Source organism: Nocardia uniformis NBRC 13702 (assembly GCF_001613345.1).
GTDB classification, from domain to species: Bacteria; Actinomycetota; Actinomycetes; order Mycobacteriales; family Mycobacteriaceae; genus Nocardia; species Nocardia uniformis.
Window position 1 is genome coordinate 57,672 of sequence record NZ_BDCE01000007.1, and the last position, 57,671, is coordinate 115,342.

General features: G+C 65.3%; 42 protein-coding genes and 1 pseudogene (2 of these 43 cut by a window edge). 27 read left to right on the plus strand and 16 right to left on the minus strand.

Annotated elements, in window-relative coordinates:
• From NU1_RS01850 to NU1_RS01860, 3 genes are all read left to right on the plus strand, one after another.
• Positions 1-388, plus strand: partial view of a DMT family transporter gene (locus NU1_RS01850; RefSeq protein WP_067516769.1) — the 3' portion only. The gene continues 569 nt to the left of window position 1, outside the view; the window shows 388 of its 957 coding nt (coding positions 570-957); its start codon lies off the left edge, out of view; the stop codon is at positions 386-388.
• Between the two features lie 353 nt (positions 389-741).
• Positions 742-1,761, plus strand: a complete 1,020-nt coding sequence (locus tag NU1_RS01855; protein ID WP_067516669.1) for a MauE/DoxX family redox-associated membrane protein — start codon at positions 742-744, stop codon at positions 1,759-1,761.
• A gap of 73 nt (positions 1,762-1,834) precedes the next feature.
• Positions 1,835-2,188 (plus strand): BP74-related protein, encoded by a 354-nt coding sequence (locus NU1_RS01860; RefSeq protein ID WP_067516671.1) that lies wholly within the window; start codon positions 1,835-1,837, stop codon positions 2,186-2,188.
• A 71-nt stretch (positions 2,189-2,259) separates the two neighbouring features.
• Here NU1_RS01860 and NU1_RS01865 read toward each other — a convergent pair whose 3' ends face one another.
• Positions 2,260-3,819 carry a Rieske 2Fe-2S domain-containing protein gene (locus NU1_RS01865; protein ID WP_067516673.1) on the minus strand — a complete coding sequence of 520 codons (1,560 nt, stop codon included), beginning with the start codon at positions 3,817-3,819 and terminating at the stop codon, positions 2,260-2,262.
• A 44-nt stretch (positions 3,820-3,863) separates the two neighbouring features.
• On the minus strand, positions 3,864-4,766 hold the full coding sequence (locus NU1_RS41055; protein ID WP_157551938.1) for a hypothetical protein: 903 nt from the start codon (positions 4,764-4,766) through the stop codon (positions 3,864-3,866).
• A gap of 37 nt (positions 4,767-4,803) precedes the next feature.
• Here NU1_RS41055 and NU1_RS01875 point away from each other — a divergent pair, with 37 nt between their 5' ends.
• Entirely contained in the window at positions 4,804-5,547 is a 744-nt protein-coding gene (locus tag NU1_RS01875) for a lysophospholipid acyltransferase family protein (protein WP_067516773.1), read from the plus strand.
• A 438-nt stretch (positions 5,548-5,985) separates the two neighbouring features.
• On the opposite strand, the gene NU1_RS01880 is transcribed toward NU1_RS01875, so the two are convergent.
• The 3 genes from NU1_RS01880 to NU1_RS43720 form a co-directional block, all read right to left on the minus strand.
• Positions 5,986-6,405 (minus strand): DUF2628 domain-containing protein, encoded by a 420-nt coding sequence (locus NU1_RS01880; RefSeq protein WP_067516675.1) that lies wholly within the window; start codon positions 6,403-6,405, stop codon positions 5,986-5,988.
• A gap of 51 nt (positions 6,406-6,456) precedes the next feature.
• Positions 6,457-6,768 carry a hypothetical protein gene (locus tag NU1_RS01885; protein ID WP_067516677.1) on the minus strand — a complete coding sequence of 104 codons (312 nt, stop codon included), beginning with the start codon at positions 6,766-6,768 and terminating at the stop codon, positions 6,457-6,459.
• 431 nt (positions 6,769-7,199) lie between these two features.
• On the minus strand, positions 7,200-7,418 hold the full coding sequence (locus tag NU1_RS43720) for a DDE transposase family protein (protein WP_067516679.1): 219 nt from the start codon (positions 7,416-7,418) through the stop codon (positions 7,200-7,202).
• Between the two features lie 203 nt (positions 7,419-7,621).
• On the opposite strand from NU1_RS43720, the gene NU1_RS42965 reads away from it, so the two are divergent.
• Positions 7,622-9,250 (plus strand): HNH endonuclease signature motif containing protein, encoded by a 1,629-nt coding sequence (locus NU1_RS42965; protein WP_067516681.1) that lies wholly within the window; start codon positions 7,622-7,624, stop codon positions 9,248-9,250.
• Positions 9,251-9,557: 307 nt separating this feature from the next.
• On the opposite strand, the gene NU1_RS01900 is transcribed toward NU1_RS42965, so the two are convergent.
• Genes NU1_RS01900 through NU1_RS01925 form a run of 6 tightly spaced genes read right to left on the minus strand, consistent with a single transcriptional unit; the run spans position 9,558 to position 17,439 of the window.
• Positions 9,558-10,253, minus strand: a complete 696-nt coding sequence (locus tag NU1_RS01900) for a hypothetical protein (protein WP_067516683.1) — start codon at positions 10,251-10,253, stop codon at positions 9,558-9,560.
• On the minus strand, positions 10,250-11,923 hold the full coding sequence (locus NU1_RS01905) for an ABC transporter family substrate-binding protein (protein WP_067516775.1): 1,674 nt from the start codon (positions 11,921-11,923) through the stop codon (positions 10,250-10,252). The genes NU1_RS01900 and NU1_RS01905 overlap by 4 nt, the downstream gene beginning before the upstream one ends.
• Positions 11,924-11,955: 32 nt before the next feature.
• Positions 11,956-13,617 (minus strand): ABC transporter family substrate-binding protein, encoded by a 1,662-nt coding sequence (locus NU1_RS01910; protein WP_067516685.1) that lies wholly within the window; start codon positions 13,615-13,617, stop codon positions 11,956-11,958.
• Positions 13,618-13,625: 8 nt separating this feature from the next.
• The gene (locus NU1_RS01915) at positions 13,626-15,518 is read right to left on the minus strand and encodes an ABC transporter ATP-binding protein (protein ID WP_084520891.1); all 1,893 of its coding nucleotides are present in this window, start codon (positions 15,516-15,518) and stop codon (positions 13,626-13,628) included.
• A complete protein-coding gene (locus tag NU1_RS01920; RefSeq protein WP_067516687.1) occupies positions 15,515-16,465 on the minus strand; it encodes an ABC transporter permease in 951 nt (316 codons plus the stop codon). The genes NU1_RS01915 and NU1_RS01920 overlap by 4 nt, the downstream gene beginning before the upstream one ends.
• Entirely contained in the window at positions 16,462-17,439 is a 978-nt protein-coding gene (locus NU1_RS01925; protein WP_067516689.1) for an ABC transporter permease, read from the minus strand. The genes NU1_RS01920 and NU1_RS01925 overlap by 4 nt, the downstream gene beginning before the upstream one ends.
• Positions 17,440-17,598: 159 nt before the next feature.
• Here NU1_RS01925 and NU1_RS01930 point away from each other — a divergent pair, with 159 nt between their 5' ends.
• Entirely contained in the window at positions 17,599-18,438 is an 840-nt protein-coding gene (locus NU1_RS01930) for a Cof-type HAD-IIB family hydrolase (RefSeq protein WP_067516691.1), read from the plus strand.
• 242 nt (positions 18,439-18,680) lie between these two features.
• On the opposite strand, the gene NU1_RS01935 is transcribed toward NU1_RS01930, so the two are convergent.
• The 3 genes from NU1_RS01935 to NU1_RS01945 all read right to left on the minus strand — a co-directional run bounded on the left by NU1_RS01935 (position 18,681) and on the right by NU1_RS01945 (position 24,682).
• Complete coding sequence (locus tag NU1_RS01935; RefSeq protein ID WP_245719905.1) at positions 18,681-20,213, minus strand: serine hydrolase domain-containing protein; 1,533 nt, start codon at positions 20,211-20,213, stop codon at positions 18,681-18,683.
• Positions 20,214-20,359: 146 nt separating this feature from the next.
• Positions 20,360-21,970, minus strand: coding sequence for an ABC-F family ATP-binding cassette domain-containing protein (locus NU1_RS01940; protein WP_067516693.1), 1,611 nt, complete (start codon positions 21,968-21,970; stop codon positions 20,360-20,362).
• Positions 21,971-22,405: 435 nt separating this feature from the next.
• Positions 22,406-24,682: an N-acetylmuramoyl-L-alanine amidase gene (locus tag NU1_RS01945; RefSeq protein ID WP_245719906.1), complete on the minus strand. Its 2,277-nt coding sequence runs from the start codon at positions 24,680-24,682 to the stop codon at positions 22,406-22,408.
• Between the two features lie 322 nt (positions 24,683-25,004).
• Between NU1_RS01945 and NU1_RS01950 the strand changes: the two genes are divergently transcribed.
• Positions 25,005-26,258: a SpoIID/LytB domain-containing protein gene (locus NU1_RS01950; RefSeq protein ID WP_067516697.1), complete on the plus strand. Its 1,254-nt coding sequence runs from the start codon at positions 25,005-25,007 to the stop codon at positions 26,256-26,258.
• Positions 26,259-26,312: 54 nt separating this feature from the next.
• On the opposite strand, the gene NU1_RS01955 is transcribed toward NU1_RS01950, so the two are convergent.
• Positions 26,313-26,813: a MarR family winged helix-turn-helix transcriptional regulator gene (locus tag NU1_RS01955; protein ID WP_067516699.1), complete on the minus strand. Its 501-nt coding sequence runs from the start codon at positions 26,811-26,813 to the stop codon at positions 26,313-26,315.
• A 104-nt stretch (positions 26,814-26,917) separates the two neighbouring features.
• Here NU1_RS01955 and NU1_RS01960 point away from each other — a divergent pair, with 104 nt between their 5' ends.
• A complete protein-coding gene (locus tag NU1_RS01960) occupies positions 26,918-27,850 on the plus strand; it encodes an EamA family transporter (RefSeq protein ID WP_067516701.1) in 933 nt (310 codons plus the stop codon).
• 158 nt (positions 27,851-28,008) lie between these two features.
• On the plus strand, positions 28,009-28,650 hold the full coding sequence (locus NU1_RS01965; protein WP_067516703.1) for an NAD(P)-dependent oxidoreductase: 642 nt from the start codon (positions 28,009-28,011) through the stop codon (positions 28,648-28,650).
• Positions 28,651-28,717: 67 nt separating this feature from the next.
• On the opposite strand, the gene NU1_RS01970 is transcribed toward NU1_RS01965, so the two are convergent.
• Positions 28,718-29,422, minus strand: a complete 705-nt coding sequence (locus NU1_RS01970) for a S1 family peptidase (protein WP_157551939.1) — start codon at positions 29,420-29,422, stop codon at positions 28,718-28,720.
• Between the two features lie 170 nt (positions 29,423-29,592).
• Between NU1_RS01970 and NU1_RS01975 the strand changes: the two genes are divergently transcribed.
• The 18 genes and pseudogenes from NU1_RS01975 to NU1_RS02060 all read left to right on the plus strand — a co-directional run.
• Complete coding sequence (locus NU1_RS01975; protein ID WP_067516706.1) at positions 29,593-30,351, plus strand: MerR family transcriptional regulator; 759 nt, start codon at positions 29,593-29,595, stop codon at positions 30,349-30,351.
• A 129-nt stretch (positions 30,352-30,480) separates the two neighbouring features.
• A complete protein-coding gene (locus NU1_RS01980) occupies positions 30,481-30,975 on the plus strand; it encodes a hypothetical protein (protein ID WP_067516709.1) in 495 nt (164 codons plus the stop codon).
• A gap of 52 nt (positions 30,976-31,027) precedes the next feature.
• A complete protein-coding gene (gene glf / locus NU1_RS01985; protein ID WP_170264308.1) occupies positions 31,028-32,224 on the plus strand; it encodes a UDP-galactopyranose mutase in 1,197 nt (398 codons plus the stop codon).
• Complete coding sequence (locus NU1_RS01990; protein WP_067516712.1) at positions 32,221-34,197, plus strand: glycosyltransferase; 1,977 nt, start codon at positions 32,221-32,223, stop codon at positions 34,195-34,197. Before glf ends, NU1_RS01990 begins: the two co-directional genes overlap by 4 nt.
• Positions 34,198-34,412: 215 nt before the next feature.
• Positions 34,413-34,901, plus strand: a complete 489-nt coding sequence (locus tag NU1_RS01995) for a phosphatase PAP2 family protein (RefSeq protein ID WP_067516781.1) — start codon at positions 34,413-34,415, stop codon at positions 34,899-34,901.
• A 26-nt stretch (positions 34,902-34,927) separates the two neighbouring features.
• Complete coding sequence (locus NU1_RS02000) at positions 34,928-35,875, plus strand: decaprenyl-phosphate phosphoribosyltransferase (RefSeq protein ID WP_067516714.1); 948 nt, start codon at positions 34,928-34,930, stop codon at positions 35,873-35,875.
• Complete coding sequence (locus NU1_RS02005) at positions 35,853-37,949, plus strand: arabinofuranosyltransferase AftB family protein (protein WP_157551940.1); 2,097 nt, start codon at positions 35,853-35,855, stop codon at positions 37,947-37,949. Before NU1_RS02000 ends, NU1_RS02005 begins: the two co-directional genes overlap by 23 nt.
• A 674-nt stretch (positions 37,950-38,623) precedes the next feature.
• Positions 38,624-39,679 (plus strand): alpha/beta hydrolase, encoded by a 1,056-nt coding sequence (locus NU1_RS02010; RefSeq protein WP_067516716.1) that lies wholly within the window; start codon positions 38,624-38,626, stop codon positions 39,677-39,679.
• 296 nt (positions 39,680-39,975) lie between these two features.
• A complete protein-coding gene (locus NU1_RS02015) occupies positions 39,976-41,016 on the plus strand; it encodes an alpha/beta hydrolase (RefSeq protein ID WP_067516718.1) in 1,041 nt (346 codons plus the stop codon).
• 165 nt (positions 41,017-41,181) lie between these two features.
• A complete protein-coding gene (locus tag NU1_RS02020) occupies positions 41,182-42,159 on the plus strand; it encodes an alpha/beta hydrolase (RefSeq protein ID WP_067516720.1) in 978 nt (325 codons plus the stop codon).
• 372 nt (positions 42,160-42,531) lie between these two features.
• Complete coding sequence (locus NU1_RS02025) at positions 42,532-43,572, plus strand: alpha/beta hydrolase (protein WP_170264310.1); 1,041 nt, start codon at positions 42,532-42,534, stop codon at positions 43,570-43,572.
• 205 nt (positions 43,573-43,777) lie between these two features.
• Positions 43,778-45,613 (plus strand): annotated as a pseudogene (locus NU1_RS02030) (alpha/beta hydrolase-fold protein); the annotation flags it as partial.
• Between the two features lie 684 nt (positions 45,614-46,297).
• On the plus strand, positions 46,298-46,816 hold the full coding sequence (locus NU1_RS02035; RefSeq protein WP_067516723.1) for a DUF732 domain-containing protein: 519 nt from the start codon (positions 46,298-46,300) through the stop codon (positions 46,814-46,816).
• Complete coding sequence (locus NU1_RS02040; protein WP_084520894.1) at positions 46,816-47,790, plus strand: cutinase family protein; 975 nt, start codon at positions 46,816-46,818, stop codon at positions 47,788-47,790. Before NU1_RS02035 ends, NU1_RS02040 begins: the two co-directional genes overlap by 1 nt.
• Positions 47,791-47,989: 199 nt before the next feature.
• A complete protein-coding gene (locus NU1_RS02045) occupies positions 47,990-49,009 on the plus strand; it encodes a TIGR03621 family F420-dependent LLM class oxidoreductase (RefSeq protein ID WP_067516728.1) in 1,020 nt (339 codons plus the stop codon).
• A 226-nt stretch (positions 49,010-49,235) separates the two neighbouring features.
• Entirely contained in the window at positions 49,236-51,155 is a 1,920-nt protein-coding gene (gene fadD32 / locus NU1_RS02050) for a long-chain-fatty-acid--AMP ligase FadD32 (RefSeq protein ID WP_067516730.1), read from the plus strand.
• Between the two features lie 103 nt (positions 51,156-51,258).
• On the plus strand, positions 51,259-56,505 hold the full coding sequence (pks13, locus tag NU1_RS02055) for a polyketide synthase Pks13 (protein WP_084520895.1): 5,247 nt from the start codon (positions 51,259-51,261) through the stop codon (positions 56,503-56,505).
• Positions 56,506-56,556: 51 nt separating this feature from the next.
• A protein-coding gene (locus NU1_RS02060) for an acyl-CoA carboxylase subunit beta (protein WP_067516732.1) crosses the window boundary here: on the plus strand, positions 56,557-57,671 show its 5' portion. The gene runs 430 nt beyond the window's last position; 1,115 of the gene's 1,545 nt are visible here — the first part of the coding sequence; the start codon lies at positions 56,557-56,559; the stop codon falls past the right edge of the window.

A 57,671-nucleotide genomic window follows, 5' to 3' on the forward strand; every position in this document is an offset into this window, starting at 1 on the left:
GCAGGCGGTCAACGGGCGGGTCGGGGCCGTCGGCGGTCCACCGTCGGCCACCCTGGCCAACTTCGCGACCGGCACGGTGGCGCTGCTCTTGATCGAGTCGGTGGTGGTGGCCCGGAGTGGTTGGCCCACAGCGTTTCCCACCGACCCGTGGCTCTACGCCGGTGGCGCTATCGGGGTGGCGTTCATCGGATTGGCCGTACTGGTGGTGCGTTGGATAGGTGTGCTGCTACTCGGCCTCACCTCGGTCGCGGGCCAGCTGCTCATGTCGCTGCTACTGGATGTGACCGTCCCGACCGGGCCCGGGCTGTCCACCACCGCCATCGCGGGCTGCGCACTGACGTTCGTTGCCGTAGCCCTGGCCGCCCGCACCCGCGACCGAATCTCGTAGCCGGGCAACGCTGTAGCCCGTCCGAACCGCCGCGCCGAAACGTACCCGACGGTCAAAGGGGAATCCGTGGCGGCATCGGGCAAGTGGGCTCCGCCACCAGTTCCCCCTCGCCGGAATCCGGAGCTCGAGGTGCGAGTTCGGCCGCCGCCGGTGCCTTTCGCGGCAGGTCCGGCCGCTCGAAGTTGAGGTTCGGGGCGCAGCCCCTGTCGCAGCAGGTCCGGCGCTCGAAGTGGGGTTCAGGGGCGCAGCCCCTGAGAGCTCCCGAGAGTTGGGTCCACCCCACGGGATGAATGTCGAATTGCGGTCTGCTGATTCGGGATTCGGGATTCTCGCCCGTATGCCATCGTTCGGTCATGCTGATCGACTACGGGGTGTGGGTTACGCGGTTGGTGCTCGCGGTGGTGTTCGCACTGTCGGCGTGGGGGAAGTTGGCGGATCGGGCCGGTACTCGGAAGGCGGTGCACGAGTTCGGGGTGCGGATCAGGTGGGCACCCGCGGTGGCGTGGGGGCTGCCGCTGACCGAGGCGGTGGTGGCGGTGGGGGTGTTGCCGTCGGAGTCGGCGTACGGGTCGGCCACGCTGGCGTTGGTACTGCTCATCGTGTTCACGGTGGCCATCATCAGGTTGCTGCGGGCGGGGAAGCGTCCGGCCTGTTCATGCTTCGGGGCGGCCAGTTCGGTGCCGATCGGGTGGGCGACCGTGGTGCGCAACGGGCTGCTCATGGTGCTGGTGGTGGCGGTCGGCGTGGGGGCGATAACTGATTCGGAGGTGCCGGGTTCGTTGCCTACCGACCATGCGGTCGGAATGACCGTGGTGGCGGCGCTTTTGGCGGCGCTGGTGTGGCTGTGGGGTGAGCTGGCGGTACTGCGGCGGCGGGTCGATACACAGGTTTTGTCCACGCTGGGTGCGGAAGGTCTGCCGGTGGGGGCGGTCGCGCCGGAGTTCGAATTACTCGATACCGCGGGTGGGCGAACCAGCCTCGAGGGTTTGATGTCGCCGGGGCGGCAACTGCTCATGGTGTTCGTGCATCCGGGCTGTGAGATGTGTGCGGCGCTGGCGCGGGAGTTGCCGCGGTGGCATGCGCGGGTCGGCGAGGTACTGACCATTGTGGTGGTGGGCAATGGGGATGTATCCGAGCATGAGATGTGGGGTGGGGAACAGGAATTGGGAGAGATTCCGGTATTGGTGCAGCAGGGGAACGAGGCGGCGCTGCGATATCGGGTGCGCGGTACTCCGTCGGGAGTGCTTATCGGAGCGGACGGTCGGATTGCTGCACCGGTGGCGCGGGGCGCGATGGCGGTGCGAGAACTCATGGTGCAGGCAAAGAATACAGGGCGGTCCTCAAAATCTATTGGAGCACAGCCCATTTCGTGATAGCTGTCCGTTATGGGGCCTTACCATCGAGGGGCAGGTTTTCCAACTGATCGCTTGGCTGAGAGGAAATGCCATGGCTTTCTTCGCGTTTACCGATTACTCCGGCAAGGAATTCGTCTTCAAGCTCGACAATGAACAGCGCATCGCCGAGGCGCGCCGGATCCTGTCCGGCGAGGAGACGATGTCGACGCATGTGATGGGGAAGATCCGGAAGCGGCCGGAACCCTACAACCCGGGCTGGAGCTTCGCCCTCGACCCGGAAACCATCACCTTCTTCACCATGGCAATCGAGGTCTGCGACTCCAGTATTCAGTACGCCGAGGACTACCTCGACGAGGCGTGCGGGGCCTTCCTGCCCGGCTGCTTCTGGTGTCCGTGGTCCTCGCGTCTCACGCGTGAACTCCAGGCCTCGGAGGTACAGGGCTGACGCTCTGAAATCACCTGCTCGAGTTCGCCCTTCCGGCCGGTACCGTCACGACACCGGCCGGATCGGAGCGGTCAGCTGCTGGCGGCGGGCTCATCGAGTCGCCGCGACCGCAATTCGTGGCCCTTGGACGTTTTACAGCGCCCGGATTCCAGATCCCAACTCCACCCGTGCAGGTTGCACGTAAGCGTATTACCTTCCACCACGCCGAATTTCGACAGATCAGCCTTCAGGTGCGGGCAGCGACGCTGTACTTCCCAGCCGTCGAGTTCGGTGGAGGCGGAATCGTCGTGCGCCTCGGAGAACCAGCCGTCGGCGTAGGCGATGCGCTCATCGGTCAGGCATTTGAAGAAGGTGTAGAGGAATTCGTTGTAGCCGCCGATCCGCCAGGTGGTGAAGCGGGTGGACAGGAAGATGGTGTTCACCCAGTCGGGTTCGTTATCGCGCAGTACGGTGCGCACCAGCTGCGGGTCGATGCGGAATCCGTAGCGGTGCTTGCCTTCTCCCTCGATGGGCGCGCGCACCGTGCGCTTGAGGAAGTCCAGCACCACGGTCTCGTCGCCCATCACCAGGCTGACCGGGTAGCCGATCCCGTCGCAGATGAGGTCGCTCTGCGCCATGATCGGCTCGAAGAGTTCCCGCAACTGCGGCAGCAGCGGCTCGTCTCCCGTTGCCCAGGAAGCCTTTTCGGCGGCCAGCACGGGAGCCATGCGCTGGGCCATATCCTCGATGTAGGCGGCCTTGTCGCCGTAGATGGCATCGGGTGCGACGGGATGCGACAGCGAGGCGAGTTCCTTGCCGTGGATATCGACCACCGAGCCGGGGATCATCAGCACGCCGCCCGGGTTCCCGTGGATTTCCATCTGCTCCAGGAACACGATCTGGTCCGGGAAGATATTGCCCTCGTCGTCGCGATCGTCATTGAGATAGCGCAGTTCGTCGTCGAGGAAGACCGGCGGTCCGGCCGACGGCACCACCCAGGTGGCCCCGACCTGCTCGATATAGGACCGCGCCCGGTCCATTCCGCGCTGCCGCTTCTGCTTGCCGAAGTTGGACTTGGTGCGCGCCGGAATGTCGTAGACCATCGGGTACCAGATGGCCCCGGAGTACTGCAGCAGGTGAATGTCCACGTGCCCGAACGAATCGTGCAGCACATCCATATCGACGGGCCGGGCGTCGTTCATATTGAAGCAAACGGTCTCGCCGTCGGAGATGACAATGCCGGAGTCGCCGATGGGTCCGTCGGCGGGCGCGCGCAGCGCGATGATCATGACATCCAGCTCGCCGCCGACCCCGGTGATCGTGTGCTTGACCGAATCCTCGGTTTCGAAGAATTTGTGGAAGCCGAGCTTCTCGAGTTCCCGCTTCAGATCCGGCACCGGGTAGTCGGGCAGCAGGACGGTGGCGTCCTTATTGACGTATTCGGCCAGGTGCTTGGCGTCGAAGTGATCGCGGTGCAGATGCGAGACGTAGAGGAAGTCGCAGTTCCCCAGTTCTTTCCAGTCGAGCTGGGTGTTGTCGGGAAACGGGAACCACGATGCGAAGTACGCGGGATTGACCCAGGGATCGCAAAGGATCGTCCCGGCCGCGGTACGGATGTGGAATCCGGCGTGTCCGACGCTGGTGATCTGCACGAGCTTCTGCCTCCCTGACCGTTACCAGCCACCCAGACTACTGGCTAGGCGGAAACGTCGCCGATGCAGTAACCCTCCTCGCCGGACTTCAGGGTGAATGTCCGTTTCTGCTGTCCACCGGCCGCATTGGTGACGGTAGCGGAGACGGTGATGTAGTCGCCGCGTGGCCACTCCGACTCCAGGGACTGGTCTATGAACGCCGTCACGTCGCCGGATGCGTCGGGGTCGACGGCCAGCGGCGCGGTGGTGGCGCTGCCGGTGCCATTCGGATCCCAGCTACCCGGCTCGGCCGCGCAGACCAGCGGATACGTCCCTTCGGCATCGGTCGGGGCGACAGGTTCGCCGACGAGCCGCGAGAGGTAGCGGCGGACGGTGTGCCGGGCATCGGCGTCATTGAACGCCAAGGTGGTTCCGGTGGCGAACACACGCGGGCAGGCGTAGTCGGTGGCGAGTTCGCGGTCATTGGCGATCACGGTGACGGCCGCGGATTTCCACACCGTGCTGGATCCGTTGCCGACGCTCGGCTGATCCAGTGCGGCGAGGATGGGAGCCGGTTCGGCGTACATGGCCCGCACATTCAAAGGGGCCATGGTCCAGCACTTTTGCTCGAGTTCATCGAGGTTGCCGGTGCGCAGGTCGGCGGCCCAGCGGGTAATGGCCTGGGACACAGCGGGAGGTTCGGGCGTGTCGCCACCGGTATTCGCACCGGTCGTCGTGGTGCTGGTCGGTTGGGTTGCGGCGGGTTCGGGCTCGTCGCCGGGGATACCCACGACGGAATCACAGCCACTGATCAGGACCGCCACACTCACCGCCAATCCGCCGAGCACCCCCCTGCGGCCGGATTCACGCAGTGCTGTCCGGGCGATGTCCACTCCTGCGAACCTCTTTCGTGTCCACGCGGCCGCGCTTTTGATGTCGCCGCCGTCGATCGGTGTTGCCTTGGTCACTGGTACCAGCTCGGGCAGCGACTACGCTAGCGGACTTGTGGAACCCGTCTACTTCCCGATCATCGGGCTGGCTCGCACCGTCTTCGCGCTGCAGGGCCTGAAGTTCACCGTCACCGGCGACGACAACATTCCCGCTGCGGGCGGTGCGGTCATCGCCATCAATCACACCGGCTATATGGATTTCACCTATGCCGGTCTACCCGCGCGCACCCATAAGCGCTACATCCGGTTCATGGCGAAGAAGGAGGTGTTCGACAATTCGATCTCCGGACCGATCATGCGATCCCTCAAACACATTCCCGTAGATCGCTCGGCGGGCGCGGACTCCTACCGCGAGGCGGTAGCGCGCCTGAAGAGCGGCGAACTGGTCGGCGTCTACCCCGAAGCCACCATCAGCCGCAGCTTCGAAATCAAGGAATTCAAATCCGGCGCCGCCCGCATGGCCCTGGAAGCCGACGTCCCGATCATCCCGATCGTCATCTGGGGCGCACAGCGCGTCTGGACCAAGGGTTTCCCGAAACGCCTGGGCCGCACCAACACTCCCATCGCCATCAAGGTGGGCGAGCCGATCCAGCCCTACGAACCGGCCTCGGCACTAACCGAGCAGCTGCACTCGACCATGCAGGAAATGCTGCTGGACGTCCAGCGCGATTACCCGCACGAGGTGGGCGCGTACTGGGTGCCCGCGCGATTGGGTGGCAGCGCACCGACACTGGAAGAGGCGAACGCCATGGATATGGCCGAGGCGGCGGAGAAGGCCGCGAAGCGCTCACAGGGGTAGTCGGCACTCGCCGTCCCGGCAGCTCGGTCCCTGTCATCCCGGCGTGAACTTGCCGGGGTCCACCCTGTCGCACCTCAGCCGAGTGGGGTGGATTCCGGCCAACAGGAGGGGTGCCGGGTTCCACCGGCAATCGAGAATGCCCTTGCTCCAGTAGTCGTTTCGCCTACACCTTCGACCGGTCGAATTCGCCGGACTCAATGGCTGAGGATGCGAGTTGCGCCGCTACATCGTCGAACTCCGAGATACTCGCGCGCTGAAGCGCATTGGCCGAAGTCACCGTAACCACTCCCGGACGGCTGATCGCCATGAACTGGTGGAGGCATCGCCCGAGATCCTCCACCAATTTTTGGTGATCATGAGGACCTGGGCGAATTCACCTGAGCGACGGACCGCTGCGGGCCTGCTGCGACCGGCAGGCAAGGTGAGGCTGACAACTCACTACCGGGTCGGTGCCCGTTTCCCCATACCCTCGAAGGGATTCCAGCTCTGGATCCCCCTCGTGCGCTGGAGATAGTAGGCGTAGTTCGCGGTCGACATGTACAGCACGGCCATACCCATTCCGAGGGCCCTGGCCAGCAGATCGGACACATCGAGGGCGGTCGCGACGATGCCGATGACGACCCAGATTCCCAGCAAGGAAAGGTTCTTTTTCCACAGGCCGAGGACGAAGAAGTAGACCGGGCCGAAGAAGAACGCGATGAAGTTCGATGTGATGCGCATCCGCTTGCCGAAAGTCACGGACTTCATCCCCTGCCGGTACTCCGCCGACCCAGGATGGCCATGAGAGTCGAAGAAGTCGAACCGCTCCTGCCACTTCGGCTTCAGCTTGCTGTCGGTGGAGGAGTTCGGTGTGCTCATCAGGTACCTGGCTTTCGTTCAGTCGGGAGTTCGGTTGCGCTGGTGTGCGGATCAGCGGATCTGCTCACGCTCTTCCTTGATGGCCGCGATCACCGAGGCGATGCGAGAGTTCAGCACCGACACGAACCGCTTCGCGTCCGCGGCCAACGCCATAGCGGGCCGGTCGGTGACGACGTAGCGTCCGTAGTCGGTGAGATCGCGCCAGCCGACAGTGTGGCGGTTGATGCCGCGCGGGCCGAAAACCGAACTGCCCTGCGTGATTTGGATCTCTCCGGAGAAAGTCGCCGGAACGCGAAGGAATCGGGCCGATCTGACAGCATTCTCCCCGCGCGTCACATGCGCAGCCACAACCAACAGTGACATCCGCCCGTATCCCCCCATCAGCGTCCGCTGTCCAGCCGATCCACCAGGCGACCCGAATCTCAGATCGCGCCGCCGACCAGACTTCCCGGCACACCGCCGGTAACGATGCCGTAAGCGGCCGTCCGCTGCAAACCGACCAAGAAGGTACTTTCGAGTCTCGGCGGCTTCCTTTCGGCACGTTTCTCGGGCTTGCCTGCTGAGCCTGTGGCCGCAGAATTCGGATCGAGATCGAATCCGAGTCCACCCCAACGGGGTTCATTGATAACACCGGACTGAATGCGCGCTCTGGACGCGGCTAAGGGACTGCCGGAAATTAGTGGGTTGGACCTTGCTGACTGCCTTGGTGTTTCGATCAAGGACGAGTTCGTGAGGGCCGCGTAGCGCTGCTGGTGGTGTGGTCGGGGACGGGGTGTCGGTGCCGGTCTGGTTGATCAGGCGGCCGATAGCGGTGGGGGTGGGGTAGGCGGTGGTTCGGCTGTGTCGAACAGGATGGCCAGGGGTTCGCGGGTGAGTCCGAGTCGGTAGTGGAGCACGGTGAGTAGGACCTGGTCGGCGAAGGCGATGGCGGGTGCTCGACCCGGTTTGGGCTGGGATTGTTGCTGGTGGAGGGCGTGCAAGGTGCTGGTGAGGCAGCGGTAACCCTTCGTCATCCCGAGGTGTATTCGGCCGGGATCCACCCCTCAGCCGAGTGTTGTGTGACCGCTTCGGCGGGTTCCGGTCGGGTACCGGCGGTGTCGAGAGTGCCGGCGCCTCTCTCGGAATCGGTCGCATGATCAGTTGGGGCACGCGAAACTGCTGGTAGAGGGCGTTTTGCTGCTGGCGTGTCGCTTGTTATTCGCGGTAGAATTCGAACATGCATTCGACACCCGCCCCGATTGCCGATCCGGCGATCGATGCTGCGCTGTCGGTGCTCGAAACCGGACTCGATCAGCTGCGGGCGGCCCGCACGGACGCGCTGAGCAATCCGGAGCGGCTGGCGTTGCTGCAGCGCATCGAAACCGTGGTGCGGGCGCTGCCCGGGATCGGATTGCAGGTGGTCGCGCAGCTGCACGAGCAGTGGCGCACAGCTGATTTCGGCTGTGGTGGGCTGGTCGACGTGCTCGCCGATGGATTGCGGGTGAGCCCGATCGAAGCCCGCGCTCGCTGGCGTGCGGCCGATGATCTGGCCCAGCACACCGAGGTGACCGGTCAGTTGCTCGAGCCGCCCATGCCCGCGACCGCCGCCGCGCAACGCGAGGGCGTGATCGGCGCGGCGCACGTGAAGATCATTCGCGATGCGCTGCACCACCTTCCGGGCACCGTGGACGCGGGCACCAGGGCACAGGCCGAGGCCGAACTCGCCCACCACGCTCGCAGTCTGCGCCCCGATCAGCTGCGCAAGGCGGCCGACCGCGTCGAGGCATATCTCAACCCCGACGGCACCTTCACCGATCTCGATCGCGCCCGGCGACGGTCACTCCGTATCGGTAGGCAAGGCCCAGACCTGATGAGTACCTGCACATTGATAGCCGACCCCGAGTTGCGCGTATACCTGGAGGCGCTGCTGGCCAAGGGCGCGAAGCCCGGCGTCGGCAACCCGGAGGATGTTTCGCCGTGTTTCGATGACGATCCCGATGCGGAAGTGGTGCAGCGTGATCGGCGCACACCCGCGCAACGCCAGCACGATGCCTTGAAGGCGGTATTGCGCGACGGGCTCGAGTCAGGCCGATTGGGTCAGCATCGAGGTTTGCCGGTGACGGTGATCGTGTCGACCACCCTCGCCGAACTCGAGGCCGCGGCCCACGAAGCAGGCGCCACGACAGGAGCGAATAGCACGCTTGGCGGGACGGGCAAGGCGTGCGGACCCGGCGGAACCGGCAAGGCGTGCGAGACCTGCAAGACCGGCGAGGATTGCGGGACGGACGGAATCGGCAACGGCTACGGAACCGGCGAGACCTGCGGCACCGACAAGGCCTACGGTTCCGGCGATGCCTGCGCGCCGTACACAGGTGTGGCGCCGGCGGTGACCGGAGGTGGCAGCCTGCTGCCTATGCGGGATCTGCTGCGACTGGCCGCACATGCCCGCCACTACCTGGCGATATTCGATAACGACGACGGCCGCCCGATCTACCTGGGACGGTCCAAACGGCTCGGAACGGCCGATCAACGCATAGTGCTGCACGCCCGCGATATCGGCTGCACCTTCCCCGGCTGCGGTAAACCCGGCTACCTCTGCCAGGCACATCACCGCACCGAGTGGCACGAGGGCGGCCACACCGATGTGGACCAGCTGACCTTGGTGTGCGAACCCCACCACCGCCTAGCGGGCACCACCACCGCCGACTGGTCAGCGATCGCGGCACCACCGGGTCACCGTAGAGCCGGTAGGACGCAATGGGTTCCGCCCGCCCACTACGACCTCCACCGCAAACCCCGGTTGAACCATTTCCACCACCCGGGCGAATACCTCACGCCGAGTGGCCAATCGGATGCGTCCGCATGAAGTATTGCGTGCGCCACCGCTGGTGAGTGAGCTCGGACGTGCGATGTGGCCCTATCGTCGGAGACGACGGTAGGGCCACATCATGCGGAAAGACTCAATAGGCGGTGCGGTCGATACCTTGTCGGTCGATACCTTGTCGGGCTTGATGGGGAAGTGATCGGCTGGGCTGCCTCAGTAGGATTCTTGCTCGATTGATGTTTTGGCTCTGCCACGCGCGTACCAGTTGATCACCGGGACATGGCGGTATCCGCCCAGAGCCCAACTTCAATTCCTGGTGTCATGAAGATCTGCGAGTCGCCGGTGCGGTTCAGCTCGGGTCGGAGCCGCGGATGGCGGTGAGCCAGGTGGCGGTGGTGGCGGCCACGACGGTGGCGGCGGTGAAAGCCACCGGGCCGCCGCCTGCCACGTAGACCCAGAACAGGCCCGCGAAGGGGGCCGCGACGGCGGGCTGAGCGTCCAAGAGGAGGCGGCGTCGCCAGCGGGCGGCGGTGGTGGCGAGTGCGACGCCGTCGGGATCGGGTCGCGACGGATTGTCGATCAGACGTCCCACCGGCTCCGAATCTCGCCGCCGCCCTGCGGGATACACCCGCAGCGCGCCGATACGGATTGCGCGCCCGGAGAATTCGGCCTCCGTGGGCGTGAGGATGACCAGCGCCGGATCGAAGAACACCGGCAGCCACACCGTCCGCTCCCCATCGACGAACTCCAGCCACGACCGACTGACCAGCCGGTACTGCTGGCGCACCCGCCGCACGGTCACGTCGCGCTCGCCTGCTTCGGTAGCCCGTACCGGTTCCCCGGGCCGGGTGAAAACCGCCGCCGTACCTGCCGTCGAATACGCGATCGCAAGCCGTAACACCGTGTAGCCCACGATGATCAGCGCAACCGCCGCGAGCAGCCCGAGTAGCTCCGGATCGGCGAACGGCGCCCAGGCGAGGGAAATCGCCAGGGCGCCGATCGTCACGGTTACCGGGTAGGCCAGCGGGTGGCCCCGGAAACTCACTTCAGGAAGCCGACCTTCGTGTAGTCCTTGGAGGCCAGGCCGAACGCACCCCAGTTGGCGAGGTCGATGCGGACGCCGTAGGTGCCGGAAGCCTGGTTCAGCGGCACCGAGTGCGCCAATTCGAAGACCATGGTGTCGGCCTGGTTGGCGAGTTCGATGGCCTTGGTCGGATCGAGTTCGGTCAGCGTCTGGTCGATGACCGCGTTCAGTTCGGGAGAGCCGATGCGGGCCTTGTTGCCCTGCCAGTTCGCCGGGTTGTAGTAGTAGTGCTGCTTGAGCGCGCCGAGCGGCAGTACACCACCGGAGTAGCTGAACTGAGCCAGGTCGTAATTGCCCGGGTCGATCACATCCTTGAACAGACCGGTTCCGGGGACGGTCTGGATATTGAGCCTGACGCCGATCTTCTGCAGATCCTGCTGAATGATCTTGGCGGTATTCACCCAGGAGTCCTGCTGGTACATGACATCGCGCAATTCCAGCCTGCGGCCGTCCTTTTCGCGCACGTCGCTGCCCGGCGGCAGGATCCACCCGGCCTCGTCGAGCATCTCGGCGGCGGCATCGAGATCGAAGGCGACCGCGTCGGCATTGTCCTCATAGCCCTTCTGCCCCACCACGAATACGTGGTTGTTCAGCGGCTTCGGGTCGGTGACCACACCGTGCTGGCTGGTATCGACAATGGCCTGCCGGTTGATCGCCTTGGCAATAGCCAGCCGTACCTTCACATCCTCGAGCAGTGCGCCGGGCGCGCCATTGAAGGTGATGTGCGACCACGACGGTTCGGCGGCGCGGCGGATCTCCACACCGGGGGTATTGCGTGCACCGGTCACGTTCTCCAGGCCCGACATGTAGGCCTCGTCGAGTTCGTTGTTCTGGAGTGCGGCCAGCCAGGCGGTGTGGTCGAGCACGCTGAGGGTGATGGTGTCGAGAACCGGTGTGTCGCCCCACCATTGGGGGTTGCGGCTCAGGCTGATCCGGTTCTGGGTGCGGTCGATATTGCTGATGACGAACGGTCCGGCGCTGACCGGCAGTTCGCTGCGCGCCCAATTGTTGAACGCCTCCGGGGTGGCGGTATTGGCCTTCGGGTACAGCAGACCGAACAGTCCCTGCCATTCCGCGTACGGGGTGCGCATCGTGACGATCGCCTGGCGGTCGTCCTCGCCCCGCTCCACCGTCGCCACCTGGTCGTAGCCCGAGGTCGACGCCACCAGGTACTGATCATTGGTGCCGTTCAACGCCTGCCACTGCGATCGCAGATCCTCCCAGGTGATGGGGCTGCCATCGGTCCAGAGCGCCTTGGGATTGATGGTGTAGACGATCTTCTGCGGGTCGGTGCCCGTCATTTCGATACTGTCGAAGTAGTTCTTGTCGACGGTCAACTCACCGGCGGCATTGCTCTGGAATGTCGTCGGCAGTGTCGGGACCACCACCTCGTTGGTGTCGGTCGTATTGCCGTCCACGTGCAGCCCGTTGAACGATTGTGGGAACGCACTGAGCGCCAAGCGGAGATTGCCGCCTTCTCTCAGATCTTCGCGGGGGCGCTCATTGATGTCATTGGTGCCGTTCAGTTCGGCGGTGCCGCCCTCGCCCTCGGCGCCGGTGCACCCCGACAGAATCAATCCCAGGGCGACCATGGGGATCGCGAGTCGTGTCATTGTCGAACGTATCCGCATGGATCGCTCCCTTCCGCCGGTACGGCTGCTGGTCACTTCAGGAATCCGATCTTGGTCCAGTCGTAGGAGGCCAATCCCGGGGCACCGTAATTGGCCAGGTCGGAACGTACCGCGTAATTGCCTTCGGATTGGATGAGCGGCAGTGAATGCCCCTCTTCGAAGACCTTGCGGTCCACCTGGTTGGCGAGTTCGATCGCCTTCGCCGGATCCAGTTCCGAGAGGGTCCGCTCGATCAGATCGTTCAATTCGGGCGAGCCGATTCGGCCGAAGTTCGCTTGCACATCATCCGGGTACAACCCGTAGACCTGCGGAATGCTGCTGAACGAGAATGCGTCTCCGACAAAGCTGAACTGGCAGACATCGAAATCGCCGGGCTGGATGACATCCGGGAAGTAGCGCGCGGCGGGTTTGGTGTCGATCGTCAGTCCGACCCCGACCTTCGCCAGATCCTCCTGAATGAGTTTGGCGATCCGCACCCACACCTCGTCGTTGTACATGACGTCGCGAATAACGAGTTTGCGCCCGTCCTTGGATCGCACGTCGCCGTCCCGCGCCCATCCGATGGCGTCGAGTTCGCGGGCGGCGGCCTCCGGGTCGTAGCCGAGGCTGTTGTCCTGATAGCCGTGCTGACCACGCAGGAAGACGTGATTGTTCAATGGCTCCGGCTCGGCGATCAATCCGTTCTGAATGGTGTCGGCAATGCGCTGCCGGTCGATGGCCTTCGAAATCGCTACCCGCAGTGCGGGATCGGCCAGGATGGAGCCGGGCGCGCCATTGAAGGTGAAGTGCCGCCAGCGGTTGCCGGGGGCGGTCCGGATCGATAGCGAGGGCGTGGTGCGGGCAATCTGTAAATCATCGAGGCCGCCGAGCATGACGGCGTCGAGTTCATTGTTCTGGACGGCCCCGACCCAGGCGCTACGGTCCAGCACGCTGATGGTGATGGTGTCCAGCTTCGGGGTCTCGCCCCACCATTTCGGATTGCGCGCCAGGGTGATTCGGCCCTGGGTGCGATCGGTGGATTTCACTACGAACGGCCCGGCGGTGAGGCCGATACCGTCGACAAGGGCGCTATTGAACGAATCTGGGTCGCGGGTAACCGATTTCGGGTACAGCATCATATTTCCGGAGAACTGGCCGCGCCATTCCGCGTAGTGGCGATCGAAGGTGAGCACCGCCTGGCGGTCGTTCTCACCGCGCTCCACCTTCGCCACCCGGTCGAATCCGGCGGTGATGGCGATCAGGAAGCGCTTATCCCTACCGCTCAGCGCATTCGCCTGCGAGGCAAGGTCTTCCCAGGTGATGGGGCTGCCATCGGACCACACCGCCTGCGGATTGATGTCGTAGACGACCGTCTGCGGATCGGTGCCGGTCATGCGCACGTCGGTGAAGAAGTCGTGGTTGATACTCAGATTGCCTGCGGCGTCGGTGTCGAAGGCCCGCGGCAACAGTGGCCGGACGGTATCACCGGTCTCCGCGTCATGGCCGTCGATCTGGAGAATGTTCCAGTTCGGCGGGTAGCCGGTAATGGCGATCCGTAGATTGCCGCCGTCGCGCAGGTCATCGCGGGGGTGCGGGTTGATGTCGTTGGAGGTGCCGATGGAGCCGATTCCCGTGGCTTCCTCGGTGCTCACGCAGCCGCCGGCCAAGAGCGCGCCCGCCGTCAGTGTCGCGGTGAGCAGTAGGCGAATCCGCATCGCAGCTCCTATCGGGTCGCTACCGGGACCGGCACCGCATCGATCAGCGCTCGGGTGTATTCATGCTTCGGATCGGCGAAAATCTGTTCCGCCGCACCGGATTCGACGATCTTTCCCTGGTACATGACGGCGATGTCGTGGGCCAGATTACGCACCACCGACAGGTCGTGGGAGACGAACAGATATGACAGTCCACGCTGGGTCTGCAGCTCCCGCAGCAGGTTGAGCACACCCGCCTGAATGGAGACATCCAGCGACGACACCGGTTCATCGAGCACCAGCAACTCCGGATCGAGCGCCAGCGCGCGGGCGACATTGATACGTTGCTTCTGCCCGCCGGAGAAGTCCGCCGGATAGCGGTCGGCGTGCTCCGGCCGCAATCCCACCTGCAGCAGTAGTTCCGGGACCCGGCGCTGGATCTCCTCGCGGGAACGGCCGTCGATGCGCAACGGTTCGGCCAGTGCGTCGAAGACGGGCAGGCGCGGATCCAGTGAGCCGGACGGATCCTGGAAGACGATCTGCATCTTGCGGCGAATCTCGCGCCGCTGTGGTTTCGTCAGCGTCGCCACGTCATAGCCGAGGATTTCGATACTGCCGCCCTCGGGCTTCACCAAATCCATAATCTGGGTGAGCGTGGTCGACTTCCCGGACCCGGATTCGCCGACCAGCGCCAGCGTGCGCCCGGTCCGCACCTCGAAGCTGATGCCGTCCACCGCCTTCACCTCGCCGGTGCGGCGCTTGAACACCACCCCGGAGGTGAGCGGGAAGGTCTTGCGCAGGTCCTCGACCCGCAGCACGATCTGCGTCGCATCGGTTTTCGTCAGGGCGTTCGGCTCCTGCACCTCCTGGCGATAGGCGGTGAACAGGGCGTCGGAGTCGACCTCGGTGGTGCGGATGCAGGCGGCGCGATGGCCGGGCTCGGTATCGCGCAGGGGTGGTTCGGCTGCTCGGCAGTCGTCGATGGCGACCGGGCAGCGCGGTGCGAACGAGCAGCCCGGGGGCAGTGCGTGCATGGCCGGAGGTGCGCCGACAATCGGGATGAGCGGCGTGCGAGCCGGACCGTCCATACGCGGGATGGAGCCCAGCAGGCCCACTGTGTACGGCATGCGCGGTACGGAGAAAAGGCCGTCCGCCGTGGCGGTTTCGACAATCCTTCCGGCGTACATGACCGCCACCCGATCGGCGATGGTGGCGGCGATCCCCATGTCGTGGGTGATCATGATGACGCCCGCACCGGTGATATCGCGGGCCTTGCGCAGCAGATTCAGAATCTGCTTCTGCACCGTCACATCCAGTGCGGTGGTGGGCTCATCGCAGATAATGAGTTCCGGATCATTGGCGATGGCCATGGCGATCACCACGCGCTGGCGCATTCCGCCGGAGAACTCGTGTGGAAAAGCCTTGGCGCGCAACTCCGGATCCGGAATACCGACCAGATCGAGCAGTTCCACCGCCTTGGTGGCGGCCTGCTCCTTACTCATTTTGCGGTGTGCGAGTAGCGCTTCCGCGATCTGCTCACCGATTCGGTACACCGGCGTCAAGGCAGACAGCGGATCCTGGAACACCATGGAGATGCGGCTGCCCCGCAACGTCGACAGATGCTTATCGCCCAGGCCGAGCAGTTCCCTGCCGCGCAGGCGAATCGAGCCGCGCACCCGCGCCTGATCAGGCAGCAGGCCCATGAGTGCCAGTGATGACACCGATTTGCCGGAACCGGATTCACCGACAATGGCGAGCACCTCGCCGTCTCCGACGGTGTAGCTCACCCCGCGTACCGCGTCGACACGGCCTTCCTCGCCCGGGAAGGACACATGCAGGTCCGACACCTCCAGCAGGGGCGCGGTGGTGGTGCGCCGCTTGTCATCCGACACCTCGGCGGCATTCAGTGGTCGCTCGCTCATGCGGCCTTCAACTCCTTGGCAGCGGCCTTTTCCGCCTTGCGGCCCTTACGCGACCGTGCCCGCTTCGCGCCCGGGTCGAACGCGTCACGCAGTCCGTCGCCCACCAGATTCGCGCACAGCACGATGGCGATGAGGAAGCCACCCGCGGGCAGGAACAGCCACGGATAGGTGAGTGCCGATTTGGTGCCGGTCGCGATCAGGGTGCCCAGCGATACATCCGGCGGCTGCACACCGAATCCGAGGAAGCTCAAACCGGTTTCGGCCATCACCGCGCCGCCGATGGTCAAGGTGGTGTCGATGATCAGGATGGAGGCGATATTCGGAATGATGTGCGTAAGGATCACCGTGCGGGTCGGCGCGCCCATATAGCGTGCGGCGCGGACGAATTCGCGTTCCCGCAGGCTCATGGTGAGACCGCGCACAATGCGCGCGCTGATCATCCAGCCGAAAACGCTGAGCAGCACGATCAGCAGAAGGATCGATCCGCTGCCCTTGGTCTTGGGCGCGAACATGGCGATCATAATGAAACTCGGCACCACCAGCAGCAGATCGACCAGCCACATAATGGCCCGGTCGGTCCAGCCGCCGAGCAATCCCGCCAGCGAGCCGGCGACGGTGGCGATGATGGCGGAGATGAACGCCACCGCGAATCCGATCACCATGGACTTCTGCAAGCCGCGCATGGTCTGCGCCAGCACGTCCTCACCGAGCGGTGTGGTGCCGAACGGGTGTTTCCCGCTGGGCGGCTTGAGTTTCGAGGTCGCATCGAATTCGGAGTATGTGTACGGCAGGAAGTGCGGCACCACGAACGCGGCAATGAACATGATCACCAGCAGTGCCAGCGCTACCACGGCGATCTTGTTCCGCAGGAATCGGCGCACCACCAGTTTCCGGCGACCGGCGGCAACGTTCGGGGCGCCCTCGAGGACGATTTCGACTTCGGTCATCGCACACGCACCCGGGGATCGAGAATGGCGTACACGATGTCGGACAGCAGGCCAGCCAACAGCACCACCAGACCGGCGAATGAGGCCACGGTTACCACCACGTAGAGGTCGTTGGCGTCGATGGAGTTCACCAACCACTCACCGACGCCGTGCCAGCCGAAGATCTTCTCGGTGAACGTCGCTCCGGTAATGAGTCCGCCCAGGCTGTAGGCGAACAGCGTGGCCATCGGAATCAGCGCTGTTCGCAACCCGTGCTTGTACAGCGCGCGATTGCGGGACAGGCCCTTGGCGCGGGCGGTGCGAATGAAATCCGACTCCAGCACATCCAGCATGGCGTTGCGCTGATAGCGGCTGTAGCCCGCCATGGCCGACAGAGCCAGGCCCAGGGTCGGCACCACCATGTGTTGGAGGCGGTCCACGAACTGGTTCCACAGCCCGTGCACGGCCGTCGCCGAGGTCTCACCGGTATAGAGGAAGATCTGCTTCCCGGTGGCCATATTGATCTCCAGCGCACCGAATTTCAGCAGGGTGGCGAGCAGGAACACCGGTGTGGACAGCACCAGCAGCGAGATCACCGTGGCGAAGTAGTCGCTGAACTTGTACTGCCGAATGGCGCTCGCGGCACCGATCAGCACACCCAGGAAAGTGCCGACCAGCGAGCCGATAATCAACAGTCGCAGGCTGACCCCGACGCGACGGCCGAGCTCCTCCGAAATCGGTACGCCGGCGAGGGTCTTGCCGAAGTCGCCCTGCACCACGCCCTCGACCCAGATCAGATACCGCTGCGGAATCGGATCGTCGAGGTGTAGTTCGGCGCGCTTGGCGTCGATCACCGCCTGCGGTGGTCGCGGATTGCGCTCCTCGAGACTGTCCAGTGGGCTGAAAGTCAGTGAGGCCACCGTGAAGGTCAGGAACGACGCCAGCAACAGCAATACGACATAGTTGAGCGCACGTCGCAGCAGAAATCCGGCCATCAGTCCCTCTCGGGTCGAGTGTTGCACCAGATCATAGGGAGCGACTGCCGGAAACGCGCAGCACGGACAGCCAATGGCGGGCAATCGCGTGTTGCGGGTGGGCTTCGCGGGCTTCGATCAGGCCACAATTCGGACTGTTGGGGCGTTCGTTGGTGCAGGATGGAACAGGTGATTCTCTTTCACCTGCCCAAGCCCAAGATGGTCGCGACCGATGTCGATGGCACGTTGATCGACCACCATGAGCAGGTGAGTCCGCGTACCAGAGCGGCGGTATCGGCGCTGATCACCGATGGTGTGCCCTTCGTACTGGCGACCGGGCGTCCACCCCGCTGGATCGATCCGGTTGTCGACGGCCTGGGGTACGCGCCGCTGTGCGTGTGCGGCAATGGGGCGGTCATCTATGACAGCGCCAATGATCGCATCCTGTCCACCCGGGTCCTGGAGGTCGACACCCTGGCGTGGATCGCCGACCTGGCCGAAGGGCTGCTACCCGGCTGTGGGCTGGCGACCGAGCGGGTGGGCGCGACCGCACACGATGCCGCCACCCCACAGTTCGTGAGTTCCCCGGAGTACGAGCACGCCTGGCTCAATCCGGATGACACCAGAGTGTCGCGGACCGAGGTCATCTCCGCGTCCGCTATCAAGATGCTCATTCGCCTGCCGGGGGCCACCAGTGCGTTCATGCGCGAAATCCTGGAACCGCGCCTCGCGGGCCGCGCCGATCTCACCTACTCCACCAATGACGGACTGATCGAATTGTCCGCGCCGGGCGTCACCAAGGCCACCGGGTTGGCCACGGTCGCTCAACGTTTGGGTGTCGAGCACTCCACCATGATCGCCTTCGGTGATATGCCCAATGATGTTCCGATGCTGCGGCTGGCCGGACACGGTGTGGCCATGGAGAACGCCCATCCGGAGGCCAAGGAGGCCGCGGACGAGGTCGCCAGTACGAACAGCGAGGACGGCGTCGCCCGCATCCTCGAACGCTGGTGGGTGTAAACAACTCTCGTAGCTCTCCGGGGCTTCGCCCCTGAAACCCCAACGGCGGGTGGCTCGTGGGTCGCTGTCGCCGGGTCGGCTTCGTCGCTGAACTTCAACGGTGGGTGGCTCGGGGTTGTGTCAACTACACACCTCCGACGCGCATGCGAATCGGGCCACGCTGGCTCGGGGAGCTCGGCGTGGCCCGATTCGTGTTCGGTCCGGTGCTCGGCTGGGAGGGGGCACCTTCGCGGCGTGCGGGTTCAGTTTTCCGGTTGGGCGGGGTCGGCCGGTGCGTGCTGCTCGCCGCCGAACACCTCGGCGATGAGTCGCTGGGTGGCCTGCTGGAAGGCCGCCGCTCCGGACAGGTCGGCGTCGTCGATGTAGTTCAGGGCGGCGGTCATGGTTTTGCTGCCGTCGGGGGTGCTGTACATCAGGCCGCCGTGGCCGCCGTGGCCGCCGTTGTGGGTGATGAGGGTGCCGGTGTCGGTGTTCAGGATGAATACGCCCAGGCCGTAGCCGACCTTTGCTTCCGGGGTGCACATTTCGGCCAGCAGGTCGGCGGGCAGGAGTTTGCCGCTGACGAGTGCGGAGATGAAGGTGTGCAGGTCTTCGGGGGTGGAGATCATGTCTCCGCCAGCGGAGATCCAGGAGGGATTCGAGTGGGTGACGTCGGCGGTCTTCGGCTCGTCGGCGTCGTCGTACCGGTAGTAGGCGTGGGCGTGGGGCTCGGGGATATCCGTCGAGGTGCCCGGCACCACGGTGCCCGACAATCCGAGTGGGCCGATGATCAGCCGCTGTGTCTCCTCGGCCGCCGAGCGGCCGGTGACCTTCTCGATCAACAGCCGGGCCAGCACGTAATTGGTGTTGGAGTAGCTCCAGTCCGTGCCGGGCTCGAACCGGGCGGGCTTGGACAGCGCCAGCTCCACCAGCTCTTCCGGTGCGTAGCTACGGAAGCGGTTGTCCACCCATTCCTTGCCGGACCAGACGATCCCCGGTGCGGTCGTCCCGTCTTCGAAGACCTCGCCGGTGAAGTTGAATACTCCGCTGGTGTGCTGCAACAGCATGCGCACCGTGATCCGCTCGTCCAGCTCGAACTCGGGCAGGTAGCCGACCACGGGGGCGTCGAGGTCGATCTTGCCTTCGGCCACCAATTGCAGCACTACGGTCGCGGTGAAAGTCTTTGTGTTGCTTCCGATCCGGACGTGTCCGTTGGTCGGTGGCTGCGCGGTCTCGCCCAGCTGGCTCACCCCGGCGCTGCCGACCCAGTCGCCGTGCTCATCGTGTACGCGCAGCGTCAGCCCGATGAAACCGGAACCGACGATCTCCTCGATGGTCTTCTGCAGCCCCGGGCGATCCTGCCCGGCAACGGTATTCGGGGCGGCCGCGCTGTCGGCAGTAGCTGTCCCAGCGTCGAGGGCTTCGGTGATCTTGCGGGTCATCGCGGCCACGGTGGGGCCGGGCTCACCCTGAGCGGCGGTGTCGAGGGCGACGAGAACGGTGCTGCGGAAGTTGTTCGCCTCCGCGGGATCCTGCCGCTCCAGCAGGCTCACCGCTGCCGTCAGAGCCGGTAGCACCCGGTCGGCGAGTTCCGCGACGGACTTGCCCCGCAGTTCGATGTCCTTCGACTTCGCGGCGAGCACATGCCCGACCACCCCGGTCGCGGCGTACAGCGCGGTACTGCCCGCGGTGGCGACCTGGTGGGGCGAGCCACTCGCGGCGGCCAGCAGCGACACCGCGCCGTGCGCGGCGGTCCGTACGGTGGTCTTGTCCTGGTCGGTCAGGGTGATGGCCACGGCGGTTGCTCCTTCGAATCCGTTGTGTCCGATCGGCATACATTGTGCTTGCCGAGCGGCTCGATTACGGAAACAACAATCGCCCGCAGTCCTGACACCGGACTGTCACCGTGCTGACGTGGACGCTGACACGGTCCAGCGCGGGATCAGCGCTTGCGCACCACGCGGGTTTCGTCCCACACCGGTTCGTCCGACTCGTAGACCTGGCCGTCGGAGCCGAACACCAGGTAGCGGTCGAAGTCGTCGGCGAACCAGCGGTCGTGGGTTACCGCCACCACGGTGCCGTCGAAGGCGTTCAGGCCGTCCTGTAGGGCTTCGGCGCTGGCCAGATCGAGGTTGTCGGTGGGCTCGTCGAGGAGGAGCAGGGTGGTGCCGGACAGTTCGAGGAGCAGGATTTGCAGGCGGGCCTGCTGGCCACCGGAGAGGGTTTCGAAGCGTTGCTCGCCAATGGTTCCGGCGAGTTCGTAGCGGGCCAGGACCTTCATCGCCTCGTTCTTGAAACGGGCGTGTTCGGTCATGACGATCTCGACCGGAGTGCGGCCCAGCAGTTCGGGATGCGAGTGGGTCTGGGCGAAATGGCCGGGGATTACCCGGGATCCGAGTCGGGCCACGCCGGTGTGCGCGACATCGCCACCGGCGATCAGCCGCAGGAAGTGCGACTTTCCCGAGCCATTGGAACCCAGCACCGCGACCCGTTCGCCGTACCAGATCTCCAGATCGAACGGTTTCATCAGACCGGTCAGCTCTAGGCTCTCGCAGATCACCGCGCGCTTCGCGGTGCGGCCGCCGCGCAGGCGCATATTGATGTTCTGATCCCGAGCCGACTCCTGCGGCGGTCCGGCCTCCTCGAACTTGCGCAGGCGGGTCTGAGCCGAGTGGTAAGCCGCCGCCATGGTGTCCATGTACTTGGCGCGCTGCCCGAGCATGAGCACCAGTTTCTTGAGCTTGGCGTGCTCCTCGTCCCAACGTCTGCGCAGCTCGTCGAGCCGCGCGTTGCGATCCCGGCGCGCCTCCGCGTAGGACGCGAAACCACCGCCGTGCACCCAGATATTGCCGCCCTCGACGGTAATGATCCGATCGGCGGCATTCGCCAGCAGCTGCCGGTCGTGGCTGACCAGCAGCACGGTCTTCGAGGTTTCCCGCAGCTGGTTCTCCAGCCAGACCTTGCCCGGCACATCCAGATAGTTGTCCGGCTCGTCGAGCAGCAGGGTCTGGTCCGGACCGCGCAGCAGCGCCTCCAACACCAGGCGCTTCTGTTCACCGCCGGACAGCGTATTGACCTCGCGGTATTTGCAGCGGTCGTACGGGATGCCGAGCGCGGCGATGGTGCAGGCGTCCCAGGTGACCTCGATGTCGTAGCCGCCCGCATCGCTGTAGTCGGAAATCGCCTGGGCGTAGCGCATTTGGATCTTCTCCGATTCGCTCTCCATCATCGCGATCTCGGCCTTGTCGAGCTGAGCGGCCGCCACCCGGATCGGTTCGGGAGCCACGCTGACCAGCAGGTCGTGCACCGTCATGGTGTCGCGGATACTGCCGATGAACTGCCGCATGACGCCCAGGCCGCCGGAGCTGACCACGCTGCCCTCGACCGGCTCGGCGTCCCCGGCGATCAATCGCATCAGGGTGGTCTTGCCCGCCCCGTTCGGTCCGACCAGCGCGGCCTTGACCCCGTCACCGACCCGGAACGACACATCGTTCAGTAGCGGCCGACCATCCGGCAGCACGTAAGTCAGCCGACCCACTTCGACGTGTCCCACAACATCCCTTCCGGCAGATTCCCCCGCCGGAGGGTACCCGGGGCCTGGTCGGGTCGGCACCTGAGTTTCGGCGGAGGCACGGCTTGATCAACCGACTCGATGGCGCGATGTCGGCGCAACCCCGTCGTCGTGGGTGTCGGCGCGCAACCCCGTCGTCGTGGGTGTCGGCGCGGGTCGCTGGTGTGGTGGGTGTCGGCGCGACCCCCCGTCATCCCGGCGTGTTTTTGGCCGGGATCCACTACGGCAAGCGGTGTGGATTCCGGCCAAAACCATGCCGGAATGACGAGGTTGGGTGCTGGGTCGAGATTGGATGCTGGGTCGAGGTTAGGTGCTGGGTCGAGAGTTGTGTGCTCGGTTGAGGTAGGCACCCGGTTGCAAGGTCGAGCCCGGCCGTTGGATTACGGCCGGGCTCGAATCATGCTGTGTTACGCCAGTTTACGGGACCGGCGCGGCCTGTGGCATGGGTGACGGGATCGGGTCGGCGGCGGGCAGCGACGGCAGCGTCGCCGGTATCGGTGACGCCGCTGGCGACTGCGTCGTGCCGTAGTTGTCGAGAATGGTGGTCACGATATTGGTGACCTTGTTGAAAATCAGTGAGCCGTGCTGGAAGTCGGTGCGAACACCGTCGGTCACCTCGTATTCATTGCCGGTCGGCATACCCAGCAGACCGGTGAACGCGCCCAGCTGGATAAAGCGCTCCAGGATCTTTCCGGCCATTTGGAAGACCTGCCCACCCGGCGACGCGTAGACGACCCCATTGGTGAACTTGGCGTACTGGCCACCGTCCAGGGTCGGATACGGCTCGGAAATGGGCGCTCCCAGCGGCCCGGCAGCCCCGCCCTGGTCGGCCCAGTGGCGCGCCACCGTACTGCGATCCAGCATGCTCAGCAGGGAGGCGGTGAGGTCGGCCAGGGTCGCCAGATCCTCGTCGGTATCCGGGTTCACGGACTGCTGCGGAGCCGGACCACGATCGGTCTGCGAACGCGGCGGGGTCGGTGCCTGCTGCGTTTCCGGAGTCGAGACACCGGCCGCGATAGCGCGGATACGGTCCATTACGTCGTAGCCGGCGTCACCGGGGCAGGAGGTATTGCCGACATCGCGGTGCGCGAACACAATCGGCAGTTTCACCGACTGGCCCAGCGCGTAGCGGGTGTACTGGCTGCCCTCCGAGATCATGGAGGTGTAGCCCTCCGGATCCAGGCCCGCGATTCGCGAACGCCAGCCGATGAAATCGCCCACCGCCTGGACGGCCGCCGAGGTCGGGGCCTCCTCCTCGTGATTGCCCATGAACGCGATGCCGGAGGTGTTCTCGTTGAACCCGCCCGTATGCGCGCCCTGCACCGCCTTGTCGAGTCCGCCCGCGCGTCCCTCGAAGGTCTGACCGTACTTGTCGACCAGGGCGTTGTAGCCGATATCGCACCAGCCCAACGTCTTCGCGTGATAGGCGTAGATGGCGCGCACAATGCCCGCCGACTCCGACTTGGAGTAGTCGTTGCGACCCGCGGTATGGTGCACCGCGATTCCGGCGACGCCGTCGGCGTCATAGGTCGGGTCCTCGCAGCGCAGCGATTCGTCGGCACCCCACTGGGCACGCGAGATCACTTTGGGTCCGCCGCCGGGCAGCGGAGCCGCCACCTCGGACAGCGTCGAATCGATGGCCCCGCGGCCCGGATCGATGAGTACCGCGGACAGCGCCTCCAGGCCGATCTGCGCGGGATCGCCCGCGACCTCGGTACGGGGGAGCCCCGGAGTCGCGGCGGCCGGATCGGCGGGGAGCGCCGGATCGACCGGCTGCCCGGCATCCTCGGGTACCGCGATATCGGTGGATTTGGCCGCGGTCGGCTTGCGGGTCAACAGGATCTGCACGGCTTTGGTATTGCCGACGTAGATCGGTTCGGTACCGGACTTGGCATCCGGAACGCCATCCCTGGCCGTGGTGTCCACCGGCTCGGTGCTGTACCACTCGCCCCAGCTGCCATCGGGGCGTTTGGCGCGAATCATGGCCGTGGTGCCCGACATATCCTTCGCGGTGAGCGCGACCATGCTGAACGGCGTGTCGCGGGTGATCTCCTTGACCTGCGCACCCACCTGGTCGACGAATTCGTTCGGCACCACACCGGGTGCCAGCGCCGGGCGATTGGGATCACCGCCGATCAGGGGCGCGGCCGGCATTGCGGGAGCATGGGTTTCGTCCGCGGCCTTCGGTTCGGGGGACCCGGGAGCGGGCGCGTCGGAACCGGGCGCGGTGGGAGCCGAGGGATTTTCGATGCCCGTATCGGTCTCGGGAGTGGAACCGGGGGCGGGAGAGTCACCGGGATCGGTGGGCGCGGCGTCGGATTCGACGTTCGGCGCGGGCGTTTCGTTATCGGGCGCGAGCTGGGATTCGACCTCGCCGGGTTCGGCGATGAATCCGGGCGCTCCGGTGAAGGGTCTTTGGGGAGAAGCCGCGGGGTTACCTAGTCGAGGTAGTGGAATCTCGCTGGGTAGCTCCACCCCCGGCGGTAGGGGTAGACCTGCGGGGATCTGAATCGACGCCGGTATCGGCAGCATCCGTAGATCGGATAGTCGTAGGTCCGGTAGTGGCAGACCGGTGATGTCACGCAGCGGCAGCACCACGTCCGGCGCGGCGCTCCACGCCGTCTCCGCCAGCTTCGCTGGAATTGCCGCGTAGTTGCTTTGATTGATATCTCGGTACTTGGGCGTGTCGCTCATGGCGAGGACACTCACCGGCGCTGTAACCGCCAGTAGGGCGACAACCGGGAGGACGTATGAGCGTTTCGGTTTGCGGTACGGCACGTGCATCTCCCATTCCAGGTAGAACCGTCGATCGTCACCCGAAGACGGGGGTTGATTCCTGACGAATCAACGATCACACTAGTCCCAACTGCAACATCTGTCACAATCCCTAAATCTGTAGTTGAGGATTACCAAGCGATAGCTCGAATGTAACCTCGGAATCCGACAGAACGGGTATGACATGCCGAACGGATACCTGCTACGACGGCGCAGAAGGCGACAAACGATCGGACTCTGCGTGGTCACCGCGGCCTTGACCGGCGGCACCGCCGCCGTGCTCTGGGCCTGGCCCGAAGGGCGCGCCGGCGACGATATCCACGCGCAGGCCGTCGCCGGGCCCTACGGTCACGGCCGCGGCCTCAGCCAGCACGGCGCACTGAACCAGGCCAAGGATGGCTGGACGGCCGAATCCATTCTCGCCCACTACTATCCGGGTGCCGAGCTGGGCGCCATCGGGCAGACGAATGTCCTGGTGCGCCTGATGGCTCAGGACGACAGCACCCTCGACGTGTACTCCGACGCCGGACTCTTCGTGGCGGGCCGCCGCGTCATTCCGGGCCAGGCCGCCCACCTCACCGCCACCCCGAACGGGGCCGATGTGGTCATCACCAGTGACTGCGACGGCGAAGTGCTGTGGGAGGGCAGTACCGACGATCCCTGGGTCTACCCCGTGGAATTCGGACCGGACCGACCCGCCGTGGAACACCTCGCGCTCTGTGGCGGCAGCGCCTACCGCGGCGCGCTCGGCGTGGCGCTCGATGGCGAATCCGCCCGCACCGTCAACGATGTCGACGTCGACGACTATCTGCGCGGCGTCGTCCCGGCCGAAATGCAGGCCAACTGGGCCGATCAGGGTGGCGCGGAAGCCCTGCGCGCCCAGGCCATTGCCGCCCGCTCCTACGCCCTGTCCGAAACGCGCTACGCCTATGCCCAGACCTGCGATACCACCGACTGCCAGGCTTATCCCGGCACCGACCGAGAGGACGACCGCGCCACGGCGGCGGTATTCGCCTCCAGCGGTCAGGTCCTACTGCGCGATGGTCACATCCTGCGCAGCGAATACTCCGCCGCCCCCGACGGCGGTTCCGCCATCGATATCCAAACCCTCGCGGTCGGGCCCACCCCCGCCGAATTGGCCCCGGGCCCAATGCCTTCCGAAGTTCCCTCGGAACTTCCGACCGAGGAAGCACCGACCTGGGAAGGTGATGCCGCGACCGACCTGCCCGCGGTGCTCCTCGACCTGATCGAACTGGTCGCTCCCGAGCCAGGAGCCACTGCCCCGCAGCCCCCGGCCCCCACCCCGGCCCGCGCTCCCAACCCCGGCACCACCCTGGCCCCCACCACCGCGTCCACCCCGACTCCACCGGCGGTGCGGTATCCCCAGCCGACAACGTCCACGCCGAACATTCCGGTGCGGAGCGCGCAGGTCGCCGATGTGCCCGGCGCTACCGTGACCGCGGAATCCGTCCCACTGACCGGCGAATCCGAGTAGTACACAGCCGATTACGCGAACACCCGCGCGTGGGCGTTCCGCCGACCGGCGCTCTCAGCTGAGTGCGGTGTCGCCGAGCGATTCGGCCAGCCCGCGCAGGAGTTTCACGAGCTGTTCGCGATCGTCGCCGCTCAGCGTGCTCAGCAGCCGTTCCTCATTGGCCACGTGCAGCGGCAGTAGTTCGTTGACCAGGGTGCGGCCCTTATCGGTGAGTTGAACGCGGATCGACCGGCGGTCGGTCGCGTCGGGTACTCGCACGACCAGATCCTTGGCCGCCAGCCGATCGATGCGGTTGGTGATCGCGCCCGAGGTCCGCATGGAGGCCTTGTTGAGCGCGCCCGCGGTGAGGCCCGTATCCCCGCCGGACCGGACCAGCGTGGCCAAGACGTCGAACTCCCAGAACTCCAGCCCGTGGGCGTTGAAGAACTCGGTGAGTTCCAGGTCCAGGAATCGGGCCAGACGAGTGATGCGCCCGACCACCTCCATGGGGGAAACGTCCACGTCAGGACGCTGCTGCCGCCAGGCGGCCGTGATCAGGTCGATTGCGTCGGCCATCACCACTCCTCTCGAGGGAAATAATCTCAACGTGAAGATACTTGACGCCGAGGTACTTCCGATGCTTTTATTTCAATGTTGAGATTATCAATGAGGAGCGAATAATGACCACCGCACGCGCCGGGGCAGCCTCGTACACCGGCACTCTCGCCCTGACTGCTCTCGCGCCGCTGGTGTGGGGGTCCACCTACGCGATCACCACCGAATTCCTGCCGCCGGACCGGCCGCTCTTCACCGCCCTCATGCGGGCGCTACCCGCCGGACTGCTGCTGCTGGCCATTACCCGGGTGCTGCCGCGCGGCGAATGGCTCTGGCGGGCAGGTGTTCTCGGCGCACTGAATATCGGCGCGTTCTTCCCGCTGCTATTCCTCGCCGCCTACCGGCTGCCCGGTGGCGTGGCGGCCGTACTCGGTGCGGCTCAACCGCTGTTCGCCCTCGGCCTCGCGGTTCTGCTGCTCGGCGAAAGGCCCACCACCCGCAAGGTATCGGCGGGTGTCATCGGACTCTTCGGTGTCTCCCTGGTAGTACTGCGCGCTACCGCCGCCCTCGATACCGTCGGCGTCATCGCCGGACTCCTCGGTGCGGTATCCATGGGCGCCGGTGTCGTGCTCACCAAGCGCTGGGGGCGACCCGAAGGCGTTGGACCCCTTGCCATGACAGGTTGGCAGCTGGCCGCGGGTGGTTTGATGCTGCTGCCGCTGGCGCTGCTGGTCGAAGGCGCACCGCCCGCATTGGACGCCGAGGCCATCGGTGGCTACCTGTACCTCGGTCTGCTCGGTACCGCGGCCGCGTACGCCCTCTGGTTCCGTGGTCTCAGCCGGGTGCCCGCCAGCTCGGCCGCCCTGCTCGGCCTGCTCAGCCCGCTGTCGGCCGCCATTATCGGCTGGGTCGCACTCGGTCAGGCACTCAGCCCGATTCAGGTGCTCGGCATTGCCATCGCCCTCGGCGCCACCCTGTTCGGACAACTCGGTGGAGCACCCAAGCCCGTTGCCCCACAGCTGATCCCACCGGCCGCTACACCTGCTCGCGCTCTCTGAGCTCGGTCAGAAGTCCTGAGCGGAACCCCTCGTCATTCAAGCGTGCCGGGATGACGGGGCGGATCGGTCCCGAAACATGCGGCACCTCCGGCCATCCGCTCAGGCAGCTACCCCTCCCCGGACTGACGGGAACGTACCCACAGGAAGGTTCAAAACCAATGCACATCACCGTTTTCGGAGCCACCGGCGGCGTAGGAAGCCGAGTTGTCGACGAGGTACTACGACGCGGACATGCGGTGCGTGCCGTCGCCCGCAATCCCGAACGGCTGCGCGAACTGCCGGATGCGGTCGAGGTGCGCGGCGGTGACGCCACCGACGCCGCCCAGATCGCGGATATCGTCGCCGGAAGCGATCTTGTCATCAGTGCGACCCGGCCGGTTGTCGGCGCGGAGCACCAGCTCGCCGAGGTCGCCGCCGCTCTCCTGGTAGGTCTGGCGCACAGCGGGATTCGCCTGCTCGTGGTCGGCGGGGCGGGCAGCCTCATTGTGCCGGGCACCGGGAAAATACTGACCGAGCAGCCGGACTTCCCCGCCGAACTGCTGCCCATCGCCGACGCGTGCAATCGACAGTTCGAGGTGTTCCGCGCAGCTCAGGACGGTCCGGTCAACTGGACCTACGTCAGTCCGCCCGCCCTGCTGGAACCCGGTGTGCGGACCGGTGATTACCGCCTCGGCACCGATGAACTCCTCGCCGACGCCGACGGCAATTCCGCCATCTCCATGGAGGATCTCGCGGTGGCCCTGGTGGATGAGGCCGAAAGGCCGAAGCACCACCGCACCCGGTTCACCGCCGGGTACTGATAGCGCTTCGGCCGCTGCCCCGGAATGACGAAGGCGGCCGGGACCCGCGACCTCGATCCCAGCAGGATCAGAAGGTCCGGAACCCGGCTCCGACGCCATTGGTCCGGTCGATATCGGCCAATACCAGATCCATGGTGGTGGAGATCTCCGGTTGATGGAAGAAGTCACCGGCACCCTTGCAGGGCGCGAGATCGATGGTGACCGGTCCGGCTTCGAAATCCGCACCGGCGACGACCATTCCGACCACCCGATCGCCCAGCAGCACCGGCGCACCGGAGTCGCCGTGATCGGCACAGACCTGGCTGCGGAAGTACTCCGGATTGGCCTCCCAGACCGGACCGCAGGTGAATCCGGTGGTGCGGCCGTTCTTGCAGACGTTATCGCCGAGTTTGGGCGCCGGTGCGACACCATTGATGACCGATTGCGCCACCTGCCTGGTCGGCGAGACGCGCTCCGGATCCAGGAGCACCACCGCCCAGTCATTGCCCTCGCTCTTCTCGGCGATCACACCCACGGTGCCGGTGCGCACCGAATACTCCCCGGCAATGCGGGCACCGATCTCGCCGCAGTGACCGGCGGTGATACCGACGAGGCGGTTCTCCCGGTCGTATCCGATTGCGGTGAGGGTGCATTCGCCGATGGAGTTCGGATCATCGAGTTGCTCGACATAGATCCCGGAACCGCCGCCCAGTACCGCCGCGGCGGATGCGGTACCGGCGGTGATACCGGAAGTGAGAACCGTGGCGCTCAACGCCCCCACGGCAACGACCACCCGAAAAATCCTCCGGGCATGGCCGATCGCGAACATTTTTTCCTTTCCCCCCAAAAACACATGTGGAGCATTTGGAGCTGTGTGAGCTGGAGCATACTCGAGTGGGTTGACCTTGCCGTTGCGTCAACTTGCATGCTGGATTCCGTCGAAGCGACGAGGAAGGAAGGAACGTGCGAGCGACAACCGAATGGTCCATCCAGGATCTGGCCAAGGCGGCCGGTACCACCAGCCGCACGCTGCGGCATTACGGCCAGATCGGCCTGCTGCCGCCCAGCCGGGTCGGTGCCAATGGCTATCGCTATTACGACCAGAACTCCCTCGTCCGGCTGCAACGCATCCTGCTGCTGCGCGAACTCGGTCTCGGCCTGCCGGTCATCGCCGAAGTCCTCGCGGGAGAACAGGATTCGAAGGCCGCCCTGCGTACCCATCTGGAACTGCTGCGACAGGAACAGGTCCGGCTGGTGCGTCAGATCGCTTCGGTGCAAACAACATTGCGCAAGACGGAAGCAGGTGAGCCACTCATGGCAAACGAAGTATTCGATGGATTCGACCACACGCAGTACCGGGACGAGGTTATCGAGAAGTGGGGTAGGGACGCCTACGAGCAGGGAGACCGCTGGTGGAAATCCATGAGCGAGGCGGATAAACAGGCCTTCTTCCAGACCCACCTCGATATCGCCGCCGACTACGGTCGGGCCCATGCGGCCGGAATCCCGGTCGACAGCGACGAAGTGCAGGCCATCGTCGCGCGGCACTACGACTGGGTCAACCAGGGTTCGCAGCGGCGGGTGTCCAAGGAACACTTCACCGGCCTCGGCGAAATGTATGTCGCCGACCCGCGATTCGCCGCCAACTACGACGTGCACGGTGCGGGCATGACCGCGTACGTCCGCGATGCCATGAAGGCGTTCGCCGACGCGCGGCTGTAGTGATCGAATTGCGGGCTACCGCAGCAATATCGCGACAAACGGCCCCACCGGCACTGCCGGTGGGGCCGTTTCATTACCGGTAAACTGTATATCGCCACCATGGCATCCCAGGGGAGGGGAACTCGCTCTATGTATCCGTCCAGTCCGTATTCCTATGGGTCACCGGCATTCCCGACCCCGGCACTGATAAATACCCGCCCGCCCAAGGCGAACCCCTGCACCGCCGTCACCGCGGGCGCGCTGGCGGTACTGGGCTGTTTCGGCCACGGCTTCCTGGCGATTTTCGCCGGGTCCGTCATTCTGGCCGGAGGTGCGCAGGACGACGGCACCGATCCCGATGGGAGTGCGGTCGTCGCGGCCTTGGTGATCGCGCCGCTATCGCTCTGTATCGCCGTCGGGCTGATTGTGGGAGCGGTGCTCCTGTTCAGCCGGGTGGCGGCCGGGCGCTACGCCATAATCGCCGTATCGGTGCTGGCCCTGCTGCCCTGGCTGGCGGTCCTGGTGCTCGGCAATCCGGTCATCGGCGGATTCGGCCTGCTCTTCCCGCTGGCGACCCTGGGGACAGCGGCATGGCGCACTACCGGTCGGTGGATTCGAGAAGAACGCGTGCCATACACCGTTTGATCTGAGACGGCCCCCAGCGCGGGAGTGCACCCTTCCGATACTCTGGGCTCCCGTGACCGTCGCATCCCCCTTCGACCTCATCATTGTCGGCTCCGGCTTCTTCGGGCTGACCATCGCAGAACGCTCCGCCAACCTGCTGGGTAAGCGGGTTCTGGTGGTCGATCGCCGATACCACCTCGGCGGCAACGCGTACTCGGAGGCGGACCCCGAAACCGGTATCGAAATCCACAAGTACGGTGCCCACCTGTTCCACACATCGAATAAACGTGTGTGGGATTACGTGAACCAGTTCACCGAGTTCACCAACTACCAGCATCGCGTCTTCGGCCTGCACAAGGGCCAGGCGTACAGCCTTCCCATGGGGCTGGGCATGATCTCGCAATTCTTCGGTCGCTACTTCACACCCGACGAGGCGCGCAAGCTCATTGCCGAACAGTCCGCCGAAATCGACACCAAGGACGCGAGCAACCTCGAGGAAAAGGCCATCTCACTGATCGGCCGTCCGCTCTACGAGGCCTTCATCCGTGATTACACCGCCAAGCAGTGGCAGACCGACCCCAAGGAATTGCCCGCGGGCAATATCACCCGGCTGCCGGTGCGCTACAACTTCGACAACCGGTACTTCAATGACGCCTACGAGGGTCTGCCGAAGCACGGCTACACCGCGTGGTTGGCGAAAATGGCCGAATCCGAGCTCATCGAGGTGCGCCTCGATACCGATTGGTTCGACGTGCGCGACGAGATTCGCGCCGCGAACCCGGATGCGCCCGTGGTCTACACCGGCCCGCTGGATCGCTACTTCGACTATGCCGAGGGCGAACTCGGCTGGCGCACCATCGATTTCGAGACCGAACATCTGGAAACCGGTGACTACCAGGGCACCTCGGTGATGAACTACAACGATGCGGATGTGCCCTTCACCCGCATTATCGAGCCGCGTCACTTCCACCCGGAGCGCGACTACCCGACCGATATGACGGTCATCATGCGCGAGTACTCGCGCTTCGCCGAAACCGGCGACGAACCGTACTACCCGATCAATACCCCGGACGACCGCGCCAAGCTCCTCGCCTACCGCGACCGCGCCAAGAAGGAAACCGCCGATGCCAAGGTGCTTTTCGGTGGCCGTCTGGGCACCTACCAGTACCTCGATATGCATATGGCCATCGGTAGCGCGCTGAATATGTTCGACAATGTGCTGCGCCCGCACCTGGAATCCGGAGCCCCCTTGGTGGACACCGCCGAATGACCGCCCAAGTGATGTTGGAAGAGATGACCACCGACACCCGTGCGAAGTCGCTGCTACAGCGCATCATCCTGCCTCGGCCGGGTGAACCCCTCGATGTGCGCAAGCTGTACCTCGAGGAGTCCGACACCAATGCCCGTCGGGCCCATGCCCCGTCGCGCACCTCACTGTCCATCGGTGCGGAATCGGAAGTGTCGTTCTGCACCTACTTCAATGCCGTCCCCGCCAGCTACTGGCGGCGCTGGTCGGTACTGAAGTCGGTGGTGCTGCGGCTGGATCTGTCCGGCCACGGCCGGGTGGACGTCTACCGTTCCAAGGCGGACGGTTCCCGAATTCACGTGCAGGGCAACGAGTTCAGCACACCGGCTACCACCAGCCACGCCTCGGGATCGGCACACGAGACCGCCGTCGAGTTCGAGGTGGAGTTGGCGCCGTTCGAGGACGGCGGCTGGATCTGGTTCGACATCACCACCGATACCGCGGTCGAGCTGCGCAGCGGCGGTTGGTACGCGCCCATGGAGGCGCCGGGGGAGGGCAGCATCGCCATTGGCATGCCCACCTTCAACCGGCCCACCGATGCGGTGAAAACCATTGCGGCCCTTGGTGCCGATCCGCTGGTGCTGGAGAAGATCAGGGCCGTGATCATTCCGGATCAGGGCACCCGCAAGGTGGTGGACGAGCCCGGTTTCGCCGAGGCCGCCGCCGCACTCGGTGATCGCCTGGCCTTCCACAATCAGCCCAATCTGGGTGGCTCCGGCGGCTACAGCCGGGTCATGTATGAGGCGCTCAAGACCACCGACGCCGAGTACATCGTCTATATGGATGACGATATCGAGATCGAGCCCGACTGCATTCTGCGCGCGCTCGCCTTCTCCCGCTTCGCCAAATCGCCCATCCTGACCGGCGGCCAGATGCTCAACCTGCAGGAGCGTTCGCACCTGCACACCATGGGCGAGGTCGTGGACCGCTCCATCTTCATGTGGACCGCGGCGCCGAATGTCGAGTACGACCACGACTTCTCGAAGTATCCGCTGCGCGATCGCGACAATTCCAAACTGCTGCACCGGCGGATCGACGTCGATTTCAACGGCTGGTGGACCTGCGTCATTCCGCGTCGGGTCGCCGAGGAGCTCGGGCAGCCGCTGCCACTGTTCCTCAAGTGGGACGATGCCGAATACGGTTTGCGCGCAAGGGAAGCCGGATATCCGACCGTCACCCTGCCGGGTGCGGCGGTATGGCATATGGCGTGGAGCGATAAGGACGACGCCATCGATTGGCAGGCGTACTTCCACCTGCGCAATCGCCTGGTCGTCGCCTCGCTGCATCTGCCAAACGACGGTCGGCCCATGGTCGTCAATACCGTCAAGGCGACGCTGAAACACCTGCTGTGCCTGGAATATTCGACGGTGGCCATTCAGAACGAGGCCATTCGCGACTACCTGGCCGGGCCGGAGAAGCTGTTCGAGCTGCTGCCGAGCGCACTGGGCAAGGTGCACGCCATGCGCAAGCAGTACCCGGACGCGGTTGTCGTGCCGTCCTCGACCGAGCTGCCGATGGCCAGCCGATCCGATGTGGGCGCGGTCGGCGAACCGTCGAACCCACTCGCCAAGATCGTCCGGCTGGGCAAGGGCGTACTGCACAATTTCCGCAGGGCGGATACCCGGCACCACGAAACCCCGCAGCTGAATGTGCCGACGCTGGACGCACGCTGGTTCCTGCTGTCGCAGGTGGACGGCGTCACCGTCACCACCGCCGACGGTCGCGGCGTGGTCTACCGCAAGCGCGATCCGCGTCAGGCCATGGCCCTGTTCAGGGAGGCCATGCGGCTGCGCAAGGAACTGGCCGAGCGGTTCCCGCAGGTGCGCGAGGAATACCGCCGGGCGCACCCGTGGCTGACCAGCACCTCGGCCTGGGAGAACGTCTTCGGCATCGATTCCGGTTCGGACGCCAATAACTCAGCAGGAGATCGCAAGTGACTGCCGCCCCCGACGCCTTCGGTACCGACCGTGAGCTGCCCATCTCCGCTGTGGATTCCGGCCAGAAGCACGACGGAATGACGGGGGCGGGGGAGTCCGCCGAAATGCCGGGTGCCGACGAGCTTGCTGGAATTTCGGGTGCCGGGTACGACGAGGTGGATAGCTGCTGCGGTGGCGGGTGCTGCGGTGCGGATGTGCCGCCCGTCGAGGTCCGGATGCTCAATGCGGTGCAGGGCACCATCGGACAGCACCCGACCGTCATCAAGGCCGCGCGCGGTATGTCGCACTTCGGTGAGCACGCACTCGGCTGGATGGCCATCGGTGCGGCCGGTGCGCTCGTCGACAAGAAGCGGCGCCGCCAATGGGCGGGTGTCGCCGTCGGCGCGTTCGGCGCACACGCCGCATCGGTCGTCATCAAGCGTGTCGTGCGTCGCCCCCGCCCGAACGATCCGTCCGTGCAGGTCAACGTGTCGACACCGAGCAAGCTCAGCTTCCCGTCCTCACACGCGACCTCCACGACGGCGGCGGCGGTGTTGCTCGGCAGGCTCACCGGGCTACCCTTGCCAGCGGTGCTCGTCCCGCCGATGCTGTTGTCCCGTGTCGTACTCGGGGTGCATTACCCCTCCGACGTGCTCGCCGGCTCCGCGCTGGGCGCCGCATCAGCCGCCGCAGTGCTTGCCGCCGAAAAGAGATTCGCCAAGTGACGACACAGGAAAGAGCCAGCGTTGATATGAGCGAAGAGCCGACCAGCACCGACCTAGCCGAGGCGGTAATCAAGGGTCCGCCGAAGACCCTCGCAGGTGGCCTCGTCAAGGCCGCGCGCCCGCGTCAGTGGGTCAAGAATGTGCTGGTCCTCGCCGCACCGCTGGCCGCGGGCAAGACCGCCGCCGGTGACCTCGTCGTCGGTGACTGGACGGTCATCTGGCATGTCGGCATCGCCTTCGCGGTGTTCTGCCTCGCCGCCTCGGGTATCTACCTGATCAATGACGCCCTCGATGTGGAAGCCGACCGCGCGCATCCGACCAAGCGCTACCGGCCGATCGCCGCCGGTGTGGTGCCGGTGAATCTGGCCTACGCGCTGTCGCTGGTGCTGCTCACCGGCTCGATCCTGCTGTCGTTCGTCGCCAACTGGCATCTGGCCGTGGTGATGGGTGTCTACATCGGCATTCAGCTCGCCTACTGCTTCGGCCTCAAGCATCAGGCCGTCCTCGATATCTGCATTGTGTCCTCCGGCTTCCTGCTGCGCGCGGTGGCCGGTGGTGCGGCGGCGGATATCAAACTGTCGCAATGGTTCCTGCTCATCATGGCGTTCGGTTCGCTGTTCATGGCGGCCGGCAAACGCTATGCCGAGTTGAAGATCGCGCTCGACACCGGTGCCAAGATCCGCAAGTCACTGCAGTACTACACGCCGACCTACCTGCGTTTCGTCTGGACCGTCTCCGCTACCGCGGTGGTCGTGTTCTACGGTCTGTGGGCTTTCGAACAGGGTCGGGAGAAGGACACGGATCTGTTCGCCATCTCGATGATCCCCTTCACCGTGGCGATTCTGCGCTACGCGGTGGATGTCGACGGCGGTGAAGCCGGTGAGCCCGAAGAGATCGCCCTGGGGGACCGGATCCTCCAGTTCCTCGCAATCGCCTGGATCGGAGCGGTAGGTGTCGCTGTCTATCTCACCTGATGTGGTAGCGGGACGAGAAAGCGAAGAAGGCCCGAACCCGACCGAGCAATTGCCGGTCGGGCGGTCTTTGCGGCGTACCGGTGACTCGGTGCGCTTTACGCGACTATCTCGCGCCACATTCGTCGGTGGGATCGTGCTGGCCGCGACGCTGTTCGCGGTCGGCGGCTGGCAGCGGCGCTGGATCGCCGACGACGGCCTCATCGTGCTGCGCACGGTGCGCAACCTGCTCGCGGGCAATGGTCCCGTATTCAATGCGGGTGAGCGCGTCGAAGCGAATACCAGCACGGTCTGGACCTACCTCGTCTGGTTCTTCAGCTGGCTCACCCAGGCGCGACTCGAGTACGTGGTGCTCGCCATCGCGCTGGTGCTGTCGGTGGCGGCCATCGTCTTCGCCATGCTCGGCGCGGCACGACTGTGGGGCGGAACGGGTTCCGCGCTGCTGCTGCCCGCCGGCGCGCTCGTCTACATCGCGGTGCCCCCGGCCCGCGACTACGCCACCTCCGGACTGGAGTCCGGCCTCGTCATCTTCTGGCTGGCGCTGCTGTGGTGGTGGATGATTCGCTGGAGCCAGGCCGAAAAGGTACGCCTGGCAAGCTTTTTCGGACTGGTCTTCACCGCCGGATTGGCGCCGCTGATTCGACCCGAGCTGACCCTGGTCGGTGCGCTGGCACTGCTCATGATCTTCTGCGCGCCGCTGCCACAGACCCGGCTGCGCCCGATCGTCCTGCGCGGCATCATTATCGCCGCGGCCGGAATCGTGCCGGTGGGGTACCAGATCTGGCGGATGGGCTACTACGGACTGCCCTATCCGAATACCGCGGTCGCCAAGGACGCGGGCGGGGCCAAATGGGGACAGGGCCTCCTGTACCTCTGGGATCTGCTGGGGCCGTACTGGTTGCTGGTGCCGCTGGTGCTGCTGACCGTTCTCGGCTCGGCCGCATGGCGCACCTCCCTGTCAGCGTCCTCGTCGTCAGTGTCCTCCTCGTCATCCCGGCATGCTTCTGGCCGGGATCCACAGACCGAGGAACCGCAACCAGCATCGGTGGATTCCGGCCAAAAGCACGCCGGAACGACGGGTGCGGTGACGGGAGTGCGCGGGCGGATTGATGGTTTCCGTACGTGGCTGCGTACCCCCGCCGCCGTGGTGGCGCTCATGGTGGGTAGCGGTCTGCTGCTCGTCATCTACGAGATCCGGGTCGGCGGCGACTTCATGCACGGCCGCATGCTGCTGCCGCAGCTGTTCAGCCTGCTGCTGCCGGTCATGGTGGTCCCGATTCGCCTTCCTCGGCGGAATCCGGACGGCGAGACCGCTTTCCAGCGCGTCGACTGGGCCTTCGTGCTCATGGTCGCCGCCTGGATCGGCACCGTCGGCTGGGCGCTGTACGCCTGCAACACCACCGCCATCAAGACCGGCACCAAGATCAGCTCGTCGGGCATCGTGGACGAGCGGGTGTACTACGTCCTCAATACCGGGCACGACCATCCCATTCGCGCCGAGGATTACCTCGACTACGCGCGTATGCGGGCCATGGTCGATGACATTGCCAGCACCCCCGACGGCGGACTGCTGCTCAACTCGCCGTCCTTCCGGTTCTGGTACATCGCGCCGCCGCCGCAGCCCATCCCCGAGGGCGGGTACGGGCATACCGTGTACTTCCTCAATCTCGGTATGACCAGCATGAATGTGCCGCTCGACGTGCGGGTCATCGACCCGATGGGACTGGCCTACCCGCTGGCCGCGCATACCGACCGGCTCACTGACGGACGGATCGGCCACGACAAGAGCCTCTATCCCGACTGGGTGATCGTGGATACCGGCATGGTCGACCAGAAGCCGTGGCTGCCCTGGTACATGGATGAGAAGTGGGTGACCCAGGCCCGGACCGCGCTGTCCTGCCCGGATACCCAGGCGCTGCTCATCTCCTCCCGCGACCCGCTCACCTTCGAGCGCTTCCGGCACAACCTCAAAAATGCCCTGAGGTTCGCCTCGTACCGCATCGACCGGGTACCGAAGTACGAAATCCAGCGCTGCGGACTGGTGGACCCCACCACCCCACCGCCCGCCCCGCGCTGAGCCATCGCATAGCGCCAACCCGCACCCCCTCCGGAAACTCGGAGGGGGTGCGGCCGTCCCCGAAACTCCTGAGCGTTCCCAGAGTTCTCTGCCGCTGCTCGCCGTCTTCGTCGCTCCGCCGCCGCCCCAGGCCGCCCCACGCCGTCTCCGCACCGTTTCCGCCGCCCCTCGCCTCTGCCGTCCGCGTCGTCGCGCGTCAATCGGCGTCGCCGCTCCTCGTCATTCCGGCAGGCCTCCGTTCCCGTCATTCCGGCGTGCTCTTGGCCGGAATCCACCCCCTCGGACCCCACTCATAGCTCAGCGGCATAACGAGTCCCGCCTCCGCATCGGCAGGTGCGAGTGACCTCACCCGTCCCGAACCCTGTGATTCGCGTCATGACGGCACGAGTTCCCACCCGCAACGCCGTCTCGTTAGCGAGGGACAGGGTTTCCTTAGCCGACCGCCCGCGTGTCGATGCAGGTGACACGCCACCTTTCGGGCAAACCGTGCTTCTGCTCACTTTCATCTCGGTTTGGTAACGCCTGGGCCCGGTACTCGCGATAGGCTCCTCGAGATGTATGCCCGCCGTGGCCGCATGCCCCTATGCGCTGCGCGGTGACTGCAAGACCACGATGCCGCCGGTTCTTTCGGCAGGGAAGTTCCGGCGCGCACAGACGAAAGGCCGGACAAAGCTATGCGAGGCGTGGATAGACGTCAGAGATCCCGCGGCTGGTTCAAGAAATCGGTGCTGGGTGTCGCTCTGGCGATGTTGCTGCCGCTCGGGGTGTCGGTGGCAGGCGCTGGAACCGCCAATGCCGCGCTCAACCCGGATGGTTTCGACTTCTGGGTCGACTCCAGCATGGGGCCGATCAAGTCGCGCGTCTTCCGCGCGGCCGACGGCAATACCAACCGGGTCGTGTACGCCCTCGACGGTATGCGGGCCCGCGAGGACCTGAGCGGCTGGGAAATCGACACCGAGGTGTCGCGCGCGCTGACCGCCGCGAATATCAATGTGGTCATGCCGGTCGGCGGCCAATCGAGCTTCTACGCCGACTGGAACGCACCCAGCACCATCTTCGGCCTCCCCGCCGGTTCGTCCTCGGGCTCCGCCTCGGGTTCCTCCTCGGGCTCGGGTGCACTGCAGCTGGCCAACGGTGGCCCCGGCAAGAGCTACACCTACAAGTGGGAAACCTTCCTCACCCAGGACCTGCGCAACGCGCTGCGGGACCGGCTGGGCTTCAGCCCGGTCCGCAATGGCGTGTTCGGTCTGTCCATGGGCGGATCGGGCGCACTGACGCTGGCCGCCTACCACCCGGACCAGTTCAGCTTCGCCGGTTCCTTCTCGGGCTACCTGAATATCTCCGCGCCCGGCATGCGTGAGGCCATTCGCGTGGCCATGGTCGACGCCGGTGGCTACAACGTGGACGCCATGGCGCCGCCGTGGGGCCCGCAGTGGCTGCGCATGGACCCCTTCGTCTTCGCGCCGCGTCTGAAGGCCAATAACACCCGCCTGTGGATCTCCGCGGGCAGCGGCCTGCCGAACGGTGACCCGGTCGCCTTCTCGACGCTGAACGGTATGGGCCTGGAGGCCCTGGCCCTGGCCAATACCCGTGCCTTCCAGGTGCGCATGGCCACCCTGGGTGCCAATAACGTCAGCTACGATTTCCCGGCGTTCGGTATCCACAACTGGCGTAACTGGGAGGGCGAGGTCAATCGCATGATCCCGGACCTCTCCGCCAACATCGGCTGATAGCCAGTAATTTGCTGATAGCGAATCCGAATAGGGTGAGCTAGAAGGAGATTCGAACGGCCCCGCACGCGCCAGCACAGCGCCGCGGGGCCGTTTCGCGTTTGATCACTATCCGGACTCGCCATGCCCGAGACCGCCACAAGATCGGTCGGACGTCCGATACTCGTTTGGTACCGAAGACCAATAGGTAGCCACTGCTCTATCGAGCAGGTTGGACCAATAGCTCGAAGAACTGCTCGGAACACCAACTCGGCGCATCTGCTCCGGGTGACTGCTCAGACGGAGGACGAGATCGAATGCGCGGTACCAGCTTGATGCGATCGGCGTTGGGGTTAGCCGCGGCGCTACTCCTACCACTCGGGCTTGCCGCGCCGATGGCTCCACCGGCCGCCGCCGCCTTCGATCCCGCCGCCTTCGACTTCTGGGTCGACTCCCCGGTGATGGGGCCGATCAAGACTCGCATCCTGCGCGCCGCCGACGGCAATACCAATCGGGTCGTCTACGCCCTCGACGGCATGCGTGCGACGGAGATCATCAGCGGCTGGGAGAACGACACCAACGTCCCCCAGGTGCTGGCCGCCAATAACATCAATGTGGTCATGCCGGTCGGTGGCCAGTCCAGCTTCTACGCCGATTGGAACGCGCCCAGCAACTTCTTCGGTGTGCCACCGGGCAGTGCGGGCTCATCCTCCGGATCGGGTGCGACCGAGGCGTTCCTGTCCGGACCGGGTAAGAGCTACCGGTACGACTGGGAGTCCTTCCTGACCAATCAGCTGCGCTGGGCGCTGCGAGATCGATTGGGCTTCAACCCGTATCGCAATGGCGCCTTCGGACTCTCCATGGGCGGCAGCGCGGCGCTGACCCTGGCCGCGTACCACCCGGACCAGTTCAGCTTCGCCGGTTCGTTCTCCGGTTACCTGAATATCTCCGCGCCGGGTATGCGTGAGGCCATTCGCCTGGCCATGGTCGACGCGGGTGGCTACAACGTCGACGCGATGGCGCCGCCCTGGGGACCGCAGTGGTTGCGGATGGATCCGTTCGTCTTCGCACCCTCGCTGATCGCCAACAACACCCGGCTCTGGATCGCGGCCGGTAGCGGTCTGCCCATGCAGCAGGACCTGGAGATACCGTTCGGCGCGGCCGCGGACCGACTGGTGCGCGGTGGGCCGCTGGAAGCTCTCGCGCTGGCCAATACCCGGGCATTCCAGGTGCGCATGATGTCGCTGGGCGCGCAGAACGTGGTGTATTCGTTCCCGAATGCCGGTCTGCACGCCTGGACCAACTGGCAGGAAGAGGCGTATCGCATGATCCCGGATATGTCGGCCAATATCGGATAGGTAGCCGCTAAATCCGTCAACGCCCCTGGACGCGAATCACGATTCCGCATCCAGGGGCGTTGCGCCGTTCGCGCACCAGCCATATGCGTCTATAGACATGTAAGAGCGGCAAGACAGTTGTGCATTTCGGGTGCGGTCAACGATGATCGGCGGAAGGCGAAGTCGATGCGGTCCAAGCGTTCTTCGATACGAGCCCTGGCTGCGGCCGCGGTATCCGCGCTGGCTATCTCGCTGGCGGGGGCGGTGGGCGGAATGGGCGCGCCGGCGTCTGCCTCCTTCGATCCGGGTGGCTTCGACTTCTGGGTGGACTCGAGTATGGGTCCGATCAAATCCCGGGTCTTCCGCGCCGCGGACGGCAATACCCAGCGCGTGGTGTACGCACTCGACGGCCTGCGGGCGCGAAACGACCTGTCCGGCTGGGAAATCGATACCGATGTCTCCCGGGTGCTGACGGCCTGGAATATCAATGTGGTGATGCCGGTCGGCGGGCAGTCCAGCTTCTATTCGGACTGGGTGGCGCCGAGCAATACCAATGGCCAGGCCGCCCCGTACGCCTGGGAAACCTTCCTGACCCGGGATCTGCGCAATGCGCTGACCGACCGGCTGGGGTTCAATCCGCGCGGCAACGGAGTTTTCGGCCTGTCCATGGGCGGTAGTGCGGCCCTGGTACTCGCGGCCTACCACCCGGATCAATTCCGTTATGCCGCTTCGTATTCCGGCTACCTGAATATCTCGGCACCGGGTATGAAGGAGGGTCTGCGAGCCGCCCTGCTGGATGCGGGCGGATACAACATCGACTCCATGTGGGGCCCGCCCTGGAGTGAGCTGTGGCTCCGCAACGACCCCTTCGTATTCGCTCCGCTACTGCGCGCCAATGGAACTCGGCTGTGGATATCGTGCGGAAACGGCGTGCCCGGCGTGCGTGATCAGGTCCGCGCGCCGATCGACGCCTTCCACATCGGCAATTCCATGGTGCTGGAGAGTGTCGCGCTCGCCAATACCCGCGCTTTTCAGGTGCGGCTCGACAGCCTCGGACCCACCAATGTGCACTTCGAGTACACGCCCGATGGGGTGCACAACTGGCTCTACTGGCAGGACCAGGTGCTGAACATGCTGCCCGACCTGAGCGCGAATATCGGCTAGTCCGTCCGGTGCGCTCGGCTGAGTGAGTGAATCAGTGAACCAAAAACTCTCCCGCTGAACGGCTTCGAACCGCCGGGCCCGGTGTCACGGGAAAGCCGGGCCGGTGGTTACTGTTGAGCCGTAACGTTTTTCCGTTCGCCGCGACATCTCGTGCGAACCACGCTAAGGTCACCGCACGATTACGGTCACCGTATGGGCGGATTTCGGCCACGTGATTGCCTCGGTCTTGCTAAGGCATTCGCCGTCGAATATCGTCCAGCGAGCGCAAGTGTGACCACATCGTGGTAGCGCCGTCGATCGCAACGGATAGTCGGGGTCCGATGTGAACGGGTTGAGCGCTCCGGCCACAACAGCAGAAAGAGAGCAGTATTCATGCGTTTCGGCAGGACCGCCGCAGAGGTGGGAGTCGAGTCGGGACGGCGGGGCGCGTCCCGTGGTTGGGGTAAGCGGATGATGGCCGCCGGTGCTGCTGCGCTGGCTCTGCCCATTGCCGCCGGCATGGTCGCCCCGACCCTCGCTACCGCCGCTCCCACTCATGGACCAGTACTGCGCGCGCCCGCGGGTGGTTTCGAAGAGCTGATGGTGCCCTCCACCATGGGCCCGATCAAGGTGCAGGTGAAGTGGGCAAGCCAGGGCGGCGATGCCGCGCTGTACCTGCTCGACGGCCTGCGCGCCAAGGATGATCGCAATGCGTGGAGCGATCCCGCCGAGGGCGATGGCCCGGGGATCTTCGCCAACGACAACATCACCCTGGTGATGCCGGTCGGCGGTCAGTCCAGCTTCTACGCGGACTGGTACTCACCGTCGAACACCAACGGCCAGAAGTACACCTACAGGTGGGAGACGTTCCTGACCAGGGAACTCCCCGACTTCCTGGCGGGCTACGGCGTTTCGCGTACCAATAACGCCATCGCGGGTCTGTCCATGGGCGGTTCGGCCGCGCTGGCGCTGGCCGCGTACCACCGCGAGCAGTTCAAGCACGCGTCGGCGTTCTCGGGCTACCTGAACATCTCCGCACCGGGTATGCGCGAGGCCATTCGCATCGCCATGCTGGACGCGGGTCGCTTCAATGTGGACTCGATGGCGGCACCGTGGAGCCCGGCGTGGCTGCGCATGGACCCGTTCGTCTTCGCTCCGCAGCTGAAGGGTCTGCCGATGTACATCTCGGCCGCCTCCGGTCTGCCGGGTCCGTACGATCAGCCGAATTCGGCTGTGGGCGTGTTCAATACCGGTAATGCCGTCGTGCTCGAGGCGCTGTCGATGGTGAACACCCGGGCCTTCCAGGCTCGCCTGGGTCAGCTCGGCATCCCGGCGCACTTCGACTTCCCGGGCGCCGGTACCCACTCGTGGCGCTACTGGCACGATCAGCTCATGAATGCCCGCCCGGGCATCTTGGCCGCGCTGAACGCCTGATCTGAATTAGTCCGCGACGCCGGTGGTCTCGACAGAGACCACCGGCGTCGTTGCGTTTCCAGCCGCTGACCGGCACGTCTGGTGATGTACGAGGGCCGTCGCCCGGGTGCCGAATGTGAATAGGCGTCACCGCACGACTCGCCAACTATGTCTCGGTCCCGCGCGCCTTCCTGGGTGATTGCCCGGATCGAGGTACAACACTCGTGTGGCTGGTGTTGTTAGTGGGGCGAAACAGGCGCAGCGTTGGGCCGCCTGCATCACTGCTGCTCTGCTGCCCTTGGCGGCGGGGCCTATCGTCGCGGGCCCGGTAGCCGCCGCCCCCGAAGCGGCGGCGGTGGCGGCTCCCGCGACCGTGCAACGCGCGGTCTGGTTGAGCGACCGGCGCGTGGCGCTGTGGGTGAACTCGCCCGCCATGGGCAGGCCGGTCCAGGTGCAATTGCTGTTGGCGCGGGACTGGAATTCGCGCCCGGACGCCAAATTCCCGGTGCTATTCCTCCTCGACGGCCTACGCGCCACCGATGACGAGAACGGTTGGACCAAGGATGCGAGCGCCGACGAATTCTTCGCCGATAAGAACGTCACCGTGGTGTTGCCGGTGGGCGGTCAGTCCAGCTTCTACGCCGATTGGCTGGAGCCGAACAACGGCCAGAACTACAAGTGGGAAACCTTCCTGACCAAGGAACTCCCACCGCTGCTGGAGGGTCAGTGGCGCGCCACGAACGTGCGTGGCGTGGAGGGGCTTTCCATGGGCGGCACGGCGGCCATGTTCCTGGCCGCGCGCAATCCCGGTTGGGTGCGCCACGCCGCCTCCTACTCCGGCTTCCTGACCCTGACCACGCTCGGTATGCCGCAGGCGGTGAATTTCGCCATGCGGGATGCGGGCGGATTCAGCTCCGAGGCCATGTTCGGTCCGCCGACGAGTGAGCTGTGGGCAGAGCATGATCCGTATCAGCTGGCGGAGAAGTTGAAGGACATCAGCCTGTATGTCTCCAGCGGCAGCGGTACCGCGGGCGCGACCGATCCGCTCTCCGATATCCCGGGTATCACCACCAATTACGCGGGTATGGGCCTGGAGGTGTTGTCGCGGCTGACAACCCAGAACTTCGTCGCCAAACTCAATAAGGTCACCATCCCGGTGCAGGTGAACTACCGGGAGTCCGGCACCCATACCTGGCCGTACTGGGACTTCGAGATGCGGCAATCGTGGCCGCAGGCCGCGGCCGCCATCGGTGTGGACGCGACACCGAGCGGCTGCCGGATCGGCGGCGCGATCGCCGGGGTCGTCCAGGCCAATAACTGGCTCGGGCAGTGTCTGACCGCCGAATACCCCGCGGCCAATGGTGTGGCACAGGACTTTACGGGCGGGCAGGTGTTCTATTCGCAGGCCACCGGCGCTATCCCGACCGGCGGCATGATCGGCGGTACGTATCAGGGAGTTTCCGGTCCGGGGAGTGGGTTGGGTCTGCCGACCAGTGGTGAGCAATTGCTACCGGATGGTCGCGGGCGTTTCCAGACCTTCCAGACCGGGGCCATCTACTGGACCCCGCAGACCGGCGCGCATCCGGTGCGCGGCGCGATTCTGGACGAGTGGGGCAAACAGGGCTACGAGGGTGGTCCGGCGGGCTACCCGACGGGGCTCGAGCAGGCCACTCCGCATAAGGATGGCGTGGTGCAGGGTTTCGAGCACGGCCCCATCTACTTCAGCCCCGCATCCGGTGCGCACCTGGTGCAGGGCCTGATCCTGGGCAAATACTCGCAACTGGGTTACGAGGACAGCCCCTTCGGTTTCCCCACCTCGGACGAGATCGGCATCAAGGACTTCGGCCGGATGACTCGATTCGAGGGCGGCAATATCTATTGGAGCCCACTATCGGGTGCCTGGGGCGTCCGCAATGGCGCGGTCATGGATGCCTGGGGCGCACTGGGTTTCGAGAACGGCCAGCTGGGTTTCCCGACCGGTGACGAGACCCAGATCCCCGGTGGCACCCAGCAGTCCTTCCAGGGCGGCACGGTCATCGTCAAGGATGACAAGGCACAGGTGGTAGCCATAGACGGCCGCCCCGTCGCCCTCCCCGCCCTCCCCGCCGACACCCCTGCGGACCCGCCGAACCCCGAAGCTCCGGCTCCGGCGGCGCAAGCCCCGCCAGCACCGGCGCCCGGGGCACAGACCCCGGCAGCCCAGGCTCCGGCGGCCGCCCCGCAGGCCTCGAACGTTGTCCCACAAGTCCCGAACGTCGTCCCGCAGGCTCCGGCCGCCGCACCGCAAGCACCCGCGATCCCGCCTGTCCTGGGACCGCAGGTTCCGGCAGCGGCCCCGGATGCCCCCGCGGACGTCATGCCGCAGGCACCCGCACCCGCCGCGGCAACCCCCGAGGTGCTGCCGCAGGTACCCGCGACCACGCCCGGGACCCCGACCATCGTGCTGGACATACCCCCGGCCAGCTCGCCGGGATTCCCCTGACCGAACGACTGATACTTCCGGTACGCCGTCGGTTGATCAGGACTACGTGATTAATGATTTCGTGAGGATCTGGGTAACTCGGCAGGTATGGGTCGGACCGAGCGACCAGGAAAACCGCCGGTCGCCAACGCGACCGCACCCCGCGCCTAAGTCTGGCCTGAAGTCGCGGAGAGGCGGATCGGCACTGCAAGGCCGCACATTCCCCGACCTTCCCGCTAGCCTGGGGGCGACCTTGTGCCCTATTGATCTCGAGGAAGCGATTACATGCAACGGACCCGTGGAAAGGTAATCAGCGTGGTGGCGGCTTGTGCGGCCGCTGGATTGCTGGCCGCCTGCGGTGATAATGATTCGACCGCGACGAGCACGCCCACGCTGTCCGCGACCACGCCGGCCAGTACGTCCGCACCGGCCACGACGGGTGCGCCGGACTCCACCGAGCAGCCCGGCGAGACGAACCCGTCCGAGCCCACCGGCTCGGAGCGTCCGGCGCCGGTGCCCACGGAGTTCGTTACTCCGCAGGCCGACGCACCCGCGCTCAGCGATAAGGACAAGACCTTCCTCGAGGAGTTGAAGAAGCGCGGCGTCACCCCGTCGTCGCCGGATATCGCGATCACCGCGGGCAGTCTGGTCTGCCAGGGCAAGGCGGAGAACGCGCCCGAGGACCAGATCATCACCTACGTGACCGCCATCGCGGGCTCGGATCCGTCCTTCGACGCCAGCAAGATGCCGGTCGAGCAGGCCGGGCAGATCTACTACGAAGTCGCCACCGCGAGTTACTGCTAGTGAACCCCCGCCGCCGCTCCGCACGCCGGTCCCCACTGCGGGGATGCCTGGTGATCCTGGCCGTGATCGCACTGATCATTGTCGTGGTCATCCTGCTGTGGTTCCTGCTTGCGGGGTGGCTGCACCTCCCGAAACCGAAGCTGCCGACCACCAAGGAGCCGACCTCACAGCCGGCGTCCTGTCCGGACGTGCTCATGCTGTCGGTGCCGGGCACCTGGGAGTCCAATAGCAATGATGACCCGTACAACCCGTCGGCGAATCCGATCTCGTACATGCTGAATATCTCGCAGCCGCTGCGCGAGCGTTTCCCGGCGGAGCGGCTGGAGGTCTACACCGTCCCGTACGTGGCGCAGTTCTCCAACCCGATCGCCTTGCCGCCGGACGGCCAGCAGTCCTACAACAGGAGCCGTTCCGAGGGCACCGCGCGGACCACCGAGAAATTGGCCCAGACCTACCGGGACTGCCCGCTGACCACGTATGTGATGGTCGGGTTCTCCCAGGGCGCGGTAATCGCCGGTGATGTGGCCGCGGAGATCGGCGCGGGCAATGGCCCGGTGCCCGCGAACAAGATGCTCGGCGTCATGCTCGTCGCCGACGGCCGCCGGGTCCCCGGCCCCGACCAGGCCACCGTGATCGGTGCGGTTCCGCCGGGGGAGGGCGCGGAGGTCGCGCTCAAGGGCTTGAAGGTTCCGGGTATCACCATGACCGGTCCCCGCCCCGGCTTCGGCGCGCTGGCCGATCGCTCGTACACCATCTGCGCTCCGGGTGACCTGATCTGCGATTCCCCGCGAGAAGCGTTGAGCCCATTCAATATTCTCAATAGCGCGGGCACTCTGGTGCGGGCAGCCGGCAATCCGGTGCACAGCCTCTACCACGGGTATGTGGTGGATGAGAATGGCACCACCGCCACCCAGTGGACGTTGAACTGGGCCACCGGACTGATCGATGGCGCTCCACATCCACCGCATTCGTGAGGGGCGGCGTACCCGGAACTTCGTGAGTTCTAACGAAGGCGGGCACCCTCGTCTGGGATCCCCCTTGAATCGGGGGCTTGTGCCCACCGACAGACCCCGTGGTTCGGTGCTTAGCCTGTAAAGTGCTCCGGGATTGTGACGCCGGTCGATGAGGCCCGGCGGCGCAGTGCGATCACTCTCAGCCAGGAGCATCGAGTTCATGACAGAAGTCGCCGTACCGGACGGTCAGTTGACCGCGCTGGGTACACCGTTGCGGGCCTTCCGCTTCGCGGCGGCCGGCGAGGGCAACCCGCAGGAAGGCGGGGCGCGCAAGTTCATCAAACTCGCTCAGCAGGCCGAGGATTTCGGTTACGACTCCTTCGCCGTACCCGATTCGCTCGGCCCGCAGGTCGGTCCGATCGCGGCCCTGGGCGCCCTGGCGGTGGCCACCGACCGGATTCGGATCGGAACATCGATGCTGGCCAACGGCTTTCGGCACCCCGTGGTGCTGGCCAAGGAGGCCGCCACCCTCGATGTGCTCTCCCGCGGTCGTCTGGAGCTGGGTGTCGGCGCGGGTTGGCTCGCCGACGACTTCCATGCCGCGGGTATCGCGTTCGAGTCGCCGGGTGTGCGGCTCGAACAGCTCGACGAAACCCTGACCATTCTGGATGTGCTACTGCGCGGTCAGGAATGCCGCTTCGAGGGTAAGCACTTTCAGGTGCGGGGGATCAGGGGCGCACCGCGGCCGCGGCAGGGTCCGCGTCCGCCACTGGCGACCGGTGGCGGTGGGCCGCGCATGCTCGCGCTGGCGGCCAAGCATGCCGATATCGTCTCGGTGATTCCGCCGAGCACACTCGATGGGAAGATGTTGTTGTCGGGCATCACGCTCGACAGGACGCTCGAGCGGGTGAATATGGTCAAGGCAGCGGCCGGACGCCGGTTCGCCGAGATCGAACTGAACTGGACGATCACCGCGGTGATCGTCACCGACGATCGCGAGCGCGCCGCCGATATGGCGCTGCGCGCGATCGATAGAGGACTGCACCCGAACCTGGAAGTGGACGTGCGGCTATCGGCGGAGGACATCCTCGAATCGCCGTATGTGGCGATCGGCACCCACGAGCAGATCGCCGAACGCATCCGCCGGGTGCGGCAACTCACATCCCTGTCCTACGTCGGCATATTTCCCACTCAAATGGAGGCATTCGCACCGGTTATCCCATTGCTTCGGCACGAGTGAGCAGGGACCTCGGGCTGCTCCGGAGATTGCTCCGGTGCCTGCTCTGTAACATGTCCCTGGTTTGAAGACATCTAGCCAATAGGCGGTCACCGCGCAGACCGCAACAGAATTCTGCCGAGTTGGCTCTTGTATCGACAGAGCATCGGCGGGCAAAGAGAGTCGGGGCCTCACAGGTAACAGCGGCCGTCACCGCCGCCCCTACGTGTGCCTCGGAGGAGAAGAAGGAATGGACGAGACTTTCGACGACTACCTGGACGAAACCGGGATGATCGTGATTCCCGAGGGCCGTACCCTGGTCGATTACGTCGAGAAGCACACGGTCGGTAACGACGCCAATGATTTGGCGTACCGCTACATCGATTACTCGCGGGAGCGCGACGGCGAGTACCAGGACCTCACCTGGAGTCAGTTCGGCACCCGGCTGCGCGCGGTGGCCGCCCGACTGCAGCAGGTGACCAAGCGCGGCGACCGGGTCGCGATCCTGGCACCCCAGGGCCTGGACTACGTAATCTCCTTCTTCGCCGCCATCTACGCGGGTTGCATCTCGGTACCGCTGTTCGATCCGGACGAGCCGGGCCACACCGACCGCCTGCACGCTGTACTCGGCGACTGCACGCCGTCGGCCATCCTGACGGCCAGCTCCTCCGCCGCGGGCGTGCGCCAGTTCTTCCGGGCACTGCCCGCCGCGCAGCGTCCGCGCATCATCGCGGTCGACGCCATCCCCGATGCCGTCGGCGAGAGCTGGATTCGTCCGGATATCTCCGTGGACGACATCGCCTATCTGCAGTACACCTCGGGTTCGACCCGGACCCCGGCCGGTGTGGAGATCACCCACCGCGGCGTGGGTACCAATCTGCTGCAGATGGTGCACGCGCTGGACCTGAACTGGAGTTCACGCGGTGTCACCTGGCTGCCGCTGTTCCACGACATGGGTCTGCTGACGGTCATCCTGCCCGCGGTGGGCGGCAAATACATCACCATCATGTCGCCGTCGGCGTTCGTACGTCGCCCGTCGCGGTGGATCAATGAGCTGGCCGCCGTCGCAGACGGTGCCGGAACCTTCGCCGCCGCACCGAACTTCGCCTTCGAACATGCCGCCGCGCGCGGTCTGCCGAAGCAGGGCGAATCGCTGGACCTGTCCAATGTCATCGGCCTGATCAACGGTTCCGAACCAGTGACCGTCTCGTCGATGAAGAAGTTCAACGAGGCCTTCGCCCCGTACGGTCTGCCCAAGACCGCCATCAAGCCCTGCTACGGCATGGCCGAAGCCACCCTTTTCGTATCGGCCACCCGGCACGAGGACGAGGCCAAGGCCATCTACGTCGACCGCGACGAGATGAACGCGGGCCGCGTGCAGGTGGTGGAGCAGGGCACCCCGAACTCCATCGCCCAGGTTTCCTGTGGCTACGTGGCGCATTCGCAGTGGGCGACCATTGTCGACGCGGACAGCATCGACTCCGAGGAGGGCGTGCGGGAGCTGCCGGACGGCCACGTCGGCGAGATCTGGTTGCACGGCAATAACATCGGTGTCGGTTACTGGGGTCGCGAGGACGAAACCCAGAACACCTTCCGTAACCGCCTCGTCAACCGCCTGCCCGCCGACAGCCACGCCGAGGGCACCCCGGCCGACGCCCACTGGATGCGGACCGGCGACTACGGCGTCTATATCGACGGCGAGCTCTACATCACCGGTCGCGTCAAGGATCTGGTGATCGTCGACGGTCGCAATCACTACCCGCAGGATCTGGAGTACTCCGCGCAGGAGGCCTCCAAGGCGCTGCGGCCCGGCTTCGTCGCCGCCTTCGCGGTTCCGGCGAATCAGCTGCCCGCTGAAGTCTTTGCGGCGGACAGCCATTCGGGCCTGAAATACGATGCCGACGATGCTTCCGAGCAGTTGGTCATCGTGGCCGAGCGGGGTCCGGGCGCGGGCAAGGCCGATCCACTGCCGATTGCCGACGCGGTTCGCGCGGCCATCTCGCAGCGGCACGGCGTGACCGCGCGTGACATCCTGCTCGTACCCGCGGGTTCGATTCCGCGCACCTCCAGTGGCAAGATCGCGCGCCGCGCGTGCAAGGCGGCATATGTGGAGGGCACCCTGCGCGGTGGTTACACCCAGCAAGCTTTCCCCGATGCACCCGAAGAGTAGTGAGGCGTAGCCTCACAGGAAATGGCGCGGGCCCGGTGCGGTCCGCGCCATTCACTGCATTAACTGCCGCGCACCCAACGCCTACAGGTAGCTTGAGGAATTGATGGCTGAGAACGAGGGCAAGGCCCCCAACGACACGACCGAGACCGCTGCGACCGAGGTAGTCGCGGCTACCGAACGGCCATCGGGTACCGATATGTCGGTATCTGAGCTGCGAGAATGGTTGCGGCGCTGGGTCGCCGACGCCACCGGTCAGCCATTGGAGCAGATCACGGTGGATCGGCCGATGGAGGAATTCGGCCTGGCCTCTCGGGATGCGCTCGCGCTCGGTGGAGATATCGAGGACCTCACCGGTGTGGTGTTGAACGCCACGGTCATTTACCAGCATCCGACCATCGCCTCGATCTCCGAGGTAATCATCAATGGTGAGCCGGATCTGCCTGCGGATGTCGCGGACGACTCCTTCTATACCGCTGGCTTTCAGCCGAACGAGGCGCACGATATCGCCATCGTCGGGTTGTCCACACGTTTGCCGGGTGCGGGGGATACCCCGGAGTCCACATGGGACTTCATCATCAACCGCGGTGACGCCATCCGCGACCTACCCGAGGGCCGCTGGGACGAGTTCAAGGGCGATCCGATGGCCACCGCGGCCATTGAGAACGGCCGAACCAAGGGCGGCTACCTGGACCAGGAAGTGGTCAAGGGTTTCGATTCCGAGTTCTTCGCCATGTCGCCGATCGAGGTCGAGCGGGTCGATCCGCAGCAGCGGCTCATGATGGAGCTCACCTGGGAAGCCTTGGAGCACGCGCGAATTCCCGCGAGTGACCTCAAGGGCGAATCCGTGGGTGTGTTCGTCGGTTCGTCCACCAGCGATTTCATGATCGTCACGGCGATGGGGCTCGGCAAGGCGCCCGATCCGAATGTGCCGATGTCGGCCGAGGCATACGCCCTGCTGGGCGCATCGACGGGCATTATCGCCAACCGCGTCTCCTACTTCTTCGACTTCCGTGGCCCCTCGGTGACGATCGATACCGCCTGCTCGTCCACGCTGGTGGCGGTGCACGATGCGGTGCGCTCGCTGCGCAATGGTGATTCCGATGTGGCGCTGGCCGGTGGCGTGAATATGATTCTCGCGCCGATGGCGACGCTCGGCTTCGATATCAATGGCGCGGTCGCCAAGGACGGTCACATCAAGGCGTTCTCCTCCGATGCCGACGGCATGGTGCGCTCCGAGGGCGCTGGCCTGGTGGTGCTCAAGCGTCTGGCCGATGCCGAACGTGATGGCGACAAGGTCTACGCGGTCATCAAGGGTTCGGCGGTCAACAGTGACGGCCGCTCCAATGGCATCTTCGCGCCGAACCCGGATGCGCAGGCGGACGTCCTGCGCCGTGCCTACCGGGACGCCGGAATCGCCCCGTCCTCGGTCGATTACATCGAGGCGCACGGCACCGGCACCCTGATCGGCGACCCCATCGAGGCGGACGCGCTCGGCCGGGTGGTGGGACGCGGTCGTGACGCCGACAAACCCGCGCTGCTCGGTTCGGCCAAGACCAACTTCGGCCACCTGGAGTCCGGCGCGGGCGCGGCCAGCCTGGCCAAGATCGTTATGGCGTTGCAGCACAACGTTATTCCACCGACTATCAACTACGCCGGGCCGAACCCGTACATCCCGTTCGACCAGGCGCACCTGAAGGTCGTCGACGAGCCCACCGAATTCCCGCGCTACAGCGGCAAGGCCACCATCGGCGTCTCCGGCTTCGGTTTCGGTGGCACCAATGCGCACCTGGTCATCCAGGAATACGTGCCGACCTCGACCGAAACGCCGCAGCCCGCCGCCACCGAGGATGCGCGCGCGGACCTCGACACCGAGACCACCGATGTGGTCGTCGAAGCCGAGAAACTCCTCGAAGCCGTTGCGCCTGAACCGGAATGGGCCGAGCGGGCAGAGCCGCTCCCGGTCATCCTGCCGGTGTCGGCGTACATGCCGTCGCGTCGCCGTCGTGCCGCCACCGATCTCGCCGACTGGCTGGAGACCGACGAGGGTAGCAACACCCCCCTCGAGGATGTGGCGCGTGCGCTGGCCAAGCGCAATCACGGTCGTTCGCGCGGCGTGGTTATCGCCAAGGACCATGCGGAAGCCGTCGCGGGTCTGCGCGCCATTGCCGAGGGCAAACCCGCCGCGGGCGTGTACACCGCCGATTCCCCGGCCGCCAAGGGTGCGCTGTGGGTGATGGCCGGTTTCGGTGCGCAGCACCGGAAGATGGGTAAGCAGCTCTACCAGGAGAATCGGATCTTCCGCGAGGCCGTCGACGAGGTCGACGAGCTGGTCGTGGACGAGGCCGGTTACTCGGTCAAGGAAATGATCCTCGACGACGAGCAGGATTGGGATATCGGTACCGGCCAGGTCGGTACCTTCACCATCCAGGTCGGTCTGGCCGCGGTACTGCGTCAGCACGGCGCGGAACCCGAAGGCGTTGTTGGTCATTCGCAGGGTGAGGTCGCGGGCGCGTACATCTCGGGTGGTCTGAACCTCGAGGACGCCGTGCGCGTCATCTGTGCCCGCTCCCGGCTCATGGGTGAGGGCGAGGCCATGATCACCGATGATCAGGTCCGCAATATGGCTCTGCTCGAATACAGCGCCGAGGATATCGAGAAGGCGCTGCCGGAATACCCGGACCTGGAGGTCGCGGTGTACGCCGCGCCCACCAATACCGTGATCGGCGGTCCGCCGGATCAGGTACACGCGCTGGTCGCCCGCGCCGAAGCCGAGGGCAAATTCGCGCGCGTGCTACAGACCCGCGGCGCGGGCCACACCTCCCAAATGGATGTGCTGCTCGGCGAATTGGCCGCCGAGCTGGCCGGTATCGAACCGACCAAGATGAAGGCCGATCTGTACTCCACCGTCCACAAGGACGGCGTGTACCGCGCGGGCCACGATCCGGTGCACGATGTGGACTACTGGGTCAGGAATATGCGTGGCTCGGTGTACTTCACCTATGCCGTGCGCCAGGCCGTGGACACCGGTATCACGACCTTCCTGGAGCTGGCACCCAATTCCGTTGCGCTCATGCAGGTGCTGGGCACCACCTACGCGGCGGGCGTGCACAATGCCGCGCTCATTCCGACGCTCAAGCGCAAGGAAGACGAGTCGGCGGCCATTATTACGGCGCTGGCACAGCTCTACGTCAACGGCCACAAGGTGGACCTGTCGTCGCTGCTGACCGACGGCGCGTACGCGAACATTCCGCGAACCGCGTTCCTGCGCAAGCAGTACTGGCCCAAGGTCGGTATGGCCTCGGGTTCGGGCAATGGCCGGATTCCGGGCTCGCATGTGGCGCTGCCGGACGGCCGCCACGTGTGGGAGGTGCAGGCCGAGGTCGTGACCGATCTGAGCCTGCTGGTGCAGGCCGCTGCCGCGCAGGTGCTTTCGGATGTGACATCGGGCGCCTCGTACGCCTACGGCCAGATTCCGACCTCCGGAACGCTGACCACCACGCTCACCCCGTATCCGGGTGGAGCGGCGGCGCAGGTCCACGCCAAGGCGGGCACCGCCTTCACACTGCTGTTCGACGGTGTCGTCACCTCCGGTGCCGCACTGCCGGAACCCGTTGCCGTGCCGTCGATCACCGCGCAGGCGGAAAAGCCCGCCGCCGAGGATGCCGTGGTCACCCCCGCCGGTGATCGCTGGGACCCCAATGGCACCCAGACCGTGGAGCAACGCCTGGCGCTCATTGCCGCCGAATCCATGGGCTACTCCGTCGAGGACCTCCCCATGGAGATCCCGCTCATGGAGCTCGGCCTCGATTCGCTGATGGCCATGCGCATCAAGAACCGCGTCGAATACGAATTCGATATCCCGCAGCTGCAGATCCAGGCCGTGCGCGACGCCAGCCTCCTCGAGGTCGGCAAGGTGCTGCGCTACGCCATCGAGCACCGTGACGAGCTGCAGGCCATGGCCGAACGCCAGGCCGCCGGTGAGGGCGAGCTCGCGGTGGACAGCGATTTCGTCTCCGCCGCCCGTGCCGCCATGGCGGCCGGTACCGACCCGCTCGCCGCCGTGGCGGAAGTCAAGCAGCTCAGCGGTGTGGATTCCGGCCAAGAGCACGCCGGAATGACGGATGCCGCACCTTCGTCGTCGGATGTGGACACCTCGCCCTCGTCATCCCGGCATGCTCTTGGCCGGGATCCACAATCCGCCGAGGTCGAAGCCCCGACCACCGCGGCCGATTTCGAGGCGGCACCGCCGCCAGCGGAGACCGACCGGGACAATGTTCCGCCGCGGCATGCCGCCGAACGGCTCGTCTTCGCCGCGTGGGCGATGGTGACCGGTAAGACGCCGGGCGGCATCTTCAACAACCTGCCGGTCCTGGACGAGGCGACCATGACGAAGCTGGCCGCGCGGCTGTCGGAGCGGGTCAAGGCCGAGGTCGATATCGAAGAGCTGCGCGATTGCGAAACCATCGAGCAGATGGCCGAAATCGTTGCCCGCTACCAGGAGAACGGCAATGACGTCGATGGTTTCGTGCGCACGCTGCGTGCGAAGGATCCCGCGTCGAATGCCGTGCCGGTCTTCGTATTCCACGCTTCCGGCGGTAACACCCTGGTCTACGAGCCGCTGCTGAAGCGGCTGCCCGAAGGTACGCCCATGTACGGCTTCGAGCGGGTCGAGGGCACCATCGAAGAGCGTGCCCGCCAGTACATTCCGGAGATTCGGAAGATCCAGCCGGAGGGTCCGTACATTCTGTACGGCTGGTCGCTGGGCGCAGTGTTCGCGCTGAATGTCGCGCAGATCATGCGTGCCGAGGGCGCGGATGTGCGCGAGGTGGGTCTGATCGACCTGGCGATTCCGACCGAGCTGGAGAACGACACACTGGCGGGGCGGATGGACCGTATGCGCCGCTACCAGTCCTTCGCCAAGAAGACCTACGGCTTCGATGGTGAGCTCGACGAGGAACAGTTGGAGGAACTGGCTGCCGCTACCGACTCCGAACAGATCAATATCATTACGGAGCTGGTGAGATTCGCGGATGTCAAGATTCCGGGTGGTGCGCTCGAGCATCAGCGCACATCCTGGCTCGACAGCCGTGAGCTGCAGAAGATCACCCCGTCGCGTTACGAAGGTCACGTGGTTCTTTACCTCGCCGACCGCTACCACGACGGCATTATCGAGCTGGAGCCGCGATTCGCTGATAGGTTGCCCAATGGCGGCTGGGGCGAGCACATCTCGGACCTGGAGATCATCCACATCCCGGGTGATCACCTGCAAATCATCGACGAACCGCGTATCGCCACCATTGGAGCCGACCTCACCAAAAAGCTTGCCGAGATCGACACGACCGCGAAATAACCCGGTCGCGCAACAGGTTCTGCGAAAGTAGGTACAGCCGAAAGGGGACCAGTGAGCACCACCGCCGAAAAACTCGCGGACCTTCGACAGAAGCTGGACGTCGCGAGGGAACCGGCGGGCGAAGCGGGGATCGCGAAGCGGGCACGGAAGGGCATCCCTTCCGCCCGCGACCGGATCAATATGCTCCTGGATCCGGGCACCTTCGTGGAAATCGGTGCGCTGGTACGCAATCCCGGTGATAAGAAGGCGCTGTACGGCGATGGCGTGGTCACCGGGCACGGGCTGGTGGACGGTCGCCCGGTAGCGGTGTTCTCCCACGATCAAACCGTGTACGGCGGTTCGGTCGGTGAGATGTTCGGCCGAAAAGTGGCCGCCATCATGGAATTCGCCGCCAAAATGGGCTGCCCGGTGGTCGGTATCAACGACTCCGGCGGCGCGCGCGTGCAGGAGGCCGTCACCTCACTGGCCTGGTACGCCGAACTCGGCCGCCGCCAGGAACCGCTGTCCGGACTGGTCCCGCAGATCTCCATGATTCTCGGAAGTTGCGCCGGCGGTGCGGTTTACGCGCCCATCAATACCGATGTGGTGGTGGCCACCGAGGCCGCCTATATGTTCGTCACCGGACCCAAGGTAATTCGCGAGGTCACCGGCGAGGATGTCAGCCTCGAGGAACTCGGCGGTGCGCACAGTCAGGCCCAGTACGGCAATATCCACCATGTCGCCAAGGACGAGTCGGCGGCCTTCGAGTGGGTCCGCCACTATCTTTCGTACCTACCGTCCAGCTGCCAGGAACTGCCGCCGATCGTGAATCCCGGTCTGGAGCCGGAGATTACCGAATCCGATCGCGAACTCGACACCTTTGTTCCGGATGCCGACAATGCCGGATACGACATGCACGAGATTCTGCTACGCATCTTCGATGACGGTGATTTCCACGAATTCGGGGAATCCGCAGGGCGAAACATTATCTGCGGCTACGCCCGGGTGGACGGCCGTAGCGTCGGCGTGGTCGCCAATCAGCCCATGGTCTACGCCGGGGCCCTGGACGCCCGCGCCTCCGATAAGGCCGCGCACTTCATCCGAATCTGCGACGCGTTCGAAATCCCGCTGGTGTTCGTCGTGGACACCCCCGGTTTCCTACCCGGGGTGGAGCAGGAGAAGATCGG

What these genes read in the sequence shown, in the direction of transcription:
- NU1_RS01905 (WP_067516775.1), bottom strand. Translation starts at nt 11,923, where the DNA reads ATGCGGATACGTTCGACAATGACACGACTCGCGATCCCCATGGTCGCC.
- NU1_RS02025 (WP_170264310.1), top strand. Translation starts at nt 42,532, where the DNA reads ATGCGTTTCGGCAGGACCGCCGCAGAGGTGGGAGTCGAGTCGGGACGG.
- NU1_RS01980 (WP_067516709.1), top strand. Translation starts at nt 30,481, where the DNA reads ATGTATCCGTCCAGTCCGTATTCCTATGGGTCACCGGCATTCCCGACC.
- NU1_RS01855 (WP_067516669.1), top strand. Translation starts at nt 742, where the DNA reads ATGCTGATCGACTACGGGGTGTGGGTTACGCGGTTGGTGCTCGCGGTG.
- fadD32 (WP_067516730.1), top strand. Translation starts at nt 49,236, where the DNA reads ATGGACGAGACTTTCGACGACTACCTGGACGAAACCGGGATGATCGTG.
- NU1_RS01885 (WP_067516677.1), bottom strand. Translation starts at nt 6,768, where the DNA reads ATGTCACTGTTGGTTGTGGCTGCGCATGTGACGCGCGGGGAGAATGCT.
- NU1_RS02035 (WP_067516723.1), top strand. Translation starts at nt 46,298, where the DNA reads ATGCAACGGACCCGTGGAAAGGTAATCAGCGTGGTGGCGGCTTGTGCG.
- NU1_RS01995 (WP_067516781.1), top strand. Translation starts at nt 34,413, where the DNA reads ATGCTCAATGCGGTGCAGGGCACCATCGGACAGCACCCGACCGTCATC.
- NU1_RS02020 (WP_067516720.1), top strand. Translation starts at nt 41,182, where the DNA reads ATGCGGTCCAAGCGTTCTTCGATACGAGCCCTGGCTGCGGCCGCGGTA.
- NU1_RS01920 (WP_067516687.1), bottom strand. Translation starts at nt 16,465, where the DNA reads ATGACCGAAGTCGAAATCGTCCTCGAGGGCGCCCCGAACGTTGCCGCC.
- NU1_RS02010 (WP_067516716.1), top strand. Translation starts at nt 38,624, where the DNA reads ATGCGAGGCGTGGATAGACGTCAGAGATCCCGCGGCTGGTTCAAGAAA.
- NU1_RS01965 (WP_067516703.1), top strand. Translation starts at nt 28,009, where the DNA reads ATGCACATCACCGTTTTCGGAGCCACCGGCGGCGTAGGAAGCCGAGTT.
- NU1_RS43720 (WP_067516679.1), bottom strand. Translation starts at nt 7,418, where the DNA reads ATGACGAAGGGTTACCGCTGCCTCACCAGCACCTTGCACGCCCTCCAC.
- NU1_RS02045 (WP_067516728.1), top strand. Translation starts at nt 47,990, where the DNA reads ATGACAGAAGTCGCCGTACCGGACGGTCAGTTGACCGCGCTGGGTACA.
- NU1_RS42965 (WP_067516681.1), top strand. Translation starts at nt 7,622, where the DNA reads ATGCATTCGACACCCGCCCCGATTGCCGATCCGGCGATCGATGCTGCG.
- NU1_RS01910 (WP_067516685.1), bottom strand. Translation starts at nt 13,617, where the DNA reads ATGCGGATTCGCCTACTGCTCACCGCGACACTGACGGCGGGCGCGCTC.
- NU1_RS01960 (WP_067516701.1), top strand. Translation starts at nt 26,918, where the DNA reads ATGACCACCGCACGCGCCGGGGCAGCCTCGTACACCGGCACTCTCGCC.
- NU1_RS01945 (WP_245719906.1), bottom strand. Translation starts at nt 24,682, where the DNA reads ATGAGCGACACGCCCAAGTACCGAGATATCAATCAAAGCAACTACGCG.
- pks13 (WP_084520895.1), top strand. Translation starts at nt 51,259, where the DNA reads ATGGCTGAGAACGAGGGCAAGGCCCCCAACGACACGACCGAGACCGCT.
- NU1_RS01955 (WP_067516699.1), bottom strand. Translation starts at nt 26,813, where the DNA reads ATGGCCGACGCAATCGACCTGATCACGGCCGCCTGGCGGCAGCAGCGT.
- NU1_RS01990 (WP_067516712.1), top strand. Translation starts at nt 32,221, where the DNA reads ATGACCGCCCAAGTGATGTTGGAAGAGATGACCACCGACACCCGTGCG.
- NU1_RS01880 (WP_067516675.1), bottom strand. Translation starts at nt 6,405, where the DNA reads ATGAGCACACCGAACTCCTCCACCGACAGCAAGCTGAAGCCGAAGTGG.
- NU1_RS01915 (WP_084520891.1), bottom strand. Translation starts at nt 15,518, where the DNA reads ATGAGCGAGCGACCACTGAATGCCGCCGAGGTGTCGGATGACAAGCGG.
- NU1_RS01860 (WP_067516671.1), top strand. Translation starts at nt 1,835, where the DNA reads ATGGCTTTCTTCGCGTTTACCGATTACTCCGGCAAGGAATTCGTCTTC.
- NU1_RS01930 (WP_067516691.1), top strand. Translation starts at nt 17,599, where the DNA reads ATGGAACAGGTGATTCTCTTTCACCTGCCCAAGCCCAAGATGGTCGCG.
- NU1_RS01925 (WP_067516689.1), bottom strand. Translation starts at nt 17,439, where the DNA reads ATGGCCGGATTTCTGCTGCGACGTGCGCTCAACTATGTCGTATTGCTG.
- NU1_RS02000 (WP_067516714.1), top strand. Translation starts at nt 34,928, where the DNA reads ATGAGCGAAGAGCCGACCAGCACCGACCTAGCCGAGGCGGTAATCAAG.
- NU1_RS02015 (WP_067516718.1), top strand. Translation starts at nt 39,976, where the DNA reads ATGCGCGGTACCAGCTTGATGCGATCGGCGTTGGGGTTAGCCGCGGCG.